Origin of the sequence: Nocardioides sambongensis, assembly GCF_006494815.1 — a bacterium.
GTDB classification, from domain to species: Bacteria; Actinomycetota; Actinomycetes; order Propionibacteriales; family Nocardioidaceae; genus Nocardioides; species Nocardioides sambongensis.
This window is the reverse complement of record NZ_CP041091.1, coordinates 456,619-512,400: the sequence shown is the minus strand read 5'-3', so window position 1 is coordinate 512,400 and position 55,782 is coordinate 456,619. Positions and strand designations below refer to the sequence as shown.

The window sequence follows — 55,782 nt, the reverse complement described above, 5'->3', positions numbered from 1 at the left end:
CCTGGAGGACCTGGTGCCGTCGACCGCCGCACCCCAGCCCGGAGGACCGCGCGGACGCTTCGCACCGGCCCCGGTCACGCTGACCCGCGAGGGACTGGGCCACGGCAAGGTCGTCGCCGGCATCGTCGGCGGCAACCTCCGCTGGATCGACGACGCGGACGGCGCCTGGGACCCCGGCAGCGGGCGGGTCCGCGCCCGTGTCGCCGACCTGCTCGCCGACGCCGGACTGCGCAGCATCCGGTACGCCGGCGGCACGGTCGCGAACCTCTTCGACTACCGCCGCTCGATGAGCAAGGTCGGCTGCCAGACCAGCGGTGGCTTCGCCGCCCCCCACTTCACCGCGATCCCGGCCGCCCGATCGGGCTACACGGTCGGTGCCCAGGCCGCGTTCGCCGACCACGCGCGCTCCACCACCAACCTGATGATCCCGATGATCAACACCACCCCGGACCGGGCGCGGGCGTTCGTCCGAGCGGTCGCGAAGGCGACCGGCCAGCGGCGGATCACCGTCGAGATCGGCAACGAGCCCTACCTGAACGACCAGCGCTACTGGCGTTCCGGTCCGCTCGACAAGCGGCTGCGGGACTACGTCCGCGGCGGCATCCGGTTCCAGCAGGGCACCGCCGGGGACGACCGGCTCTACCCGGCATCCGGGTGCGACCTGGCCCATCCGGTGCGCGCCGACGGCCGCGCCGGTCAGGTCTACCGGCCCCGCTACGCGCCGATCTCGCTGAAGCGGGTCCCGGTGATCCGGGTGGCCGGCCGGACCTGGCGCTACGTGGAGTCGCTCGCCGGCGCCGGACCCCGGGCCCGCGTCTTCACCCTGAACGCCGCGCACGACCGGATCCGGTTCGGCGACGGCAAGCAGGGCGCCCGACCGAAGGGGTCGCTGCGGATCGAGTACGCCGCCGGCCGGATGCCCGGCTTCACCGACTTCTACCGGGCCCTGCAGGGCGTCCCCGGCGTGGACGTCTCGGTGTGCAGCTCGTGGCCGACCCTGTCGTTCGTCGACCTGATGGAGTCCTCGGGCCGGGGCTACGACTGCCTCGCGGTCCACCAGTACGCCACGATCAGCGGCTCGACCGCGGTTCAGGCGATGCACCGCGCCTACATGAAGGACGGCCGCGCCACCAACGGCAGCCTGGTCACGCTCTCCGCCGCGATGCGCGACTCCCGGCGCAAGGACGCGGCGGAACGCTTCCTGACCGTCACCGAGTTCGGCGGCTTCCACAGCAGCGGGCGGCACCGCTCGCTGGAGTTCCTCGGGGACCTGCTCCGCGGCGTGGAGCTGGTCGGTCAGGTCAACGCCGGCGTCCGGATCTCCAACGTGTCGAACTTCGACACCCTGCTGGAGCGGTTCGGCCGGCGCTACGTCCTCTCCGGCACCGCCCACCTGGAGTTCCTGGTGCGGCAGCTGGTCGGCCAGACCCCGGTGCAGGTCACCGGCGTGCCGAAGTCGCTGGTCGTCGCCGGCACCCGGCACGGACCGCAGGGGTCGATGCTGGTGGTGAACACCCGCTGGCAGGGCGAGACCCGGATCAGGCTGGCGATGCCGGACCGCGCCAAGGCCAGCTGCGTGGTCACCCGGACGCTACGGTCCGCGCCGGGCGAGGTCACCCGGCCAGCGAACGCCCGGAAGCGGCCCACCTCGGTCCGGCCGGTGCACCGCAGCACCTGGACCGGCGGGCCGTCGGTGCGCAGCTTCCCGGCCCGCTCGATCACCCTGCTCACGGTGCGGCCGAGGAGCGGAGGGTCCTGTCCGTCCGCCGGCTGGCCGTGAGCCACGGGACGGCCGTGGGCCAGCGGCCGGACGAGCGGGCGCGGCCCGGCCCGGGCGGACCGGGTCAGACGTGGTGGCGGCGCAGCCCGTAAGTGAGGCTGTCGGCGAGCGCCTCCCAGGACGCCTCGATCACGTTCGCGCCGACCCCGACCGTCACCCAGGAGGCCTCGCCGTCGCTGGTCTCGATCAGCACCCGGGTGATCGCGTCGGTGCCGTGACCCTGATCGAGGATCCGGACCTTGAAGTCGATCAGCTCGAACTTCGCGATCTCCGGATAGGCCTGCCCGATCGCCGAGCGCAACGCCTGGTCCAGGGCGTTGACCGGTCCGTTCCCCTCACCGGTCACCACGTAGCGGACGTCGGCCGCGGCGAGCTTGACGGTCGCCTCGGAGACCGCCTCCTCCCCCGGCGCGGCATGGGTCAGCGTCTCGGTGATCACCCGCCAGCTCTCCACGTCGAAGTACGTCGGACGGGCGCCCTCGACCTCCTCGACCAGCAGCAGCTCGAACGAGGCGTCCGCGGCCTCGAAGGTGTAGCCGCGGGCCTCCATCTCCTTCACCCGTGCGGTGACCCGGGCGACCAGCTCCGGGTCGCCGGAGAGGTCGAAGCCGAGCTCCTTGCCCTTGAGCTCGATGGAGGCGCGGCCGGCCATCTCGGAGACCAGCAGTCGCATGTCGTTGCCGACGCCGGCCGGGTCCATGTGCTGGTAGAGGTCGGGGTCGACCTTGATCGCGCTGGCGTGCAGTCCGGCCTTGTGCGCGAAGGCCGAGGAGCCGACGTACGGCTGGCGTGAGGCGGGCGGGAAGTTGGTGACCTCGGCGACCGCGTGGGCGATCCGGGTGGCTTCGGGGAGCAGGCCGGGCGGCAGCACCTGACGGTCGAGCTTGAGCTGGAGGTTGGCCACCACGTTGACCAGGTCGGCGTTGCCGGTGCGCTCGCCGTAGCCGTTGATGCAGCCCTGGACGTGGCTGGCGCCGGCGTCGACCGCGGCCAGCGTGTTCGCCACGGCGCACCCGGTGTCGTTGTGGCAGTGGATGCCGACCCGGACCCCGGTGGTGGAGATGACGTCGTCGACCACGTCCGAGACCCAGGGGGGCAGCATCCCGCCGTTGGTGTCGCAGAGCGCGACCACGTCGGCGCCCGCCTCGGCGGCGGTCCGCAGCACCTCGAGCGCATAGCTGCGGTCCAGGCGGTAGCCGTCGAAGAAGTGCTCGGCGTCGAGGAAGACCTGCTGACCCTCGGCGCGCAGGTGGCCGACCGTGTCCCGGACCATCGCGAGGTTCTCCTCCAGCGTGGTCCGCAGCGCCTTCTCCACGTGCCCCGCGTGCGACTTCGCGACCAGGGTGACCACCGGGGCGCCGCTCTCCCGCAGCGCCGCGACCATCGGGTCGTCGGCGGCGGTGCTGCCGGCGCGCCGGGTCGAGCCGAAGGCGGCCAGGCGCGCGTGGCGGAGGTCGAGCTCGGTGGCCGCACGCCGGAAGAACTCGGTGTCCTTCGGGTTCGACCCCGGCCACCCGCCTTCGATGTACCCCACGCCGAGCCCGTCGAGCTGGCGGGCGATCGCCAGCTTGTCGGCCACCGAGAGGTTCAACCCCTCCTGCTGCGCTCCGTCGCGCAGGGTGGTGTCGTAGACGTGGAAGGCGCCGTGGAGGTCCAGGGGCTGCTGCGTCATCGGGTTCGTCTCTCGCTGGTGCTGGTGGTGGGTGTGCCGGGGTCCGCTCCGTGCCCCGGAAATGAGAAAGACCCCCCGGGGCACGAGAGGTCTGCGCGTCGCTCCCGGGGTGGTCCCGGCGGCGACGCGCTAGGTAATGATGGTGCGGTGCTGCGACACGCCGCCAGTGTGCCACGTCCGCCGGGGACGGGGTGCAGCCCGTCACATCGTGGTCAGGTCCCGCGTGCTCAGGTGCGGCCTACGCAGGCGCTCCGGCGTCAGCCCAGGCCGAAGGGGCCGCTGTCGGCCGGAGCCCACCACGTGCCCTGCCCGACGGCGACCATCGCCAGCAGCGAGCCGGTCACGACCAGGGCGGCGCACAGCACCAGCCACGCCACCGGCCTCCCGGTCGCCGGATAGAGCGCCCGACCGACCGGACGACGGAAGCGGTCCGAGCCCGGACCGGACCACAGCGCGACACCGAGCGTGGTGCCGCTGACCAACAGGGACGTCGGCAGGTCGAGGGCGAAGGCGTAGCAGAGCAGTCCTGCGGCGAGGGCCAGGCCGGCGCTCCACACGGTCAGCACCAGCGTGCCGGTGGTCGCCCGCAGCAGGTGCCACGGACTGGAGAAGACCCAGGCGAGCCCGTCGTGCCACTTGCGGCCGCGGACCTGCCGTCGGCCGGCGACCGCGGAGCTGGCCAGGGAGCCGGCGCGCAGCAGCCAGATCATCGCGACCACGCCGATCAGCGTCAGCCACGGGGCCGCCGCGAGCCCGGCGCCGACGACGAACGCGCCCGCGGTGACCGCGAGACCGCGACGGACCCGCTCCAGTGCCGGCACATCGGTCCGCGCGGCACCGTCGGGCTCCTCCCACTGCCGGTCCCACTGCTCCTCCATCCGGGACAGCGCGTCGTCGCCGTCCCGGGGCGGGGGCGGTGGCCACTCCCGCGACCCATCGGCCAGCACCTGGGTGCGGGCGCCCTCGCGCCCGTCCGCCGCGGATGACCAGCGCTCGGACTCCGGGCGCTCGGACTCCGGGCGCTCGGATTCCAGGCGCTCGGTGCCGGTCCCGTCCCCGACCGGGGCCGGCGGCGCCGTCACGGGCGTCGTCGGGGGCGCGGGCGGTGCGGCGGCGACCGCGCCCGGGCGCACGTGGTCGACCACCGTGATCGGGGTGGCCGTGGCGACCTCACCGGCAGGAACCGGGGGCACCGGCGGCACCACCACGCCCGCCTGCGCGGCCAACGCCAGCGGCAGGGTGAAGTCGTCGTCGTCCACCTGCTCGCCGACGCCACCCAGGACGCCGCCGCCCGGTGGCGGCACCCGCGGGTCGGACGGTCGGGTGCTCAACGGTCGGAGCCAAGCGAGGAGCTCCTCGAGGAGGGGTCGCTCGAGCGGGTCGGGCGACAGCGCCGCGTCCAGCACGTCGGCCAACGGTCGGTCGATGCCGGAGAGGTCGTGCTCCCCGCGGCGCGCACGGTCCATGATCGCCATCGCCGGACCACGCCCGTACGGCGCCTGCCCGGTCGCCGCGTAGGCGACGGTCGCCGCCCAGGCGTGCACGTCGGCGGCGGGAGTCGCCTCGTCGCCGTACAGGATCTCGGGGGCGAGGTAGCCGGGGGTGCCCAGCAACCAGCCGGTCTGGGTGAGACGCGGATCCTCGGCGACGCGGGCGAGTCCGAAGTCGATCAGGATCGGGGTGCGCCCCTCCATCAGCACGTTCGACGGCTTCACGTCGCGGTGCAGGACGCCAGCGGCGTGCACGGCCTCGACGCCCTCGGCCAGGCAGCCGGCGAGCCAGAGCAGGTCCCGGTCGGCGACCGGACCCTCCTCCTGGACGTGGTCGTGCAGGGAGAGGCCGGGCACGTAGCGGGTGACCACGTAGGGCATCTCGCCCCAGGGGTCGGCGGCCAGGATCTCGGCGACCCACGGGCTGCGGACGCGGCTCAGCGAGCCGACCTCCCGCGCCAGCCGGGCCCGGGCCTCGGCGTCGCCGACGACGTGCGGGCGCAGCACTTTCAGCGCCACCCGCCGCCCGTCGGCGCCGCGCGCCAGGTGCACGATGCCCATGCCGCCCTCGCCGAGACGGGTGAGCAGGGTGTAGTCCCCGACCCGGGTCGGTCCGTCGTGCGGCTGGCTGGTCACGCCCTGAGAGTACCCAGCGGCCACCCTGTCCGGACTCATCCGCGCCTGCGTCGTGGCGGACGCCTCACCCTGCCGGGCCCGCGGCCACGCGGGTCAGTCGACGCGGTGCATCCAGCCGAACGCGTCCGCGTTGCGGCCGAACTGGACGCCGACGAGCTGCTCACGGATCCGCATCGTCAGGTCCTGGGAGGCCGGGGCCGGGGTGTCGCCCGCCGCCGACTTCAGCGCACCGACCGGGGTGACCACGGCCGCGGTGCCGCAGGCGAAGATCTCGGTGATCCGGCCCGACGCGACCCCGTCGCGCCACTCGTCGATCCCGAACTGCCGCTGGGTGACCTGGTGCCCCATCTTCTCGGCCAGCTCGATGATCGAGGAGCGGGTGATGCCCTCGAGGATGGTGCCGGTCTCGGGGGTGACGATGGAGCCGTCGTCGTAGACGAAGTACATGTTCATCCCGCCCAGCTCCTCGACGTAGCGCCCCTCCTGGGCGTCGAGGAAGACCACCTGGTCGCAGCCGTGCGAGCTGGCCTCCTGCTGAGCGACCAGGGAGCTGGCGTAGTTGCCACCGGTCTTCGCCGCGCCCATGCCGCCGCGTCCGGCCCGGGTGTACTCCTCGGTCAGCCAGAGCGTGACCGGCTTGACGCCGCCCTTGAAGTAGGCCCCGGCGGGGCTGCTGATCACCATGAAGGTCACGTGCTGGGCCGGCCGCACCCCGAGGAACTTCTCCGAGGCGAACATGAACGGACGCAGGTAGAGACTCTTCTCGCCGCCGTCGGCGTTGGCGGGCACCCAGCGCGCGTCGACCCGGACCAGCTCCTCGACCGCCTGGAGGAAGTCCGGGACCTCCAGCACCGGCAGCGCCAGCCGGTGGCTGGAGCGCACCATCCGCTCGGCGTTGGCCTCCGGGCGGAACAGCCACAGCGAGTCGTCGGCGTGGCGGTAGGCCTTCATCCCTTCGAAGGTCTCCTGCGCGTAGTGCAGGACGGCGGCCGCCGGGTCGAGGGTGATCGGTCCGTACGGCGTGATGCGGGCGTCGTACCACCCACGCTCGGGGGTCCACTCCACCGTGAACATGTGGTCGGAGAAGTGGGTGCCGAAGCCCGGGTTGGCCAGGATCTCGGCCAGACGAGCGTCGTCGGTCGGGTTCTCGGCGAGCGTGGTGGTGATCTGCATGGTCACGAATCTAGTCCTCGGGTGTCGCTGGATCGAGCCGTGCGGGTTTCACCGGTCAGCCGGTGAAACCCGCAGCGCCTCAGCCGGCTACTCGCGCAGCGATCGCGTCGCCGACCTCGGGGGTGCTCCGCTGGACGCCGGGGGTCCGGGCGGTGAGGTCGGCCAGCACGGCCTCCTCGATACGACGGGCGGCGGCGGGGTGACCGAGGTGATCGAGGAGCAGCGCACCGGAGAGGATCGCGGCGGTCGGGTCGGCGATCTGCTGGCCGGCGATGTCGGGCGCCGAGCCGTGCACCGGCTCGAACATCGACGGAGCGGTGCGGTCCGGGTTGACGTTGCCGGAGGCGGCCAGCCCGATGCCCCCGCTGATGGCGGCGGCCAGGTCGGTGATGATGTCGCCGAAGAGGTTGTCGGTGACGATCACGTCGAAGCGCTGCGGGTCGGTGGTCAGGTAGATCATCACCGCGTCGATGTGGCAGTAGTCGGTGGTGACGTCGGGGTACTCGGCGGCCACCTCCTGGAACAGCCGCCACCAGACCGAGCCGGCGTTGACCAGCACGTTGGTCTTGTGGACGAGGGTGAGCTTCCTGCGGGGACGCCGCTGGGCGCGCGCGAAGGCGTCGCGGATCACGCGCTCGACGCCGAAGGCGGTGTTGACCGACACCTCGGTGGCGACCTCGGCCGGGGTGCCGACGCGCAGCGCGCCGCCGTTGCCGGTGTAGGGGCCCTCGGTGCCCTCGCGGACCACCACGAAGTCGACCTCACCCTTGCCGAGCACCTCGGCGGAGAGCGGGGAGACCGAGCCCGGGAACAGCCGGGACGGGCGCAGGTTGACGTAGTGGTCGAGCTCGAAGCGGAGCTTGAGCAGCAGGCCGCGCTCGAGGATGCCCGGCGGCAGGTTCGGGTCGTTCGGCTTGCCGCCCACCGCACCGAGCAGCAGCGCGTCCTGGCCGCGGACCTCCTCCAGCACGCTGTCGGGGAGCACCTCGCCGGTCCGCAGGTAGCGCTCGGCGCCGAGGTCGTAGCGCGTCTGGGCGAACTTCACGTCGTCCGGGGCGGCGACCTCGAGGACCTTCAGCGCCTCGGCGGTCACCTCCTGGCCGATGCCGTCACCGGGGATGACACCGAGGGACACCTGGCCGCTGGTGACGGGGGTGCCGGACGGGGCTGCGGAGGAGTCGTTCATGGTCGGAAACGTTAGTTGTCGTCGGGGCGGTTCTCGTCCGCGTCTCGCAGGTCAAGCGCGGCGCCGTTGCCGCCGCCGAACGCGGCCTGCAGGGCGTTACGCCCGGTGGCTGCCTCGCGACGGAAGGGGTGCTCGGGGTCGTGCTTGGCCGGGCCCCACTCGGTGCCGGACCAGTCGGGGTACATCGCGTACATGGTGAAGTCCTTCGGGTCGAATGCGTGCTGATCGGTGGTGGTTCGATGACGAACCGGGGTGGTGCCGGCCCCGGGGGTGACCCACCGCAACGGGTGGGGCGTCATCTCGTGGATCGCACGAGGTCGACTGCGTCGGAGATGCGGGTCGCGCGGGGTCCGGCCGATGGGACCCGCTGCGGAGGTGAGCTCCGGGGCTTCATTCAGATGAGGAGAAGCCACGCGCGGAGTGGGAACGCCACGAACACCGCGGCGAGGTGGCCTCTCTCAGGCCCCGCCGCGGCGCACGATTACGAGAAGAGCGCTCCGCATGGTGCGACGACAGTACGACGTCCGCCGGCCGCTGTCCGCCGAATTCCACGACGTGTTCGCATGTCGAGACATTCGTACCAGGATGGAAGACTCTCCGCATGAGCGCGAACCCCGACCTCCCTGCCGTCGTGCAGCGCGCCTTCGACGTGTCGCGCCGCTCGGGCTACGTGTCGTTCTGCCGCAACGAGACCGGGCGCCTGCTCGCCGCGCTGGCGGCCACCCGCGAGGGCACCATGGCGGAGTTCGGCACCGGCTGCGGTGTCGGGACCGCGTGGCTGCGCTCAGGCGTGCGCAACGACAAGGCACGCATCATCACCGCCGAGCTCGACCCCAAGCTGGCCCGGGCGGCCGCGAAGATCTTCACCGACGACCCGTTGGTCGACGTGCTCGCCGCGGACTGGTCCACCCTGATGGACAAGGGTCCCTACTCGCTGCTGTTCCTGGACTCCGGCAACCCCGACGCCGGGGACGTGGACCGGCTGGCCGAGCTGGTGGAGCCCGGCGGCCTGGTCGTCCTCGACGACTTCGTGCCGTGCCAGATGTGGCCGCCGATCACCGACGGCCGGGTCGACATCCAGCGGGAGCGGTGGCTGACCGACGAGCGGTTCACCGCCGTGGAGCTGATGACCGCGCCGGACGCCGCGCTGATCCTGGCCACCCGCCGCTGAGTCCTCCGCGCGCCGCCGCGTGCGCCCCGGGTGGGTCCGACCGGGTGATCCGGCCCGGGTGCGCGCGACTGGGCCGGGCTCGCCTCAGATCTCGCCGGGTTGGGCGCGGCGGACCACGATCCGGGTCCAGGCACCGAGGTAGAGCCGCTCGTCCGGGGCGATCTCGCGCTTCTCGCCGGGCGTGATCGGCATCGCCGGCAGCGCGCCGATCGAGCCGCCCACGTAGGTGCCGTTGGAGGAGCCCAGGTCCTCGACCCACCAACGCGTCCCGTCGGTGGTGAGCTGGCAGTGGCGGCGGCTGATCCCGGTGTCACTGCCGAGCTCGATGTCCGGGTCGATGCCGCGGCTGCGGGAGGCCCGTCCGACGAGCACCGACCTGGTGCGGATCGGGACCACCTCCGGCACGCCGGCCGAGGGCAACGGGTCGTCGCTGTCCTGCTCGTCGTACCAGTCGGGATCGATCCAGACCTCGGCCACCCAGGCTGCCTCGAGTCGCGGCGCGACCGGCTCGGGGGCGTCCTGGGTCCCGGCCTGGCCGGCCTGCCCGGCCTGCCCGGTCTCCCCCACCGGTGTGGCCGGTGCCGACGGGTCGGGGATGCCGAAGACGGAGAGGTCGAGCGGCGCGGGCTCGACCGGACGCGGCATGGTGCCGGTGGTGAAGTCGTAGCCGCAGGCCTCGCAGAAGAGCGCGTCGGGCGGGTTGGCCGCCTGGCAGTTGGGGCAGTCCGCGCTCTCCTCCTCCGGCGCGGTCGCGGCGGTGTCCGCGGCACTGACCTGCTCGGCCCCGCCTCCGGCGGGCGCACCGGGGTCGGCCGGGGTCGCGGCCGAGGAGTCGATCGGCAGTCCGCAGACATCGCAGTAGTCGTCGGCGGACGAGTCGTGCCCGGACGGGCAGACAGAGCTCATGCTGGGTCCTTGCGGATCCGCGTGGTCTTGGTCGACGCGGTGTCCAGCGCCATCTCGTCGGCCTTGTCCACCGCGCGCCTCAGCCGCACGGTGCCGTCCGCCTCGTTCTCGACCTCGACGACCTTGCGCAGCTTGGTGGTGGCCTCGGCGTTCCCGGTGGCGGCGGCCAGCGCGACGGCGCGTCCGAGCTTGGTGGTGGCGGTGGCCTCGTCGCCGGCCGCCTTCGCGGCCAGGCCCTCCTGGATCGCGGCGGCCAGCTCGGTCTGCCCGGTGTAGTGGGCGACCTGCTGGTCGATCCGGGTGGTCAGCTCGGAGTTGGAGGACCAGGTGGCCTTGATCAGTCCCTGGGTGACGATGTCGTCGCCGAGGGCGAGCTGGATCCGGGCGGCGAGCTGCTCCTGGCCGACCGCCTTGGCGGCGACCCGGACCGCGACGTGGTAGTCGCGGGACTCGTCCGACCACGCACCGGTCGGGTAGTCGCCGGTGAGCGGGTTCACCGGCGTGCGTCGCGCGGTGAGGTCCTCGACCGTCGGCGACACCTGCCGCACGAACAGGATCTGGGCGCCCTGCGGGGTCCAGACCCGGAGGTTGGCGTCCGCCACCCCGCGCGACATCGACTTGCGCATGATCGCCTGGAACTCCGCGCGCATCTGGTCCGGGCGCGGGATGATGTCGACCGATCCGAGCAGGGCCTGGGCGATGCGGCGGATCTCGGCGACCTGCCAGTCGGTCCCGGCACCGCGGCAGTCGGCCTGGAAGTAGCCGGTGGCCCGGTTGATCGCGTCGTCCAGGCGCCCCGGCCGCTCCCGGTTCTCACCGTCGGTCAGCAGCAGCACGTGGCGCTGCGAGACGCTCGGGACGGAGCTGAAGAGCTGCCCGGCGAGGTCGAGCCAGGTGCTGATCGCCGTGCCGCCGCTGCCGACGAAGCGGTCGATCGCCGACATCGCCTGGTTGCGGACCCGGCTGTCCATCTGGACCATGCCCGGCCCGGAGGTCACCGGAGGGTAGGCGAGCATCGCCCGGTCCGCGCCGGCGATCACCGCGAACCACGTGCCGTCGACGATCTCGGCCAGCGCTGCCTTGGCCGCATCCTTGGCGGCCTCCATCGTGGCCGGCCCCATCGACCCGGAGGTGTCGACGATGATGATCTCGCCGGCATCCCCCGAGCCCGCCTGCCCGGCGGTGCCCGCGCCGGTGCAGCTGACCGTCACGATCGCGTTCACGTCCGTCCCACCGTCGGGCAGGAACTCGTTCTGGTAGACGGCGGCGGTGAACTCAGCCATCGCTGGGACCTCCCTGGGAGTGGTCGGGCAACTCGGGCAACTCGGGGGCGTCGGTCCGGTCGGGTACGTCGACCACCGGGTCGGCCGGTCCGGCACCGGACTGCTCCGTCTGCCCGGCATTCTGCCCGACGGCGGCGACGCCCACCGCGGGTGGTGCGGCGGACCCGTCGTCGGCCGGCTCGATCCGGGCCAGCGCCACCGTGATGTTGTCCTGTCCGCCGCAGTCGTGGGCGAAGCCGACCAGGGCTATCGCCAGCTCGGCGGGGTCGGTGGTGCCGGCCGCAGCCACCTGGGCGGCCAGGTCGGCCGGCTCCGAGGCGTAGTTCCACAGTCCGTCGGAGCAGACCATCACCCAGCCGGCGGCGTCCAGGTCGCGGGTGACCAGGTGTGGCGTGAGGTCCGGGCTGTCCCGCCCCAGCCACTTGGTGATGGCGTGCGCCTGCGGCGAGGCCTCGGCGACCGCCCGCGGCGCTCCGGCCGCGATCTGGGTCTGGGCGAGCGAGTCGTCGGTGCTGAGCTGGACGCCGTCGCCGACGTCGGGCAGCCAGTAGGCACGGGAGTCGCCGATGTTGGCGACATGCACCCGCTGCCCCTCGACCACGGCGACCGCCAACGTCGCCGACGCCGGATTCGGCGAGTCCGGGTCGGTGGTGGCCACGATCGCGGTGTTGGCCGCCCGGACGGTGGTGTCGAACACCTTGCGTGCCGCCGCGGCACGGCTCTCCTCGGTGCCCAGCCCGACGGGCAGCGGCATCCGGAGGACGTCGCGCGCCGCATGCGCCCCGGCCAGCGAGGCCACGTCGGAGTCGATCGAGTTCGACACGCCGTCGAGCACCACGAGCACCGCCCGGGAGCCGGGACGCGCACCGGCCAGCAGCGCCATCGCGTCCTCGTTGCGGGCGTGGGTGATGCCGCGGTCGCAGACGCCCGCGACCCACGCGGCGGGGCGCTCACGGAAGTGGTCCCGCTCGCTCGGCGCCTTCGTCCCGCACTCCATGCAGTAGAGGTCGGGGCCGACCTCTCCCCCGCACTCCGCACACGGCCGTCGGGTCATCGCCGGCACCGGGTCGGAGAGCGCCGCGGACGGCATCCGGGTGGGGGCGCTGATCGGCGCGTCCCCCATCGGGTCGTCGCTCCCCGGTCGGACCGGTGGCGGCGCGGGCGCCGCCGGGGCACCGGCGAGCGGGGCGCCGCAGCTCTCGCAGAAGCGGGCGGTGCCGGGCGCCGTCGCGCCGCAGGCCGCGCAGACCGTGCTCATGTCAGGCTCCAGTTCCGGATCGCATTGGCCCGGTTCACCAGGTCCACGCGCTCGTGCAGGTCGGGGGTGTCGCGCGCCAAGGATCGCAAGGCCGCCTCCAACCCGTCGCGGACCCCCTGCTCGGTGGCCTCGACCGAGCCGATCGAGCCCGCGCCCCGTGGACCGTCCTTCCTGCCGGGCCCGCCGACACCGGCACTGCCGCTCCCGGGAGTACCGGTGGTCCCGGGGCCCGGGGTCCCGCTCACTACGGGCAGCGCCTCGGTCAGGATCCGGACGACGTAGCGCTGCTGGGTGGTGCTGTCCATGCTCGCCCGCTCGACGGTGCGCATCGCCTGGTCGAGGACCGCGATGTCCTGCGCGCTCCCGGCCAGCAGCACCTCGGCACGCTGCTGTCGGCTCTCGGTGTAGCCGCGGCTCGTGGTCGGCACCTGGTCCAGCGCCGCGACGGCACCGGCGGTGTCCCCGGAGGCCGCCCGCACCCGCGCCGTACCGAAGGCGGCGGAGGGCACGTAGGCCGCGTCGGTGGTGGCGCAGACCTGGTAGAGGCTCTCCGCGACGGCCGGCCGGCCGCCGTGCTCGCAGGCGAACGCCAGCGCCAGCTTGGGCGCGAGCTCGCCGGGGACCTGCTGGTAGACCGCGTTGAACGAGGCCTTCGCGGTCTCGAAGTCGTCGGCCTGCACGGCCGCCAGTCCCTCCACCCACAGTGCCCGCCACTCCCACGGATCCTGGGAGAGCAGGCTGGCCGCGAAGGCCCGCGCCTGCACGCTGTTGCCGAGCTCGAGGGCGGCCCGGGCGCGGGCCAGCCACACCTCGGCGGAGTCCACCGGGGCCGCCTGGAGGTCCCGCAGCCGTTGGCCGGGGTCGTCGGTGCCGACCGTGGAGAGCCAGGCGTGCTGGGGGTCGGTGGTGTCCTCGCGCAGCTCCGGGAGCTGGCTCCACTCGACGATCGGACGGGCGGTGGCCGGGGACTCGAAGTGCACCGACGCGGCGCTGGTCAGCGACGTGCCCGGATGGTCGCGTGCGACCACCTCGCGCAGCACGCCGAGCACCTGGGTGCGCAGCTCGTCGACCGAGGCGAACCGGTCCGCCGGGTCCGGGGCACAGCACTTGGCGATCAGCCAGTACAGCGAGTCGTACTCGACGAAGAGCGGGGTCGACGCCACCGGCGGCAGCGAGTGCAGGTAGGTGCTCTGGTAACCGCGGAACTCCATGCACAGCACCACCAGGGTGCGGCCGATCGTGTAGATGTCGGAGGCGACCGACGGGCCGACCTCGGCCACCTCCGGGGCCTGGTAGCCGACGGTGCCGTAGATCGCGGACTCCTGGTCGTCGATCCGCCGCACGCCGCCGAGGTCGATCAGCTTCATCGCGTCGCCGACCTGGATCATGTTGTCCGGCTTGAAGTCGCAGTAGACCAGGCCCAGGTCGTGCAGGTAGGAGAAGGCCGGCAGCAGCTCGAGGATGTAGGCGAGCGCCTGGTCCACCGGCAACGGGTCGTAGGACCCGTGGTTGGCGGCGATCCGCTGCTTGAGGATCTGCTTCAGCGACTTGCCGCCGACGTACTCCATCACGATGTAGCCGGCACCCTCGTGGGTGACGAAGTTGTAGATCTCGACGATCGACGGGTGCTCGACCTGCGCCAGGAACTGCTGCTCGGCGATCGCCGCGGCGAGGGCGTCCTGGTCGCCGGCGTTGAGCAGGCCCTTGAGCACCACCCACCGGTTGGAGACGTTGCGGTCGCGGGCCAGGTAGATCCAGCCCAGGCCACCGTGGGCGAGCGCCCCGGCGACCTCGTACTGGTTCGCGACCAGGTCGCCGGCGCCGAGCTTGGGCGTGAACGAGAACTGGGTGCCGCACTGCGGGCAGAAGCCCTCCGCACGGCCGGGCTGGTCCTCGATGCTGCGGCCGACCGCGTTGCCGCACTTCGCGCAGTTGCGGCGGTTCTCCGGCACCTGCGGGTCGGCCATGATCGCCTTGGCCGCGTCCACCGGTGGGGCCGGCGGCACCGAGGTGAGGCCGGCGCCCAGACGGGCCGCCCGCATCCGCTGCGAGCCCACCCGGGTACGACGCGTGGCGCTCGACCCGTCCCGGCCGGCCCGCCGCGAGCCGATCGCGGCGGACTGCACGCGGCTGGCCGAGGTCGCCACCGAGGCATCGGCGTCGGCCAGCGGACGGGACTGGGCCCCACGTGCGCGGCGGTGGCCAGCGCGCTGGCCTCGGCGACCGCCGCGTTGGAGGTGGCCGGCGTGCCGCAGACGTCGCAGTAGCCGTCCAGGATCGAGCCGCTGCAGCCGGGTTGACCGCACGGCGTGCCGTTGACCGCCCGCGAGGGCGCGACCGGGACGGTGCCGATCTCGGCGTGGTCGGCCCGGGAGACGCCGCTCCCCGCGGCCGCGGTGGGCGCCACCGTGGCGGTGTCGATGCCGCTGGAGGCGCCGCCCGTGCCCGGCATCCCGCACACGTCGCAGTAGCCGTCCAGGATCTGTCCGCCGCAGCCCGGCTGGGTGCAGCTGCCTGGGGTGCTCATGCAGTCTCCTTCGCGAGCCAGGTCTGGTAGGTGGTGACGAGCTGGCGGGCCACCGCCATCGGCGCCGGGCGGCGGGCGAGCAGGTCGCGTGCCTGCTGCTCGCTGGCCACCAGGTCGGGGTTGGCCGCGACACCGGCGGCACGGGCCTTCGCCACGAACGCGTCGAGCAGCCCGACCAGCCGGGCGTATTCCTCGAGCGCGTCGGAGTAGGCGTGCTGGGCCAGCTCGAGCGCCTGCGAGACCCGGTCGAGTCGGTGCAGGTAGCCGCCGATCTCGTCGGGCGTGACCGGGACCTGCCCGAGCGCTTCCACGTCGGGGACCGCATACCGCGGAGCTGGGTCGACGGTGGCCACGCAAGCGGCGGCGAGCTTGGCCAGGGCCGCGGCGCGCTGCTCCAGGTCGGCGCGCAGCTCACGGGCGGAGAGCACCTGGTCCCGGGCGTCGCGGCGGCGGGCGTTGCCCACGATCAGGTCCCGCTCGAAGGTGGTGGCCTCCACCTCGAACGGTCCGAGCATCCCGCCGACGTCCCCGCCGCGCTCCGCCTTGGCGGTGATCGCCTGCAACCGCGACATCAGCTCGGCGAGCCGTGCCACGGCGGCGTCGCGCTGGTTCGCCGGCTCCAGCGCGACCTGGTCGCGGATCCGCTCCAGCTGGGCGCGCAGGTCGCGGATCCGGGCGGCCTGCTCGTCCGCGCCGGGCACGAGGGAGAGCCGGGTGCGCAGCTGGCCGGTGAGCGCGTCGCAGAGCCGACCGGCCTCGGGCAGCGAGACGGCGAGCCCGCCGGGGAGCTCGGTGGCCCCGTCCAGTCGTCCCCAGATCAGCGCGGAGATCCGCTCCCGCTCCTGGCGCAGCACCCGTCCGCCGTCCCAGGTGGCGAAGACCAGCTGGTAGCGGTCGCTGGTCGCCTTCCACAGCGCCAGCGCCAGCGACATGTCGCCGGCCAGCTCCCCGCCCCTTCCGGCCCCGAGGGCGGCCGCGTCGAGCTCGTCGAGCTCGTCGCGTCGTACCCGCAGCCAGGCGTCGAGCTCGCCCAGGTAGGTCTGGATCGCGGCGGGCTCCAGCGCGTCGCCGAGCTTGCCGGGCGCCGAAGGCGCGACGGTTCCCGCCATCGTCACCGGCTCCGGTAGGGCTGGACGGGTTGCGGCTGGGTCGCGTCCTCGGCCAGGTACGGCGCCAGCCACTTGCGGTAGGACCGCTGCCAGCGTCCGTCGGAGCGCATGTCCTCCAGCACCGCGTTGACGAAGGCGGCGAGGTCCGCGGCATCCGGGCCGACACCGACCCCGTAGGGCTCGGTGGTCAGCGGCTGCTGCTCGGGCACCACGGCGAGCGGGTCCTGGGCGACCAGGCCGGCCAGCACGGTGTCGTCGCCGGTGATCGCGTCGACCTCGCCCTGCTGGAAGTCGACCAGGCAGCCGGTGTGGTTGGCCGCCGCGGCCACCTCGGCGTCCGGCTCGGCCTCGGTGATGTTGTTGATGCTGGTCGACCCCTCGGGCGCGCAGACGGTCTGCCCGGCCAGGTCGGCGATAGCGAACTCCTCGCCGGACGCCTCGAGCTCGTCGGCGGTCTCCTTGCCGATCAGCACCTTCTGGGTGGCCTCGTAGTAGATCTGGGAGAACCGGATCTCCTCCCACCGCTCGCAGTTGACGGTCATGTTGCGCACCACCATGTCGACGTCGCCGTCGACGAGCAGCGGGATCCGGTCGGCGGCGGTGATCACCCGGAACTGGATCGAGGCGCCTCCGTCGAAGTCCGCCCCGAAGATCGCCTGCGCGACGGCGCGGACGATGTCGATGTCGAAGCCCTCGATCTTGTTGGTCTCCGGATTGCGGGAGCCCATCTTGAAGGTGTCGGCGGAGACCCCGACGATGATCCGGCCGCGATCGCGGATCCGTTGCACCGTGGCGCCGCCGGAGTCGTCCGGCGCGTAGGAGGCGAGGGTCGACTCGTCCGTGGTGCAGGTGGCCTCCGAGGCGGCCGGCGCGTCGGTGGTCTCCGCCGCGGGCTCGGGGACGGCGGTCGGCTCGTAGGAGCAGCCGACCAGGGCGCTCGCGGCGAGGGCGGCCACGACGGTGGCGGTGGCCGTGCGGAGCCGGCGCGGACGGGTGCTCATGCATACTCCTTGCGTCGTTCACCGACACCGCGGGCCACGGCGATCGCCGCCGCGACGCCGAGCAGCAGCGTGATCAGGCTGCCGGCCAGGGCGAAGGAGCGGCCGGCACGGAGGTCGTCCACGACGGTGCCGGTGAGCTCGTCGACCAGCTCCTGGGAGGACGTGTCGAACGCCTCCAGCGGCGCTGTCGAGCCGGTCGCGCCGGGGTCGACGGCGATCCGGACGGCCGCACGCCACAGGTCGTCCTCGTCGCGCTCGACGATCTGGCCGTGGCGTTCGGTGTAGGTCTCCCAGTCGCCGAGGAGGTCGTCGTCGCTGCGCTGCTCGACGACGGCGGCGGCCTCCTTCCACGGGTCCTCGTAGGTGTCGCCGGAGCCGCGCTTGATCAGGCGGAGGTTCTCGTACACCTTGGCGTCGTTGGCCGCGGTCCGGGCCGTCGCCTGGTCGGTGGCCCGGGTCAGCTCGCCGTCGCGCAGGTCACCGTTGCCGCCCGCGGCGACGAAGGCGGCGAGCGCCGCGACCAGCGTGGTCACCAGGACCACCGCACCGGCGATCGCCAGCCCCTTGTTGATGCGCCGGCGGAAGGTCCGGGCGATCTGCTGGTTGACCCAGAACAGCCCGGCCAGCGCGAGCAGTCCGACCGCGAGCAGCCACCAGGGGTGCTGGCCCCCGAGCGCGTTCTCCGCGCGCTCGGTGTTGGCGTCGACGAGGTTGGTGAGAATCGGCCGCGCCTCGTCCCGCAGCTGTTCGCTGGCCCCACTCAGGTACTCCGCGCCGACCGGGTAGCCCTGCCGGTTGTAGGCGCGGCCGACCGCGACCGCCGCGTCGTAGTCGTTGACCTGCTGGTTGAGGGCAGCCAGTGCCTCGCGGTCGGCGGGCTGGGCCTCGGCGGCGTCGACGATCTGGTCGAGGACGTCGTCGATCGCCTCCTCGTAGGCCTGCTGCTGGTCGCCGGTGTCCACGATGCCGGCGGCCAGGAAGGAGGTGGTGGCCAGCGCGTCGGCGTGCAGCAGCGAGGACTGGATCTCCTGGACCCGGGTCAGCTGCTCGGCGTCGTCGGCGGCACGGCCGTCGGACTGCCAGGAGGTGAACTGGATCAGCGCGGAGAGCAGGCCGAAGACGATGGCGACGCTCATCCCGATCAGCTGCCACCGGTTGAGCAGTGCGGGTGTGTCGACGTACGCCGGCTCCGGCGCCGGAGCGGCCGACGCACCGGCGCCCGCCGGTGGCGCGGAGGCCGCGGCTGGCGGGGCGGCGACGGGGGCTGGTTGGCTCACGATCCCTCTCCTGACTCGGCCGGGGCCTCGAACGGCTCCACCGGCGTCGGGTCGACGACGTCGACCGGCGGCACCAGCTCCGTGGCGTGGCCGACCGGCGCGGCGTCCGCCTCGGCACCGGGGTCGGTGTTCGGGTCGACGACGAGGTCGTCGGGCTCCAGCGTGCGCAACTGCTCCAGTGTCGGCTCCGCGACCTCGCGCAGCCGCCAGGCGTGGTGGCCGATCGCCGCCTCGAGCAGGTTGCGCACGAACCGGGCGTTGCCGAAGGACGGACCGCGCACCACGTCGCCGAGGATCTCGCGGAGGCGCTCGAGGACCTCCTCACCGGCGTCGTAGTCGGCGCCGGTGACCATCGAGGCGAAGATGTCGACCAGCTCGTCGTCGGTGTAGTCGACGAAGTCGATGGTGGTGCGGAACCGGCTCTCCAGCCCCGGGTTCTCGGAGATGAAGACGGCCATCGGCAGCGGATAGCCGGCGACGATGACGACCAGGTCGTTGCGCTTGTCCTCCATCTCCTTGACCAGGGTGTCGATGGCCTCCTTGCCGTACTGGTCGCCGGAGAGCGCGTAGGCCTCGTCGATGAAGAGCACGCCGCCCTCGGCGGAGCCGACCACCTCGGCGGTCTTGGCGGCGGTCTGGCCGAGGTAGCCGGCGACCAGCTCGGAGCGGTCCACCTCGACCAGCTGGCCCTTGGAGAGCAGGCCCAACGCCCGGTAGATCCCGGCGACCAGCCGGGCCACGGTGGTCTTGCCGGTGCCGGGGTTGCCGTTGAAGACCAGGTGCCGGGTGATCGTCGGGGTCTCCAGGCCGGCCTGCTGGCGCAGTCCTTCGACGCGCAGCACCGCGGCCTGGCGGTGGATCTCGCCCTTCACGGTCTTCAGGCCGATCAGCGCGTCCAGCTCGGCCAGCAGCTCCTCGACCGACTTCGGCTCCTCCTCCGGCTCGGGCGTCTGATCCGGAGCGTCCTCCGGCTCGTCGCCGGCGGTCTCGGTCGCGCCCGCCGGGTCCGCCCGGTCCGGGGGCGTGCCACGTGACGCTGGGCCATCGGTGGGCGCCGGGCCATCGGTGGGCACGGGCCCCCCGGACAGCCCGGAGGTGCCGGACGTCCCCCGGGTGACCGCCAGGTCCCGGATCCGCTGCTGCACCTCGTTGCCCGCGGTGCGGAGCTGGTCGAGGACGTGGTCACCCACGCCCGGCACCTGCTGTCGCTGCGGGTCCGGGCCGAGGTCGAACGCACCCTGCCCGGGGCCGGCCGGGGACGCTGACGCCGTCGGCTCCCCCAACTGCGCGGACGTCGCCATCGCTGCGTTGCCGACGGCTCGCGGGTCGACCGTGCCGAGGGCGCTGGCGGCGAGCGCGACCTCGCCGAGCGCGCGGGCGTAGTCGGGCGCGTGCGGGGAGCGTTCCAGGCTCAGCAACGACATCGACGGCGTCGGGCCGGCGCGGAACCGGCGTCCGGCGACGGCCGCGTCGAAGAACGCCTCCGCGCCGCCGTCCGCGACCGCGCGGCCGGTCTGCTCGGCCCACTCCACGAAGGCCCCCTTGTTGGGCTCGGCCACGGTCGCGGCGAGGGACTCGCCCTCGCGGAGCGCTGCGCCGGGGTCGACGCCGCTGCGGCGGGCGACCGCGACCAGCGCGTCCAACGCGGAGGTCAGCGTCGTACCGGAGGTGGAGGGATCGGTCACGGGGTCTCCAGACTGAGGTCGCCGCCGTCGGAGGCGTGACCGAACTTGGCCTGCAGGAACCGGCCGTGCGCGATCAGCGCCTGCGCATCGGCCCGGTTCGCGGCGTCGAGGATCTTGTCCATGGTCGCGGCGAGCAGCTCGAGCTGCTCGATCAGGATCATCAGGGCGGTCTTGCGACCGTCGATCGGGCGGGTGTCGGCCCACTCGCGGGGCAGGCGCAGGTAGCCCTGGATCGCCTCGGGGAGGTAGTCGGTGGCGGTCGCGACCACGGCGTACCCCTCCTCGCTGCCCAGCCCCGACTCACGCAGCCGCGGCAGGGTCTGGTTGATCGAGCGCGCGATGCGCACCACCCGCGAGATCACGACGGGGGGCGCGTTCTGGGCGCGCAGGGTCGCGTTGACCTGGTTCAGCGCCGCCAGCACGTCCTGCTCGGTCGGGGGCGCGGGCACCTCGAAGGTCTCCTGCTCCGCCTCGTCGCTGCGGACCCGGCGCCACCACGCCTTCAGTCCCACCGCTCCTCGTTCCTGCTCGTCGTGCGCGTGCTGTCGCTCCTCCGGTCGTTCACCCGGTGATGTCGAGGGCGCCGGAGGCGTTGCGGGCGTCGTGCTGCCGGACCCGGTCCAGGTACGACTTGGACTTGGTCACCTCGGTCTCGAGCACGCCGATGGTGGTCGCCATGTTGTCCAGCGCCTTGAGCTTGAACTCGTCGATGGAGTCCATCGTCGCGTAGATGTTGCTGAAGGCGGCCTGGAGCTGCTCCATGCCGATGGTCGAGGAGGCGGCCTGCTCCTGGATCGCAGCGGAGTTCTCCCGCAGCATCTCCGAGGTCCGCTGGATCATCGAGGAGGTGGTGGTGTTCAGCGCCGTGATCTGGTCGAGGACCAGCTTCTGGTTGTTCAGCGCCTGCGCCACGATGACCGCGGTGCGCAGCGCCGAGATGGTGGTCGTGCTGGCCCGGTCCACACCCTTGATGAGCTCGATGTTGTTCTTGATGATGATGTCGATCGCCAGGTACGCCTGGATCGAGACCGCCAGCTGGGTGAGCAGGTCCTGGTGCTTCTGCCGGACGTAGAAGAGCACGTCCTGGGAGAGCGTCTTCGCCTCCTCGGGGTTGCTCAGCTCGAGCTGGGCGATCTTCGCCGAGACCTTCGCGTCGAGCCGCTCCGCGACGTAGATGTACTGGTTGAGGCGGCCCATCACGGCCCAGAGGTTGGTCTTCTCCAGGTTGAGGGCGACGTTGTCCTTGGTCAGCTCGTCCTGGCCGCTGCGCAGGCTGTGCAGGATGCCGTTGAGCTGCTGCTGGGAGGACTGGTACTTGCGGAAGTAGTCCTCGACCTTGTCGTTGAAGGGCAGCTTGTCCCACCACCGCTTCACGCCCTTGGCCTGCCCGGGGTCGAGGTCCTCGACGGTACGACGCAGCGCGAGCAGCGACTTGCCGACGTCGGAGGACTCCGAGATCCCGCCCTCCTTGAGCGCGGTCACCGGCTTGTCCAGCATCCGGTTGGAGGTCTCGGCGGCCTTGCGGATGTCGGCGTCGCCCATGGTGCGCACGTTCTCCGCCTGGGCCGCGAACTCCGGGCTGCCGATCTTCGCGCCCTCGAGGCTGGCGAGGAAGTTGTCGACCTTGGCGTCCAGCTCGGGAACCATCTCGGTCGCCACCTGCGGGGCCATCTTCGGCGCCTGGGTCTCCACCACCGGGGCCGGGGCCTCGGGAGCGGTCAGCGTCACGACCGGGTCGGGCGGCGCGAGTGGCGCGGCCTGGGCGGCGGCGGGATCGGGGGCGGCAGCGGATCCGTCGGTCGTCATGCCCCGAGACTATCCAGTCAACCCCCGACTCATGCCAGGGTCGGGCGATCAGTTCGGGGTGGATCTCAGGGGCGGGGCCGGGAGATCCACCAGGAACCACGGGAGCATCCACTGGGCCAGCGGCCCGATCGCGAGCGCGTAGACCACGGTGCCCAGACCGACCACCCCGCCGAGCAGCACGCCGAGCACCACGACGACGACCTCCAGCCCGGTCCGGACCACCCGCAGCGAGAGGCCGGTGCGACGGTGCAGACCGGTCATCAGGCCGTCCCTCGGTCCGCGGCCGAACTGCGCGCCGATGTAGAGCGCCGTCGCCACGGCGTTGAGCACCACGCCGCCGAACATCAGCGCGAACCGTGCTCCCCAGCCCTCGGGCGGGTCGAGCAGGGCGAGGGTGGCGTCGGCGGCCATGCCGACCAGGAACGCGTTGGCGACGGTGCCCAGGCCCGGCTTCTCGCGCAACGGGATCCAGAGCAACAGCACCAGGAAGCTGAACAGCACCACCGCCTGGCCGAGGCTGATCGGCACGTGCCGGATGAACCCCGAGTGCAGCACGTCCCAGGGCGAGAGGCCGACCGCGCCGATCACCATCAGGGCGAGGCTGACGCCGTAGAGGACCAGGCCCACCAGGAGCTGCGGCACGCGGCGCGCCAGCCGGCCGGCGCGCAGCTGGGCCAGCGGCCCGAGATCGGCCAGGGACGCGGTGCGGGAGGTGCGCGGAGCGGGCGCGGCGGAGACGGCGGGGGTCGAGCAGCTCATGCCACCACTCTCCGCGACATTGGACTGCTGACAAATAGCCAATCGTGGTTCACTGGACCGCATGAGCAGCGCCACGATCTCGGCCCGACGCCTCGCCGACCTGGTCGGCGACTTCGAACGCAGCCCGGCCTACCTGGGCCTGGCGGACGCGATCCGCGAGCTCGTCGGCGACGGCCGCATCGCGTACGGCGCCCGGCTGCCCAGCGAGCGCGACCTGACCGGGGCGCTGGGAGTCTCACGGACCACCGTCACCCGCGCCTACGCCTCCCTGCGGGAGACCGCCTACGCCGAGGCACGCCAGGGATCGGGCACCTACACCCGCCTGCCCGGCGGTCCCGTGCGGGCGCACGACCGGGCGCTCAACCCCGGGGTGCCGCGACCCGGCCTCCTGGACCTGGTCTGCGCGGCCGCCACCGCTCCCCCCGGCGTCGCCGCGCACTACGCCGCCGCCGTCGCGGAGCTCCCCGCCCACCTCGGCGGCAACGGGTACTACCCGGCCGGGCTCCCCGACCTGCAGGCCGCGATCGCGGACCGGTACGCCGCCCGCGGGCTGGCCACCCGCCCCGAGCAGATCATCGTCACGCCGGGTGCCCTGGCCGCGACCGCGGTGGTCTCCGCCGCTCTCACCGGCCCCGGGACAAGGTGCTCATCGACTCCCCCACCTACCCCAATGCGGCGCAGGCGGTGCGCACCGGCGGCGCCCGGCTCGCCGTGTCCCCGCTCGAACCGACCGGGTGGGACCTGGACGCCACCGCCACGCTGCTGACCCGGCACCGCCCGCGGGCGGCGTATCTGATGCCGGACCTGCACAACCCGACAGGGCTGAGCATGGGCGCGGCCGACCGGGAGCGGCTCGCCGCGGCGCTGGCGCGGCACGACTGCACCCCGGTGGTCGACGAGGCGCACCACGAGCTCCTCCTCGACGGCGACGACGAAGGTGACGGCGGCGGCGAGCAGCCGCCCTTCGCGGTGCACCACCCCGGCACCGTCACCCTCGGGTCGGCCAGCAAGAGCATCTGGGGCGGCCTGCGGCTCGGCTGGATCCGGGCCCCGCACCAGCTGGTCGACCGACTGACCCAGGCGCGGATCGGGCTCGACCTGGGCGCGGCCGTGCTCGAGCAGGCGGTGCTGGCGCGGGTGCTGGCCACCGACGCCGAAACGATCGTGGCGGCCAACCGACAACGGCTGCGCACCCAGCGCGACGCCCTGGTCAGCGCGCTCGCCGAGCACCTCCCGGACTGGGAGTTCCGGTTGCCGGCCGGCGGGATGGCGCTGTGGTGCCACCTCCCCGCCGGGCCCGCGGGCGACTCCACCGCCCTGGTCAAGGAGGCGGCGCGCCACGACGTCCTGCTCGCCGCCGGACCCGTCTTCGCGCCGGCCGGCGGGCTGAACCGCTACCTGCGTCTGGTCTACACGCTCCCGGCGCCCGAGCTCACCGAGGCGGTGGTGCGCCTGGCCCGGGCCCGGCGAGTGCTCGAGGAGGGGGCCGGACGTGCCACACCGGCCCCTCGTCGTACGACGGCGGGGCCGGTGCTGGTGGCGTAGTCGGTGGGCCGTCGCGGGCCGCCGGTGGGACCGACGCCGTCGGCCGTCCGGATCGGCGGGCAGCGCGCTACCTGCTCTCGCCCGCCGTGCCGAGCTCCTCGGCCAGCATCACGATGATGCCGCTGGGACCGCGGAGGTAGGTCAGCCGATAGACGTCCTGGTATCTCGCCACGCCCCGCAACGGGTGGCAGCCGTGGCGTGCGGCGATGGCGAGCGCCTCGTCGAGGTCGTCCACCGAGAAGGCCACGCGGTGCATGCCGATCTCGTTGGGGAGCGTCGGCTCGGTCTCGATCGCGTCGGGATGCAGGTACTCGAAGAGCTCGATCCGGCCGGTGCCGTCCGGCGTCTGGAGCATCGCGATCCTCGCGTGGTTGCCATCCAGGCCGACGGCGGTGTCGGTCCACTCCCCGCTCACCGTGTCGCGGCCGAGGACGGAGAGCCCGAGATCGGTGAAGAAGGCGATCGTCGCCTCCAGGTCGCGGACGGCGATGCCGACGTTCTCGAGCTTGATGGGCATGCCTCGACGATAACGAGTGCGCCGGGTCCGCGCCCCCAACGGAGCGCGACGGCGATCCCAGGGCACGCACACGCCGGGGACCCGGCGGACAGGAAGTGAGCAGTCGGTGGCCTGTCATCCGGACAGCCGCCCTCGGCACGGTGACTCCACAGGAACCGGTCACCAGGACCGGTCGTCGAGCACCGGGAGCACCCGGTGCGCACCGAGAGGCATCACCATGAACAGAAGTCTCGTCATCACCTCCGCGCTCGCCACCGCCGTCGGCGGGCTCGGCCTCACCGCACTCACCACCACGGCCGCCGCCGGCGCGTCCGCCGCACCACCTCGGGCGGCCGCCGTGGCGACCTGCACCCTGCGGCTGGTCTCCACCAAGGCGGTCAACCTCCAGCACGACGCCACCGGCACCGACCAGCTCCGGGCCCGGCTGGGCAACACGACCACCCGGACCCGCTCCTACACCGTCGGCCAGCGACGCAACACGCTGAGCGACGGGACCGAGACCTTCAGCGACGAGACGCGGATCTCGCTGCAGGTGGAGGTTCTCGGCGGAGCGTGGCTGACGATCGACAGCCGCGGGGTCGACTGCGAGGACCGGACCCGCGACCTGGTCGTGGCGAACGGAGACTCCCGCTACAAGATGCGGGCGATCCTCGCAGTGGTGCCGTGAGGGTTGCCCGGTCCGCGGGCCCCGGACCACCGGCAGCGCACGGACTAGGCTCGGACGATGGCCGTCGTCGAGCCACCGCCTCCCCCGGACCGGGGGCGGCTGGGCGCGCTGCTCGACGGGGCCCGGGACCGCGGGTTCGTCGGTCGCGAGGAGCAGCTCGCGGCCTTCGCGGACTCGGTGCGAGGCGCGAGCGACGTACGGCTGCACCTCGTGCACGGACCGGGTGGGATCGGCAAGACCACCCTGCTCGACGCGATGGCGCGCCGGGCGACCGAGGGTGGTCGCACGATCGCCTACCTGGACGCCCGGGAGCTGTCCTGCACGGCTGAGGCCGTCACCGCCGCGATCGGCGAGGACACCCCCGACGTCCTCCTGGTCGACGGCTACGAGGTGCTCCGGCCCTCGACGGCTGGTTCCGGGAGCGGCTGCTGCCGTCCCTGACCGCCGACGCCGTGACCGTCCTGGCCGGCCGCACCGAACCCCCGCGCGGGTGGCTGCTCGACCCGGGCTGGCACCAGCTGGTCCGCGTGCACGAGCTGAGCGGCCTCGGCCCGGCCCAGAGCGTCGACCTGCTCGCCCGGCTCGGTGTACCGGAGCTCGATCGCGACCAGCTGGCCCGCATCGGACGAGGCCATCCCCTGGCCCTGGCGATGCTGGCGGAGGCGGCCGCCGCCGGGGCCGTCCCCGAGCAGCTGGCCGACGCCCCCGACCTGGTCGGACGGCTGTGCCGGCTGGTCGTCGACGACGTGCCCGACGCCGCCCATCGCGCCGGCCTGGCCACCTGCGCCCACGCGACCCGGATGACCTACGACCTGCTCGAGCACACCGTCGGGGGCCGCTCCGAGGAGGTGTGGGGCTGGCTGGAGTCCCGTGCCTACGTACGCCGGGGCTCGGTCGGGCTGTATCTGCACGAGGTGGTGCGGGAGGTGTTCGAGGCGGAGTTCGCGCAACGCGCGCCGGCTGCCTTCGCGGACCTGCACCGCCGGGTGCGGGACCACTTCCTGCAGCGGATCGTCGACCCGCACGAGGTGCACCCCGACCGCGCGGCGGCCGAGATCCTGCTGCTCCACCGCCGCGGCCCGCTCTCCGACCAGACGGCGGGGCTGCGGGAGGGCGGCCTGCTGCCGATCACGCGGGCCGGACGCGAGGACCACGCGGAGGTCCTGCACCTGATCGAGCAGGCGGAGGGCCCCGCGTCCGCGGCGCTTGCGGGCCGCTGGCTCCAGGAGCAGCCGCGCAGCCTCTATCGGGCGCGGTCGGAGGCCGGGGTGGTCGGCTTCGCGGTCCAGGTCTACCTCGCCCCGGGCGACCCGATGGCCACGGACGACCCGGTGGCCGCCGCCGCCCTGCGCGCGGTCGCCGGCACCGCGCCGCTGCGGCCCGGCGAGCGGATCAACATGAACCGGTTCTCCGGGGCCTCCGGCGCCTACCAGGGCGACCCGCTGGTCCTGCTCGTCAACGGCGTCTCCTGCATCCTGGAGTGGTCGCTCGAACCCGCGGCGTGGACGTTCATCGCCACCCTCGCGCCGGAGCTCTACGGGCCCTACTTCGAGTACCTCGGGATGTGCCCGATGTTCTCGGTCGACCACCACGGCGTCGACGTGGACGGCTACGGCTGGGACCGGCGACGCTTCCCGCCGCCCGCACTGTTCGAGCTCATGGCGCGCCGCGAGCTCAGCGGGGCGACGGGGCCGCCGCCGGAGTCGATGCTGCGCCCGGCGCCGTTGGGCCAGGCCGCCTTCGCCGCCGCGGTGCGCGCGGCGCTGCCGCACCTCGCACGGCCCGACCGGCTGGCCGACTCCCCGCTGATCGGCACCGCGCTCGCCGACGTCGACGCCCCGGACCGGGTGCAGCGGCTCCGGCAGGTCCTGGTCGACACCGTCGCCGAGCTCCGGGTCGAGCCGCGCGGCGCCGACCACCGCGCCGTCCTCGAGCGGACCTACCTCAAGGGCGCGCCGACCCAGGAGGCCGCCGCCGAGGTGCTGGACCTGCCGTTCAGCACCTACCGCCGCCACCTGGCCCGCGCCCAGGAGCGGCTCGTCGAGCTGCTGTGGGCGGTCGAGATCGGCGTACGACGGCTGCCGCACGACGATGGTCAGGAACTGAGCAGCCTCTGACCTGGTCGGTGGACAGTGGGCGGCGCGAGGTTGGTCGCCCACCCACCGCACGAGGAGACAGAGCGATGCGAACCTTCGAACCCCCGCCCCGGAGCGTCCGGCGCCCCCGGACCGTCGCCGTCGTCGGCGCCGGACTGACCGGCCTCACGGCCGCCCTCCTGCTGGCCCGCGACGGCCACCGGGTGACCGTGCTCGACCGCGACCCCGCGCCGCCTCCCGCGCAGGCTCCGACCCCGCGGGCCGACGCCGAGGCCGCCTGGGAGGAATGGCAGCGACCCGGCGTCAGCCAGTTCCGCCAGCCCCACCTGATGCTGCCGCGCTGGCGCCACGAGATCGAGCGGGAGCTGCCCGAGCTGTGCGCGGACCTCCTCGCCCACGGAGCCGTCCGGGTCAACCTGCTCCACCTGCAGCCGGACGCCGCCACGCACGGCTGGCAGCCCGGCGACGAGCAGTTCGACACCGTGACCGCCCGCCGTCCCGTCCTGGAGGCGGCGCTCGCCCGGCTCGCACAGTCGCAGCCGGGGCTGACCGTGCGCCGCGGCGCCCGGGTGACCGGGCTGGTCGTCGACCACGGACCGGGACGGCCGCGGGTCCGCGGGGTGCGCACCGCCGACGGACGGGTGCCGGCCGACCTGGTCGTCGACGCCGCCGGTCGTCGTACGCCGCTGCCGGCCTGGGTCAGCGGCCTCGGCGGGCTCGGCGGCACGACGCCGGTCGAGGAGCGGGATCCGTGCGGGTTCGTCTACTACAGCCGCTACTTCCGGGCCCACGGAGCGTCGCCGCGGGGACACGGACCGGTGCTGACCCACCACCCGTCGCTGTCGGTGCTGACGCTGCCCTGCGACCACGACGTCTTCTGCGTCGTGCTGGTGGCGGCCGCGAACGACCGCGCGCTACGGCCGCTGCGCGACCCAGCCGCCTGGACCGCGGTGGCCCGGTGCGCGCCGACCTCGGCCGCCTGGATCGCCGCCGGGGAGCCGATCACGGACGTGCTGCCCCTCGCCGGCCTCGCGGACGTACGGCGCAGCTATGTGCGCGACGGGGTCCCGGTGGCGACCGGGATCGTGGCGGTCGGCGACAGCGCCGCGGCCACCAACCCCTCGCTGGGCCGGGGCGCCGCGATCGGGGCGATCCACGCCTGCACGCTGCGCGACACCCTCGCGGCGGCCTCGGACGACCCGGAGGAGCTGGTCACCGCCTTCGCCGAGGCCACCGACCTGCGGGTGTCCCCGTGGGTGGCGGCCACGACCCGGTTCGACCGCCATCGGCTCGGCGAGCTCACCGCGGACGTGGCCGGGGCGCCGTACCTGACCGAGGACCCGACCTGGGCGGTGACGACGGCGCTGCTGGCCGGTGCCGCGGAGGACGCGTTGCTGGCGCGCGCGGCCGCTCGGATCGCCGGACTGCTCGCCGCCCCGCCCGAGGCGCTCGCCGACCCGGTCGTCGCCGCCCGCCTCGGCCCGTACATCGGCGGCCGACGTTACCCCGTCGCAGGCCCCACCCGCGCCGACCTGCTGGCGGCGGTGACGGGACTCCCCCGGGGTTCCGGACTCGTCGGCTGACGGTCCGGAACCGCCCGGGGAGACCGCTCGAGGAACCGGTCGGCCTACCCGCAGCCGGGCTCAGTCGGTCAGGTCGACAGCGCGGATCGTGGTCGCGTCGATCGCGGCCGAGATCTCACCGAGGGTCTCGGCGGGGATCGCGGAGTCGACCGAGAGGGCGACCAGCGCCTGGCCGCCCTTGGCGTCGCGGGCGACCTGCATGCCGGCGATGTTCACCTCCGCCTGGCCGAGGATCTGGCCGACGGTGCCGACCATGCCGGGGCGGTCGGTGTAGGTGAAGAAGGCCAGGTGCTCAGTGGGCTCGATGTCCAGGTCGTAGCCGTTGACCTCGACCAGCCGCTCCCGCTGCTGGAGGCCGACCAGCGTGCCGCTGACCGAGACCTGCGCGCCGTCCGCGAGGGTGCCGCGCAGGGTGATCAGGTTGCGGTGGTCGGGGCTCTCCGGGTCAGTCACCAGGCGCACCGCGGTGCCGCGCTCGGCGGCCAGCAGCGGGGCGTTGACGTAGGAGACCGACTCCTCCACGACGCTGGAGAAGACGCCCTTGAGGGCGGCCAGCTCCAGCACCTTCACGTCCTGGGAGGTGATCTCGCCGCGGACCTCGACGTCGAGCTGCTGGGCGACCTCGCCGGCGACGCCGGTGAAGATCTGGCCGAGCTTCTCGGTCAGCGGGATGCCGGGGCGGACGTCCTCGGCGATCACGCCGCCCTGGACGTTGACCGCGTCAGGGACGAGCTCGCCGGAGAGCGCGAGGCGGACCGACTTGGCCACGGCGATGCCCGCCTTCTCCTGGGCCTCGTCGGTGGAGGCACCCAGGTGCGGGGTGGCGACCACGGTCTCCAGCTCGAAGAGGGGGCTGTCGGTGCAGGGCTCCTTGGCGAACACGTCGAGACCCGCGCCGGCGATGCGGCCGGTCTTCAGCGCGTCGTAGAGGGCGGCCTCGTCGACGATGCCGCCACGGGCGGCGTTGACCAGCACCAGCGAGGACTTGGCCTTCGCGAGCTGGTCGGCACCGATCAGGCCGACGGTCTCCGGCGTCTTGGGCAGGTGCACCGACATGAAGTCCGACTCGGCCATCAGCGCGTCGAGGTCGACCAGGCGGACACCCATCTGCGCGGCGCGGCCGGCCTGCACGTAGGGGTCGTAGGCGATCACCTTCATGCCGAAGGCGGAGAGGCGCTGCGCGACCAGCACGCCGATCCGTCCGAGGCCGACGATGCCGACGGTCTTCTCGTACAGCTCGATGCCGGTGTACTTCGACCGCTTCCACTCGCCGTTGCGCAGCGCGGCGTGGGCCGGCGACACGTTCCGGGCGGCGGCCAGCATCAGCGCGACGGCCAGCTCGGCGGCCGAGACGATGTTGGAGGTCGGGGCGTTCACGACCATGACGCCGTTCTGCGTCGCCGCCTTGACGTCGACGTTGTCGAGGCCGACGCCGGCACGGGCGACCACCTTCAGCCGGGACGCCGCGGCCAGTGCCTCGGCGTCGACCTTGGTGGCGGAACGGACCAGGATGGCGTCGACATCGGCGATCGCCGGCAGCAGCTCGGCACGGTCGGCACCGTTGCAGGTGCGGATCTCGAAGTCCGGGCCGAGCGCCTCGACGGTGGCGGGGCTCAGCTCTTCGGCGATGAGGACGACGGGACGATCAGTCACAGCGGGATTCCTTCGCGTCGGCCCGGGCGGGGCCTGGTTGGTGCGTGCAGTTGGGGAGTCGGCACGACGCTGTGCTGACGTTCACATTAGCGGAGAACCGACGTGTTACGAACATGTGACCGGGAGACAGACACCCGCGGTCACCCGTCGACCGCGCCCAGCCGTTCGGACCCTCGTTCGGACCCTCGTTCGGGCCGTCGGTCCGGCGGTCGCTCAGGAGAAGAGCGCCTGCCCGACGTACTCCCCGTCGGCCACCCCCGCCGGTACGGCGAAGACGGCCTGGCCGGTGAAGCGCAGGTACTCCATCAGGGCGTCGGAGGCGGCCATCGCGCGCTGCGCCGGGATGAAGTGGGTGCGGGGGTCGCGCACGTAGGCGAGGAAGAAGAGGCCGGCGTCGAGGCCGCCGAGGTCGTTGCTGCCGTCCACGAAGTTGTAGCCGCGGCGCAGCATCCGGGCGCCGTCGAGCTGATCGGGGTGGACCACCCGGACGTGGGCGTCGACCGGGATCAGCGGCCCCGCGCTCCCGGCCATCTCGAAGTCCGGCTCGGTGAACTCCGCACCGCCCGAGAGGGGGGCGCCGGTGCCCTTGGTGCGGCCCACGATGTTCTCCTGGGACTCCAGCGACTGCCGGTCCCACACCTCGATCGTCATGTTGATCCGCCGGGCCACCAGGTAGGACCCTCCGGCGAGCCAGTCCCCCGCCGGGTCGTCGCCCTCGCCGACCCAGACGTGCTCGTCCAGGGCGTCGGACTCCTCGGCCTTGACGTTGGCGGTGCCGTCCTTGAAGCCGAACAGGTTGCGCGGGGTGGACTGGCTGGTCGACGTGGTGGAGGTGCGTCCGAAGCCGAGCTGGGACCAGCGCACCGTGGTCGTGCCGAAACCCATCCGGACCAGGTTCCGGATGGCGTGCACCGCCACCTGCGGGTCGTGGGCGCACGCCTGGATGCACAGGTCACCGCCGGTCCGACCGGGATCCAGCACGTCGGCGGAGAACCGGGGCAGCTCCTCCAGCGCGGCGGGGCGCCGCTCGGCCAGGCCGAACCGGTCGCGCCCGCGAGCGTCGCGGAACAGGGACGGACCGAAGCCGAAGGTGATGGTCAGCCCGCTGGCCGGCAGGCCGATCGCCTCGCCGGTGTCGTCCGGCGGAGCCGCGGCCGGTCCCTCGACCGGCCCCAGCGGACCCGCCGGCTCCCCCTGCGTCATCCGCGCGGCCGCGTCGGTCCAGCGGCGCAGCAGGTCGACGAGCTCCTCGCGCTCCTCGGTGGTCACGTCGAGCGCCACGAAGTGCAGCCGGTCCTGGGCCGGGGTGATGATCCCGGCCTGGTGCTCCCCGTGTAAGGGGTACGTCGACGCCACGGCGGCGGTCGTCGTACCGTCCTCGGCGCTGGCGCGGCCCACCGCGAAGGCACCGACGACGCCGGCGGCCGCGGCTCCCCCGCCGATCAGGCCGCGCCTGCTCAGCCGGGGACGCCGCTGCGTCGTCTCGTCGTCGGTCACTCGGTCGTGGCTCCTGCCTGCCGGTCGTCGCGCTCAGGCGGTGAGCGTCGCGGTGAGCTGGGAGAGCGGCTCGGCCAGCGCGTCGACCGCCGCCGAGAGCTCCCGGACCTCGTCCTGGGTCAGGTCGGTGTAGAGGACGAAGCCGTCACCCTCGCGCTGCTCGTCGAGCAGGGCCTGCAGCGCGTCGAACTTCTCGGTCAGCTCGGTGGCCAGCTCGGGGTCCTTGGTCTCGAGCAGCTCCTGGACGCCCTCGTAGGCGACGCGCGCGCCGTCCACGTTGGCCTGGAAGTCCCACAGGTCGGTGTGCGACCAGGCCTCCTCCTCGCCGGTGATCTTGCCGTTCGCGACCTCCTCGAGCAGTCCGATCGAGCCGTTGGCGATGGCGTCGATCGGATACTCCAGCGCGTCGGCGCCGGTCGCCTGGATCCGGTCGTTCAGGTCGGTGGTGTTGGCCATCAGGTCGTCGGCGTAGGTGACGCGCTGCCGGGCGGTCAGCGGCTGGTAGCCCTTCTCGGCGTCCTCGGGCCAGAGGTCCTTCTCGATCAGGTGCCAGCCGGTCCACTTCTCGCCGGCTGCGAAGTCGACGTCCGCCTCGCGGGCGTCCATCTTCGGGTCGAGGTCGCCGAAGGACTCCGCGACGGTCTCGATCCGCTCCCAGTTCGTCCGGGCCACCGGGTAGAGGGCGCGGGCCTCGTCGTCGTCACCGGCCTCGTAGAGGTCGACGAACTCCTGGGTCTTCTCCAGCAGCTGGGCCGACTGGTCCTGGACGTAGGCGCGGTAGTTGGCCTCCGCGGTGTCGATCAGCTCCTGGTCCGACGCACTCACCTCGACGTCGTCGTCGGAGGCGGTGACCGCGAACCCGGTCCGGATGCCCTCGCCGACCATCCCCGGCTTGCAGGCGGTGAAGTAGTCGCCCTCGGGGGCGTTGACGGTCAGCGTCTTGGTCAGGTTGGGCCCGATGTTCTCGACCTCGCCGACGATCCGCAGGCCGTCCTCGCCGAGCAGGTAGAACTCGGTGACGTCCGATCCGGTGTTGGTCACGTCGAAGGTCAGCGTGCCGGCCGGGGCGGAGCCCGCGGAGACCTCGCAGGCGTCGTCGCCGGAGGCGACCGTCAGCGCCCGGACGTCGCCGTCGGCGGAGTCCCCGCTGTCGGCGTTGTCGGTGCAGGCGGCCAGCGCCGGCAGCAGGGCGAGCACGGCGGCCGGGGCGAGCAGGGTCTTGCGCATCGGGTCTCCAGTCGGGATGGGGCGGGTGAGAGCGGGATGGGGCTGAGATGTGCGGGGTGTGCGGGGTGGGCGTCAGGGCACCGGAGCGGCGACGGGGCGCGGCTTGCGGTTGGCGCGGACGCGGATCAGGAAGAGGGTCCCGACCGGGATCACGTAGCAGAGCCAGGCGGCCAGCTCCAGCTTGGTGGTGGCCGGGGAGAAGTTGAAGATCCCCTTGAGCAGGGTGCCGTACCAGGACGACGGCGGGATCTGCTCGGAGACGTCGAAGGCGAGGTTGTGCAGGCCCGGGAGGATGCCGGCCTCCTGGAGGTCGTGGACGCCGTAGGCCAGCACGCCACCGGCGACCAGGATCAGGAACGCCCCGGTCCAGGTGAAGAAGTGGGTCAGGTTGATCGAGACCGCACCGCGGTAGATCAGGTAGCCGAGCACCACCGCGACGGCGATCCCGAGCGCGGCACCCACCAGCGGCTCCCAGGTCGGGGTGAGCGATCCGGCCGCGTCGCGGGTGGCGGCCTGGGTCGCCGCCCACAGGAAGAGTGCGGTCTCCAGCCCCTCGCGACCCACCGCGAGCAGGGCGACGATCGCCAGCGACCAGCGGCCGCCGTCGGCGGCTGCGTCGATCTGGCCGCGCAGCTCGGCGCCCAGGCCGCGGGCCGCCGTCGCCATCCAGAAGATCATCCAGGTCACGAAGGCGACCGCGACGATCGACAGCGTGCCGCCGATCGCCTCCTGGGCCTCGAACGTCAGCCCGCGCGGCCCGAAGGTCAGCGCGGCACCGAAGGCGAGCGAGATCGCGACGGCGAGCGCCACACCGCCCCAGATCCGGGGCAGCAGCTCGCGACGATCCGTCTTGACCAGGTAGGCGACCAGGATGCTGACCACCAGGGCCGCCTCGAGGCCCTCACGCAGGCCGATCAGGAAGTTCGCGAACACGAACCGCGATGCTACGCCTGCAAGTGCAGGCTTGCCTAAGTGGTCTCGCTCACCCGTGGCCGGGTGCGGTCAGATCGCGCAGCCGTCCGGGCCGCAGGCGGCGTCCTCGCCCGCGTCGGCCGCCACCATCTGCAGCGGCGTCCGCTCCGCCCAGGCGCGCTCCAGCGCTTGGGCGAAGAGCTCGACCGGCTGGGCTCCCGAGATCCCGAACTTCTCGTCCACCACGAAGAAGGGGACGCCGGTCGCGCCGAGCGAGGCGGCCCGACGGATGTCGTCCTCGACGGCGTCGGCGAACTCGTTCGAGCCCAGCACCGCGGCGACGCGGTCCGCGTCCAGACCGACTCCGAGCGCCAGCTCGGTGAGGACCGCCGGGTCGGCGACGTTGCGGGCCTCGCCGAAGTGCGCCTGCCACAGCGCCTCCTTCAGCCGCGCCTGCGTCTGCGGCCCGGACTCGGCCAGGGCCAGGTGCAGCAGCCGGTGCGCGTCGGCGGTGCTGACGTGCCAGGTCTCGTCGTGCCGCCAGAACATGCCCTCCTCCGCGGCCAGCGCGGTGACCCGGTCCTGTGCCTGCGCGGCCTGTGCCGCCGACATCCGGTACTTGCGCGCGAGCATGTCGCGGGCGCGCTCGGTCGGTTCGGCCGGCGCCGAGGGGTCGAGCTGGTAGGAGTGGTAGACCACCTCCACCTCGTCGGCGTGCTCGAAGTCGGCCAGCGCGCGATCCAGGCGCTTCTTGCCGATCGAGCACCACGGGCAGGCCACGTCGGACCAGATGTCGATGCGCATGCCGGGACAACACCGACCGGGCGCCGTACCTTCCCGCGTCGGGTGATCTCGGGGTCGACCCTGATCCCGGAGTCAGGGTGCGACCGGGGAGCGACCCAGGGCTCCACCCGACGCGCGAGAGGGCCGCGCGCAGCGAGGCTTCGGGACATGATCACGATCGATGCCCTGACCAAGCGGTACGGCGGCTACACCGCCGTCGACCACATCAGCTTCACCGCCGAGGCGGGTCGGGTGACCGGCTTCCTCGGACCGAACGGTGCCGGCAAGTCCACCTCCATGCGTGTCATGGTCGGCCTGACCGAGCCGACCTCCGGATCGGCGACCGTGCTCGGCCGCCGCTTCGCCGACCTGCCCAACCCCGGTCGCGAGGTCGGCGTGCTGCTGGACGCGTCCGCGCAGCACGCCGGCCGGACCGGACGGGAGATCCTCGCCCTGGCCGCCCGCACCATCGGGATGCCGAGGAGCCGGGTCGGCGAGATGCTCGACCTGGTCAGCCTGACCGAGGAGGAGGCGGGCCGCCGGGTCCGCAACTACTCCCTCGGCATGCGGCAGCGTCTCGGCATCGCCGCGGCCCTGATCGGCGACCCCGAGGTGCTGATCCTCGACGAGCCGGCCAACGGGCTCGACCCGGCGGGCATCCGCTGGATGCGCGACCTGCTGCGGCGCTTCGCCGACGACGGCGGCACGGTGCTGCTCTCCTCCCACCTGCTGCACGAGATCGAGGTGATCGCCGACGACATCGTCGTCATCGGCAACGGCGAGATCGTCGCCGGCGGCACCAAGGAGGAGCTGCTCGCCACCGCCGGCACCCTGGTGCGCGCCGACGACTCCGTCGCCCTGGCCGCGGCGCTGACCGGCGCCGGCATCACCGTCCACCCCTCCGGCAGCGACGGCCTGCGCGCCGAGAGCGACCTCACCACCGTCGGCCGCGCCGCGTTCGCGGCCGGCATCCCCGTCACCGAGCTCCGCGCCGCCGACGGCGCCGGACTGGAGGAGATCTTCCTCGAGCTCACCGCCCAGACCCAGCGCGAAGGAGTCGCAGCATGACCGCCCCAGCACCGCCACCCGCACCGCGGTGACCGCACCGGCCACCGCCCCCGCGCCCGCCGTACGTCGTCAGCGGGGCGAGGTCGCCCCGATCCCGTTCACCCGGGTGCTCGACGTCGAGCTCCGCAAGATGTTCGACACCCGGTCCGGCTTCTGGCTGATGGCCAGCATCGTCATCCTCTCCGTGGTGGCGACCGCCGCGACGATCGTCTTCGCCCCCGCGTCCGACCTCGACTTCGAGACGTTCGCCTCCGCGATCGGCATCCCGATGTCGGTCATCCTGCCGATGATCGCGATCCTCTCGGTGACCGGGGAGTGGAGTCAGCGCACCGGCCTGGCCACCTTCACCATGGTGCCCAGCAGGAGCCGGGTGATCGCCGCCAAGTGGCTGCTCACCGTCCTGGTCGGCGTCGCCGGCATGGCCGTCGCGCTCGGTGTCGGCGCCCTGGGCAACCTGGTCGGCTCCTCGATCGCCGGGGCCGACGTGGTCTGGAACATCTCCGCCCGCGAGTTCGGCCAGATCGTGCTGGCGAACTCGATCGGCATGCTGATCGGCTTCACGCTCGGCGTGCTGCTGCGCAGCTCCGCGGCCGGCATCGTGGGCTACTTCGTCTACGCCCTGGTCCTGCCCGGCGTCTCCTCCGCGCTGGCCAGCAGCCAGCAGTGGTGGGCCGACCACGGTGCCTGGTTCGACCTGAACATGGCGACGTACCCGCTCTACGACACCGCGCTGACCAGCGAGCAGTGGGCCCAGCTCGGGGCGACCGCCGCGATCTGGCTGGTGCTGCCCATGGTGGTGGGCGTCTGGGCGGTGCTGCGCTCCGAGGTCAAGTGATGACGCGCCCCCTCCCCGGAGCCGAGCGGGTCGTCCGCTCCCGGCGCAGGCACCGGGCCGAGGTGGCTCTCGCCCGGATGCGGCTGCTGCGGACGGCACCCCCACCGCCGTACCAGCGCTGAACGGGCACAGCGACGCCCCGCGGGACACCCGCGGGGCGTCGTCGCGTGTCCTGCCGGACGACTCGACGGGTCCGAACTGCGGACTCGACGGGTCCGAACGGATGATTCAACGGGTGGTCGGATCGGCCGGGGTGCGCTGCTGGATCCACGCGTCGACCAGACCCCACTGGTCGAACAGCCAGCCGGCGCGCTGCTCGGGGTCGGGGGGCAGGTCGGCGATCGGGGTGACCCAACCGCCGAGCACGATCGTCTTGTCCATCGGCAGCTCACGCCAGATGTCGCGCACGGTGACCAGGCGCTCCAAGCCGGTGTGGGCCACGACCAGCACGGCACCGGCCCGGCCCCGGGACTCCAGCGCCTCCAGCGCGGTGGCGAACCCACCGGCGTGCGGCGCCATCACGTGCGGCATCGCCGCGGCCCGGTCGGCGAGGTCGTCCAGGCCCGACTCCCGCAGCGAGTCGATCCGGCGGGCGCGGCGCGAGGCCGTCACGTTGCCGCCCTCGGGGAACAGCACCAGCGCCTCGTCCCGCTCCAGCTCGCCGGCGATCCGGGCGATGGTGCCGCGGGTGGAGGGCTGGCCCGGACGCCGACGACCCGCGGGGTGACGAAGGCCGACGGCAGCCGGTTGAGCATCACGTCGACCGCCGGGTCCCACTGCAGGGTGTCCTTGAGCACGATCGCCGGTCCGCGCCGTGCCCGGCTGAGCAGCTTGTGCACCAGGATGAACGAGTCCCCCGGACCGGCGTGCCGGCTGACCACCAGCAACGGCACGTCGGGCAGCGCCAGGTCCTCGACCTCGACCTTGATGGTCAGCCGCAACGTCCACGCCGCCTGCCAGAACAGCAGGTCGAGCATCCGACGGGCCAGCTGCACGTGCGCCCGCCGGCACCACGGCCGGTGCAGGCCGATGCCGAAGCCCGAGGCCACCCACAGACCGAACAGCAGCACCACCGCGAGCGCGTCCCAGATGACGTAGAACGCCGCCATCCACAGCACCCGCACCACCCGCAGCCGCCCCGGGAGCACCCAGGTCAGCGCCGCGCCGACGACCAGCGCGAGCATCGCCGTGGTGGGGACCAGCAGCAGCGCCAGCAGCACGACGGCCGGGGCCAGCACCAGGCGTCGTACCAGCCGCGGAGGCGGGGCGATCACGTGCCGGCACCGCGGTCGGGGCCCCCGACCCGGGCCAGGTAGTCGCGGGTGTGGGTGTAGGCCTGCTCGATCCGGTGCTGCGTGGTGTCCAGGCGCTTGAACGCGTTCAGCCTGTCGTCGCCGGGCAGCGAGCCGCCGGTGGGCAGCACGTGCACGGTGACGTCGTCCGGCGCGTTCTCCAGCTCCCGGAAGAAACGGTGGCGCCGCGCGATCTCGAAGGCCACCCGGGCCACGTCGGCGGCGTTGTGCGGCGCCGTCAGCGGCTCCTCGATCCGGCCGACCTGGAGCACGTAGACCGTGGTGGCGCCACGCCGGATCGCCTCCCCGAGCGGGATCGAGTTCACCAGCCCGCCGTCCAGGTAGTGGCGGTCCCCTACCGGCGTCGGCGGCAGGGCTCCGGGAACCGACGACGACGCGAGCACCGCCTGGACCAGCGGGCCGCTGTCGAACCACTCCTCCGAGGACGTCTCGATGCAGGCCGCGGAGACGACCAGCGGCACCGCGAGCTCCTCGAACGTCTCCCGTCCGTCCGCGGCCTCGGTGATCAGGTCGCGCAGCGGGGCGGGGTCGTAGAGGTTGATCCGGCTCCGGGCGAACCGGCGCAGCTGGTGGTACCACGGCTCGCCGTAGACCCTCCCGGCCGCCGGGGAGGACCAGGCCGCGGTGAGCCGCTCCACCACCCTCGGGTCCGGGTCGGCGGCGACGGCCGCGCCGGTGATCGCACCGATCGAGGTGCCCACCACCAGGTCGGGGCGGACCCCGGACTCGAACAGCGCCTTCAGCATGCCCACGTGCACGGCGCCGCGGACGCCCCCTCCGCCGAGCACGAACCCGATCGTCATCCGATGATGTTCCCACGCCACGGGTGCCCGATCCCGGCAATCGGCACTAGCGTCCTGTCCAGGAGGGCGACCGTCCCCGCCGGTACGACGAAAGGGCCAGCCATGGAGCTCGGCGAGGCGTGGTGGTTCTGGGCGTTGCTCTCGGCGGTGTTCGCGGCGCTGACCGCGATCTTCGCGAAGGTCGGCGTGGCCGGGATCGACTCGGACGTGGCCACCTTCATCCGCACGGTCGTGATCCTGGTGACGCTGGGGCTGATCCTGCTGGCCCTGGGCAAGTTCCAGGCACCGGGCGACGTCTCCGCGCGCACCTGGGTCTTCCTGGTGCTCTCCGGCCTGGCCACCGGTGCGTCGTGGATCTGCTACTTCCGGGCGCTGAAGGTCGGCGACGCCTCGCTGGTGGCGCCGGTGGACAAGCTCAGCGTGGTGCTGGTGGCGCTGTTCGGGGTCACCCTGCTCGGCGAGCGCCTCACCGGCCTGCAGTGGGTCGGCATCTCGATGGTCGGCGTCGGGGCGGTGGTGCTCGCGATCAGCGGCTGAGCCGGCGGTGCACGAACTCCAGGACGTCGTCGAGCACCTCGTCCTGGTTGGTCTCGTTGAAGATCTCGTGCCGGGCCCCGGAGTAGGAGCGCTGCTCCGCCTCGGGTCCGCGGATCGCCTGCCAGCCGACCCGGCTGCCCTCGATCGGCACCAGCTGGTCCTCCTCGCCGTGCAGCCACAGCACCGGCCGGGTGATCGCGCCGGCGGCCTCGATCGTCGCGATGGTGGCGCTGAGCCCCTCCAGCGTGGGTCGCTTGAACGGGCCGTGCCAGACCAGGTCGTCGGCGACGTAGGCCTGCCCGACGGACGGATCCCGGGAGAGCGTGGACGGGTCGATCGGCACGTCGGGGATCTCCTCGGCGGCGAGCAGCGCGTCCACCGCGTCCCACCGGCCCAGCACCGGGCCGGAGAGGACGACGCAGGCCAGGCCCTCGCCGTACCGCTGGGCGTAGCGGGCGGCGATCATGCCGCCCATCGAGTGCCCGATCATCACCACCGGGAGGCCGGGGTGGGTGCCACGGGCGTGCTCGACCAGGGCGTGCAGGTCGCCGACCACCGGCTCGAAGTCGGGGATCAGCACCCGCTCGCCGGAGCTGCGGCCGTGACCCAGGTGGTCCAGCCCGTAGACGGCCGCTCCGTCGGCCACCAGGCGCAGCGCGACGTGCTCGTAGCGGCCGATGTGCTCGCCGTAGCCGTGGACCAGGACCGCCAGGTAGCGGGGCGGGTCACCGGGCTCCCAGGACTGCACGTGCAGGTCGCCGGCGTGGCCGGTCAGGGTCGATTCGGGCATGGCTCCAGCGAACCACGGGTCGACCGCGGGCGACAGACCCGCGCGCGGATCCGGCGGACAGCACGACGCCCCGCACACCTCTCGGTGGGCGGGGCGTCGGGTACGAGCCGGTCCGGGATCAGCGCGCGGCCGAGCCCTCGGTGTAGTCGGCGTCGCTGCTCTGCCAGGCGAAGTGCGCCCGCAGGGTCTTGCCGGTCGCCTCGATCGGGTGGCCGGCCTCCTTCTCGCGCAGAGCGGTGAACTCCGGAGCACCGGCGTCCTGGTCGTCGATGAAGCGCTTGGCGAAGGTGCCGTCCTGGATGTCGGCCAGCACGCCCTTCATCCGCTCCTTCACGCCGGCGTCGATGATGCGCGGGCCGGAGACGTAGTCGCCGTACTCGGCGGTGTCCGAGCAGCTCCAGCGCTGCTTGGCGATGCCGCCCTCCCACATCAGGTCGACGATCAGCTTGAGCTCGTGGAGCACCTCGAAGTAGGCGATCTCGGGCTGGTAGCCCGCCTCGGTGAGGGTCTCGAAGCCGGCCTGCACCAGGTGGGAGACGCCACCGCACAGGACGGCCTGCTCGCCGAACAGGTCGGTCTCGGTCTCCTCGGTGAAGGTGGTCTTGATGACGCCGGCGCGGGTGCCGCCGATGCCCTTGGCGTAGGACTTGGCGAGCTCCCAGGCCTGCCCCGAGGCGTCCTGCTCGACGGCGATGATGTCCGGGATGCCGCGGCCGGCGACGTACTCGCGGCGCACGGTGTGGCCCGGGGCCTTCGGGGCCACCAGGATGACGTCGACGCCCTCGGGCGCCTGGATGTAGCCGAACCGCACGTTGAAGCCGTGGCTGAAGACCAGGGTGTCGCCGGCCGCGAGGTGGGGGCGATCGACTCGGCGTAGACGGTGCGCTGCACCTGGTCGGGGGTGAGGATGACGACGACGTCGGCCTCCTCGACCGCCTCGGCGACGGTGAGGACCCGCAGGCCCTCCTCCTCCGCCTTGGCCCGGCTCCGGGAGCCCTCGGCGAGCCCGATCCGGACGTCGACGCCGGAGTCCCGCAGGTTCAGGGCGTGGGCGTGACCCTGGCTGCCGTAGCCGATGACGGCGACGTTCTTGCCCTGGATCAGGGACAGGTCGGCGTCGTCCTCGTAGAACATCTCAGCCACTTCTGGCTTCTCCTTCGGTGTTGGGTGCCGCGACGCCCGGGGGCCGGTGCCGCGCTGGGGGTTGGTGCGCGCGAGCGCGGGTCAGGCGTTCGCCGCCGGCGGGACCGGTACGGCGACGGGCTTGCCGCGCTCGGAGATCGAGCGTGCGCCACGGCCGATGGCGACCATGCCGCTCTGGACCAGCTCGCGGACGCCGAAGGGCTCGACGATCCGGAGGAAGTCGGCGATCTTGTCGGCGTTGCCGACGATCTGGATGGTGACCGCGTCGGTGGCGATGTCGACCACCTTGGCCCGGAAGAGCTGCACCAGGTCGAGCACCTGGCCGCGGTTCTCCGCGGTCGCGGCGACCTTGACCAGGACCAGCTCGCGGTGGACCGAGCCGGACTGCTCGAGCTCGACGATCTTGATCACCTCGACCAGCTTGTTGAGCTGCTTGGTGACCTGCTCGAGCGGCGAGGAGGCCACGTCGACCACGATCGTCATCCGGGACACCTCGTCGTGCTCGGTCGGACCGACCGCGAGCGAGGTGATGTTGAAGCCGCGCCGGCTGAACAGCGCGGCGATCCGGGTCAGGACGCCGGGCTTGTCCTCGACCAGGACCGAGAGGGTGTGCTGTGCCATGTCGTCGCCCCTCAGAGGTCGTCTTCGTCGAACTGCGGCGCGAGGTCGCGCGCGTACTTGATCTCGTCGTTGCTGGTGCCGGCGGCGACCATCGGCCACACCATGGCGTCGCGGTGCACCCGGAAGTCGACCACCACCGGGACGTCGTTGATCTCCATCGCCTTGGCGATGGTGGCGTCGACGTCGTCGGGCGACTCGCAGGCCAGGCCGACGCAACCGTAGGCCTCGGCCAGCTTCACGAAGTCCGGGATCCGCTTGGAGTGCAGGTCGGTGTTGGAGTAGCGCTCGTTGTAGAAGAGGGTCTGCCACTGGCGGACCATCCCGAGCGACTCGTTGTTGATCACCGCGACCTTGATCGGGATGTTGTTGATCGCGCAGGTGGCCAGCTCCTGGTTGGTCATCTGGAAGCAGCCGTCGCCGTCGACCGCCCAGACGGTCGAGTCCGGCATGCCGACCTGGGCACCCATCGCCGCGGGGACGGAGTAGCCCATGGTGCCGAGCCCTCCGGAGTTGAGCCAGGTGTTGGGCTTCTCGTAGCCGATGAACTGCGCGGCCCACATCTGGTGCTGCCCGACGCCGGCGGTGAAGATGGTGTCCGGACCGCTGATCGCCCCGAGCCGCTCCAGGACGTACTGCGGGGCGAGCCCGCCGTCGGCCGGCTTCTCGTACCCCAGGGCGTACCTGGCCTTCACCCCGGCACAGAACGCCACCCAGCCCTCGTAGTCGCCGGTGTTGCCGGCGTCGGCCTCGGTGCGCAGCGTGGTGATCAGGTCGACCAGCACCTCGCGGACGTCCCCGACGATCGGGACGTCGGCGTGGCGGTTCTTGCCGATCTCGGCGGGGTCGATGTCGGCGTGGATCACCTTCGCACCGGGAGCGAAGGAGTCCAGGTTGCCGGTGACCCGGTCGTCGAACCGGGCGCCGAGGCTGATGATCAGGTCGCTCTTCTGCAGACCCGCGACGGCGGCCACGGTGCCGTGCATCCCGGGCATGCCGAGGTGCTGCGGGTGGCTGTCGGGGAACGCGCCCCGGGCCATCAGCGTGGTGACCACCGGGATGCCGGTCAGCTCGGCGAGGGCGAGCAGCTCGCGGTGCGCGCCGGCGCGGATGGTGCCGCCGCCGACGTAGAGCACCGGCTTGCGCGCGTCGAGGATCAGCCGGGCGGCCTCCTTGATCTGCTTGGCGTGCGGTCGGGTCACCGGGCGGTAGCCGGGCAGCACGATCTCGTTCGGCCAGCGGAAGTCGGTCATCGCCTGCAGCGCCGACTTGGTGACGTCGACCAGGACCGGTCCGGGACGGCCGGTGGAGGCGATGTGGAAGGCCTCGGCGATCCGCGCCGGGATGTCCGCGGGGTCGGTCACCAGGAAGTTGTGCTTGGTGATCGGCATGGTGATGCCGCGGATGTCGGCCTCCTGGAAGCCGTCGGTGCCGATCAGCGAGGCCGCGACCTGTCCGGTCACCGCGACCATCGGCACCGAGTCCATGTGCGCGTCGGCCAGCGGGGTGACCAGGTTGGTCGCGCCCGGGCCGGAGGTCGCCATGCAGACGCCGACCTTGCCGGTGGCCGCGGCGTAGCCCTGCGCGGCGTGGCCGGCGCCCTGCTCGTGGCGGACCAGGATGTGGCGGATGGAGGAGTCCATCAGCGGGTCGTAGGCCGGGAGGATCGCGCCGCCCGGGATGCCGAAGATGTCGGTGACTCCGGCCGCCTCCAGCGACCGCACCAGGCTCTGCGCCCCGGTGATCGTCCCGCCGTGCTGCTCACTCATCCGCATTGTCCTTCTGATCTTGCGTGGGTGTGGTCGTCGTACTCAACAAAAAACCCCTCGGTTGCGAGGCAACGAGGGGTGGACGCGCGACTGGGGTCAGTCGGCGCGTCCGGTGCGTACGAGAAGGTGGCGCATAGCGTCACCGTACGCGGTCGTACGTTGCCCGTCAGCACAGTGTGCCAGCCGTCCCAAATGCTGGTACGCCAGTCCCACGATGTGGCCGCTCCCGCGGGGCGGGTCAGCGACCCGCCGAGGTGCAGATGCAGCTCCGGTTGCCGTCCGCGTCCGCCACCACCCAGTACGACGGCGCGGCGGCGTCGCTGATCAGCGTGCCGCCCGCGTCGAGGACCGCCTGCAGCCGCCGCTCCGCCTCGTCGTGCGGCACCCAGACGTCGAAGTGCCAGCGCTGCTCGACTTCGGGGGCGGGCAGGGCGGGCCCGTCGTCTCCGGCCTCGCCGGGCTGCTGCCACCACACCGTGGGCACCTGGCCGCTGGGATCCACCGGCTCGCCCTGCTGCACCTCGCTGCCGAGCAGGGCGGTGTAGAACGGCGCGAGCCGCTCCCCCGCGGTGGTGTCCAGGCCGAGCTCGAGCTGGGTCAGCCCGGAGACGTCGGCGCTCACCCCGAGGTCGGCGGCGTGCGCGCTGATCTCCCGGGCGAGATCGACGTCGCGACTGGTGATGCCGTGCACGTCGTGGCTGGAGAGCGTCACGATCACCTCGGGGTAGGTGAGCGTCACGTCCGGGTGGTGGTCGGCGGCCTCGGCCGACGCCCCGATCCGGTCCACCAGGGCGAGGCCGGTGGCGAAGTCGCCGGTGCGGAACCGCGCCCGGATCCGGCCGAGGATCTGGCGCCAGTCCGCCAGGTCCGCCGCGCGGACCTCCGACTCGGTGAGGGGCTGCTTCGGGTCACTCATCGTCAGGACCTCCTGGTGGGTCGTCGGGATCGTCTCCACTGTGACACTGGCACGCCGATCAGCCCTCCGGAAGGACGGAGAGGCCGATCGGGCCGGGGTTGTGCGCGACCTCCCAGCGGAAGCCGTCCGGGTCGGCGAAGTAGCCGGTGTAACCGCCCCACTCGCGTGCTCGCCCGTCGGCGACCTCCCGGGCGCCGGCGGTCCGGGCCTCGGCGAGGACGGCGTCGACCTGATCCGGGGTGGCCACGTTGTGGGCCAGGGTCAGCGGCGGCACGCCGTCGGTGGCGGCACGCGCGCCGACCTCGGCCTCGAAGTGCCCGCGGTCCCAGAGCGAGAGCACCAGCCTCTCCCCGGCACGGATCATCAGCACCTCCCCCGGCACGTCCACCTCGGGGCTCCACCCCAGCCCGTCGACGTAGAAGCGCCGGGTCCGCTCGAGGTCGGCGACGGCGAGGGTGACGAAGCTGATCCGCGGGTCCATGGAGCCACCGTGGCACACCGCTCCGACAGGGGCCGGACCTCCGGCCTCCATCCGGGTGCCGGGCCGGGGCGCTCAGGCGTCCGCGAGGAAGGAGCCGAGCGAGCGTCGCTGCCGCCCGTCGGCGTCGCGGTTCTCCGCAGCCAGCCAGGCCCGGTGCGCGGCACCCACCCGCGGCCACTCCGCGTCGGTCACCGAGAACCAGTCGGTGTCGCGGTTGCGGCCCTTGACCACGAGGTGCTGGCGGAACCGCCCCTCGTAGGTGAAGCCGAGCCGGACCGCGGCCCGCCGGGACGGTTCGTTGAGGCTGTCGCACTTCCACTCGAACCGGCGATACCCCAGGTCGTCGAGGGCGTACGCCATCAGCAGGTGGATCGCCTCGGTGGCGGCGGTGGTGCGGGCCAGCCCGGTGCCGAGCAGCACACCGGCGACCTCGACCTGGCCGTGCGCGGGCTCCACCCGGGCGAGCGAGGCGATGCCGGCGGCACGGCCCGCGCTCGGCCCCTCGGCCGGCACCAGGGCGAAGGTCGGATCGGCCTCGGCCACGGCGGCGAGAAGCATCCACAGCTCCGGCAGGGTGCGGGGCCGCTCGACCGGGCGGTAGGTCCACAGGTCCGGGCCGTCGGGGTCGCAGGTCGTGGCGAAGAGGTCGGCGTACCGGGCCGAGGTGAGCGGGACCACCGCGACGTGCTCGCCGCGCAGGGTGACCGGCTCGGGCGCCGGCCGCGGCTCCCAACCGGGCACCACCGGTCCCGTCGGTGCGCCCTGCGCCGAAGCCTCTCCCACCACGTCGCTCAACCTAGCCTCGACATCGGCCGTCGACGGGTGCAGGGTGGGGAGCGAGTCGTCTCGGGAGGTTCACATGCACACTCGACTCCGTCTGACCGGCCTCGCGGCCACGGGTCTTCTCCTCGCCGGGCTGGTCGCGCCGGCGGCGCCGCCGGCCCACGCCGGCGAGCGAGGACACCCCGGCGGCCACCACGGACATCCGGGCGGCGGCCACGGACATCCGGGCGGCGGTCACGGACATCCGGGCGGCGGTCACGGGGGCACGCCGGCGAAACAGCCCGTCGCGGTCGGGTACGGCGGCGCGGTCAGCACGGTGGACGCCGACGCCACGGCCGCCGGCCTGGAGGTGCTGCGCCGGGGCGGCAACGCCACGGACGCCGCGGTCGCGGCCGCCGCCGCGCTCGGCGTCACCGAGCCCTACTCCGCCGGGGTCGGCGGGGGTGGCTACTTCGTGCACTACTCCTCCCGGACCGGCCGGGTCGCGACGATCGACGGCCGCGAGACGGCGCCGGCCGGCTTCCAGCGGGACTCGTTCATCGATCAGGAGACCGGCGCGCCGTACCCGTTCTCCCCCGAGCGGGTGACCAGTGGGGTCGCTGTCGGGGTGCCCGGCACCGCCGCCACCTGGGACCGCGCGCTGCGGCGCTGGGGCAGCATCGGGCTGCGCTCCGCGCTGCGCCCCGGCACCCGGCTGGCGCAGCGCGGCTTCGTGGTCGACGAGACCTTCCGCAGCCAGACGCTGGACAACGCCGAGCGGTTCGCCGCGTTCACCTCGACCAGCGAGCAGTTCCTGCCCGACGGAGACGCACCGCAGGTCGGCACCCGGTTCCGCCAGCCCGACCTCGCCGCCACCTACCGCCTGCTCGCGCGCCGAGGCGTCGGCGCGCTCTACACGGGCCCGGTGGCCGAGGACATCGTCGACGCGGTCACCGACCCGCCCACCACCGCCGAGAACGAGCTCCCGGTGCCGCCGGGCACGATGACCACCGCGGACCTCGCCGGCTACCGGACGATCGACCGCGCGCCGACCCGGGTCGGCTACCGGGGCTACGAGGTCTACGGGATGGCACCCTCCTCCTCCGGCGGCACCACGGTCGGCGAGGCGCTGAACATCCTCGAGCAGTCCGACACCTCGACGATGGACGAGGTCGACGTGCTGCACCACTACCTGGAGGCCTCCGCGCTCGCCTTCGCCGACCGCGGGGCCTACGTGGGCGACCCGGCGTACGTCGACGTACCCACCGACGACCTGCTCAGCGACACCTTCGCCGCGGAGCGGGCCTGCCGGATCGACCCGGGTGCCGCGCTCACCAAGCCGGTGCCGGCCGGCGACGTGACCGACTACGACGGCGTCTGCGACGACGGTGCCGGCGACGCCCGCGCCTGGGAGGACAACGGGGTCTCCACCACCCACCTCACCACCGCCGACCGATGGGGCAACGTGGTCTCCTACACGCTGACCATCGAGCAGACCGGCGGCTCCGGCATCGTGGTCCCCGGCCGCGGCTTCCTGCTCAACAACGAGCTCACCGACTTCTCCGCCACCTGGTCGGCCGCCGACCCCAACGCGCCCGAGGCGGGCAAGCGGCCGCGGTCGTCGATGTCACCGACGATCGTGCTCGAGGACGGCGAGCCGTTCCTCGCCCTCGGCTCGCCGGGCGGTTCCACGATCATCACCACGGTGCTGCAGACACTGGTCAACCGGATCGACCTGGGCATGCCGATCAGCGAGGCGCTCGCCGCGCCGCGCGCCAGCCAGCGCAACACCGCCGCGGTGACCAGTGAGCCGGCGTTCATCGACGCCTGGGAGGACGCGCTGTCGGGCTACGGCCACACCCTGGTGCCGGCCGGCGACGCCTTCACCTCCGCCGCCGAGATCGGCGCCGCGACCGGGATCGAGTTCGGCCGGCACGGGCGGATGACGGCGGTCGCCGAGCCGACCCGGCGTGGCGGCGGCGCGGCCGGGGTGGTCTCCCGCCGCGGACATCACTGGTAGGAGACGAACCGGACCCTCGGGTCGATCGCGTGCACCGCGCGGGGGCCCATCAGCCGCACGTCCTCGTCGTAGAACAGCTTGAACCCCATCCGGAACGTGCGCGGGTGGGCGACCGCGTCGAAGGTGGCCCGCTTCTGACCCGGCGTGCCGAACCCGTCGACGTGCTGCACCAGGGCGAGCCCGTCGCGGTCCCGGATCTTCTCGATGTCCGGCAGCATGGTGGTCCGGAACTGGTGCACCACGAGGAGCTTCTCGGGCAGGTCGTGGCGGACCACGAGCGCGGAGAGCCAGTCCGAGACCCGGTTGACCTCGGCGGCACGCACCGCACCGACCACCTGGCCGGGCACCTCCCGGGGCCCCATCCGCCACTCCGGGTCGAGTGCCAGGTCCACGTGCGGCCGGCGCAGCGCCCACTCCCAGCGCCGGGCGACGTCGCCGAAGTCGGCCCGGCCGGTCTGCAGGTCCAGCACCACCCGGGCGCCCTGTCGCCGCGCGGCGGCGAGGTAGCGGGCGACGTCGGCTCGGGCGATGTCGTGGTTGTAGTCGCCGTCCCGGCCGGGGTGCGCGTCGGCCACCGTGACGATCAGCTCGTAGACCGGCTGGACCTCCTGCCCGCCCCGTTCGAAGGCCGCGGCAGCACGCGCCAGCCGCCGGTGCGCCCGCTCCGGGGTCCCCTCGCCCAGCACGCCGAGCGCGCCGCTCCCGGCGGTCCCGTAGTAGGCGACCAGCATCCGGCGTGGGGTGAACACCGGCTCCCGCTGCCAGCGTGGGGCCCGCTCGGCCTGCTCGGCCCGGCGGCCCTCGGTCCGCTCCCGCTGCGCACCGGTCGTCTCGGCGGGGTCGGTCGCGACCGCGCCGACCACGCTGGGGACCACGCTCACCGCCACCTGCGGTACGACGTCCGCGGCGGTCGTCGTACCGGGCTCGCGGGCGTCGGAGAGCCGCGCGCCGAACGCCACCAGCACCACCGCGAGGATGGTGAGGTAGGCCAGGAACGCGCCGGTGGGGCCGTCCACCCCTCGGGCGCGCGGGGTCACTCGGGCACGCGACGGTAGGCGCCGTCGGAGGCCGCGGTGGCCATCGAGGCGTACGCGCGCAGCGCCGCGGAGACCGGGCGCTGCCGGTCGACCGGGGTGAACGGCCGCTCGCGCTTCTCCTGGGCGACCCGGCGCTCGTCGAGCACCATGTCATCGACCTCGAGCTCGATCCGCCGGTTGGGGATGTCGATCCAGATCGGGTCGCCGTCCTCGATCAGCGCGATCAGGCCACCGCCGGCGGCTTCGGGCGAGATGTGCCCGATGGAGAGTCCGCTGGTGCCGCCGGAGAACCGGCCGTCGGTGATCAGCGCGCACTTCTGCCCCAGCCCACGGCCCTTGAGGAACGAGGTCGGGTAGAGCATCTCCTGCATGCCGGGGCCTCCCTTGGGGCCCTCGTAGCGGATCACCACGACGTGTCTCTCGCCGACACTCTTGTCCAGGATGCCCTGGACCGCGTCGTCCTGGGACTCGAAGACGATCGCCTCGCCCCGGAAGGTCAGGCACTCGTCCGGGACGCCCGCGGTCTTCACCACGCAGCCGTCGGGAGCGATGTTGCCGCTCAGGATGGCCAGTCCGCCGTCGGCGGAGTAGGCGTGCTCGAGGTCGCGGATGCAGCCCTCGGCGGCGTCGGTGTCCAGGCTGGCCCAGAGGTTGTCGGTGGAGAACGCCTCCGTCGTACGCACGCCCCCGGGGGCGGCGTGGAAGAGCTGCTGCGCCGCCGCGCTCGGGGCCGCGGCGCGGATGTCCCACTCCCCAGCCAGGTGTCGAGGTCGGGGGCATGGACGGCACGGACGTCGGTCTTGAGCACGCCGCCGCGGTGCAGCTCGCCCAGCAGGGCGGGGATGCCGCCGGCGCGGTGCACGTCCTCCATGTGGTACTTCGGGCTGTTCGGCGCGACCTTGGACAGGCAGGGCACGCGACGCGAGATGGCATCGATGTCGTGCACGCTGAACTCGAGCTCGGCCTCGCGGGCGGCGGCCAGCAGGTGCAGCACGGTGTTGGTCGAGCCACCCATGGCGACGTCGAGGGCGACCGCGTTCTCGAAGGCGGAGCGATTGGCGATCTCCCGAGGCAGGACCGAGCTGTCGTCGTTCTCGTAGTACTCCTTCGCGATCTGGACGATCAGCCGACCGGCCTCGAGGAAGAGGTCCTTGCGGGCGGCGTGGGTGGCCAGCGTGGAGCCGTTGCCGGGCAGGGAGAGCCCGATCGCCTCGGTGAGGCAGTTCATCGAGTTGGCGGTGAACATGCCCGAGCAGGAGCCGCAGGTGGGGCAGGCAGAGCGCTCGATGGTGTCGAGCTGCTCGTCGGTGACGGCCTCGTTGGCGGAGGCGACCATCGCGTCGACCAGGTCGAGCTTCTCGTGCACGATGCCCTCGATGGCGACGGTCTTGCCGGCCTCCATCGGGCCGCCGGAGACGAAGACGGTGGGGATGTTGAGCCGCAGCGCGGCGATCAGCATCCCGGGGGTGATCTTGTCGCAGTTGGAGATGCAGACCAGGGCGTCGGCGCAGTGCGCGTTGACCATGTACTCCACCGCGTCGGCGATCAGCTCGCGGCTGGGCAGCGAGTAGAGCATCCCGCCGTGGCCCATCGCGATGCCGTCGTCGACGGCGATCGTGTTGAACTCCTTGGCGACGCCGCCGGCGTCCTTGACGGAGTCGGCGACGAGCTTGCCCATGTTGCGCAGGTGCACATGGCCGGGCACGAACTCGGTGAAGGAGTTGGCGACCGCCACGATCGGCTTGCCGAAGTCGGAGTCGGTCATGCCGGTCGCGCGCCACAGGGCCCGAGCGCCCGCCATGTTGCGCCCCTGGGTGGACGTCGCAGAACGAAGGATGGGCATGACGCAAGGCTACGCCCGCGCGGGGCCTCCGCCCGCCGTCGGCCCCGCGCTGGACACCTCGACCGGAACGGTCCCGCAGCGGCCCCGGATCAGCCGGTGACGGCGCCGTGCGCGGCCGACCCGACGGTGGCCGCGTACTTGCCGAGGACGCCCCGGGTGTACTTCGGCGGCCGCGGCGACCAGCCGGTCCGGCGCTCCTCCAGGTCGTCCATCTCCACGTCGAGCGTCCGGTTCTGCACGTCCAGCACGATCGGGTCGCCGTCCCGGACGAAAGCGATCGGCCCGCCGTCGACCGCCTCCGGGGCGATGTGCCCCACGCACAGGCCGGTGGTGCCGCCGGAGAACCGCCCGTCGGTGACGAGCAGCACGTCCTTGCCCAGGCCGGCGCCCTTGATCGCCCCGGTGATGGCCAGCATCTCCCGCATCCCGGGCCCACCCTTGGGGCCCTCGTACCGGATGACCACCACGTCGCCGGCACCGATCCCGCCGGCCTCGAGCGCGTCCATCGCGGCCCGCTCGCCGTCGAAGACCCGGGCGGTGCCACGGAAGACCGACTCGTCGAAGCCGGCCGACTTCACCACCGCGCCCTCCGGCGCGAGAGAGCCCTTGAGGATGGTGAGGCCGCCGGTGGCGTGGATCGGCCGGTCGAGCTTGTGGATCACGTCGTCGTCGAGGTCGGGTGGAGCGATCTCGGCGAGGTTCTCGGCCATGGTCCGTCCGGTGACGGTGAGGCAGTCGCCGTGCAACAGGCCCGCGTCGAGGAGGGCCTTCATCACCACCGGGATGCCGCCGATCTTGTCGACGTCGTTCATCACGTACTTGCCGAACGGCTTGAGGTCGGCCAGGTGCGGCACCCGGTCACCGATCCGGTTGAAGTCGTCCAGGGTGAGGTCGACCTCGGCCTCGCGGGCGATCGCCAGCAGGTGCAGCACGGCGTTGGTGGAGCCGCCGAGCGCCATCACCACGGTGATCGCGTTCTCGAACGCCTCCTTGGTCATGATCTGGCGCGCGGTGATGCCCCGGCGGAGCATCTCGACCACGGCCTCGCCGGACTTGTGCGCGAACCCGTCACGGCGCCGGTCGACGGCGGGCGGGGCCGCCGAGCCGGGCAGCGACATGCCCAGCGCCTCCCCCACGGCGGCCATCGTGTTCGCGGTGTACATGCCGCCGCAGGCGCCCTCGCCGGGGCAGATGGCCCGCTCGATGCGGTCGACCTCGTCGCGGCTGATCCGACCCGCGAGGCAGGCACCGACCGCCTCGAAGGCGTCGATGATCGTGACGTCGCGGCCGTCCACGTTGCCCGGCATGATCGAGCCGGCGTAGAGGAAGACGCTGGCCAGGTCGAGGCGGGCGGCCGCCATCATCATCCCGGGCAGCGACTTGTCGCAGCCGGCCAGCAGCACCGAGCCGTCCAGCCGCTCGGCGTTCATCACGACCTCCACCGAGTCCGCGATCACCTCGCGGGAGACCAGCGAGAAGTGCATCCCCTCGTGACCCATCGAGATCCCGTCGGAGACCGAGATCGTGCCGAACTCCAACGGATAGCCGCCGGCGGCGTGCACCCCGTTCTTGACGGCCTTGGCCAGCCGGTCGAGGGAGAGGTTGCACGGGGTGATCTCGTTCCAGCTGGAGGCGACCCCGATCTGCGGCTTGGCGAAGTCGTCGTCCCCCATCCCGACCGCGCGCAGCATCCCGCGGGCGGCGGCCCGTTCCAGTCCGTCGGTGACGTCGCGCGAGCGGGGCTTGATGTCGATCTCGGGGCTGTCGCTCATGCCGGCCAGCGTAGCCGCGGCGCCTCTCCTCGGCAGGGGTGCCGGACCGGTCCCGGCGCGGTCAGTAGCTGCCCACCTTCAGCGCCATCACGTCCGGGAGGTTCGCCACGACCTGGCGCCAGCTGCGTCCGTCGTCGGCCGAGGCCCAGACCGTGCCGTTGCGGGCGCCGAGGTACACCCCTGCCGGATCGTCCGCGTCGATGCACATCCCGTCGCGCATCACGCCGACGAAGAACGACTCGGGCAGCCCGGCGTCGTACGACGTCCAGGAGGCGCCGGCGTCGTCGGAGGACCACACCCGGGCCCGGCCCTCGGGTGGGTACCGGCCCTCCCCACCACCGGCCAGCGGGAAGACGTAGAGGGTGTCGGGCCGGTGCGGGTGGACAACCACGGGGAACCCGAAGTCGCTGGGCAGGGTGTCGCCGATCGAGGTCCACGCACCACCCTCGTCGTCGGAGCGGTAGACGCCGCCGTGGTTCTGGGCGAAGAGGCGCGCCGGTCGCGCCGGGTGCCGGGCGACCTTGTGCACGCACTGCCCGAACTCGGGGTACTGCTGGTCCTCGGGCAGGAAGTCGGCGCGGATGCCAGCGTTGCGCGGCGACCAGGACGCCCCGCCGTCGGTGGTCCGGTAGACGCCGCCGGTGGAGATCGCGACCGTCATCGACTCCGGGGCGTCGGGGTGCGGGAGGATGGTGTGGAACGCCTGGCCACCGAAGCCCGCGCCCCACTCGGCGCGGTGCGGGTGGTTCCACAGGCCCTCGACCAGGGCGAAGCTGGCACCGCCGTCGGCGGAGCGCCAGACCGCGCCCGGCTCGGTGCCGGCCCAGACCACGCCGTCCTCGACACCGGGCACCAGCTGCCAGACCCGCTCGACGGTGGCGCCGGCACCGTCCGGGAAGCGGATGCCGCCGCCCGGGGTCTCCTGCCAGGTCGCGCCCAGGTCGTCGGACCAGCGCACCTGCGGGCCGAGCCAGCTCGACGAGGCCCCGGCGAGCAGCCGGGGCGGTCCTCCTGAGGCGGTCGGTCGGGTGTCGACCAGGCAGGAGTAGACCTCCTCCATGTCGTGGTGGGGCCCGGTGAAGTCCCAGGTCTCCCGGTCCTCGGACCGTCCGATCCACAACCCCTTGCGGGTGCCGACCATGAGGATGGTGGTCATCGCTCTGCCTCTTTTCCTCCGGGCGCTGCGGTGGGCCCAGACTCGCACAGGTAGTCCCTGACCGGTATCGACCGACGCGGCGACCCGAACTCATCGCCCGCCTTCTAGATTGATCCGGTGCACGTCCCCACCGAGCAGCGCCACGGCGTCCCCTCGCTCGGCGTGGCTGTGGCGCTGGTGATGGTCGGGATCGCGTCGGTGCAGCTCGGCGCGGGATTCGCGAAGACGCTCTTCGACGAGGTCTCACCGACCGGCATCGTGTGGCTGCGGCTGGCGACCAGCACCGTCGTGCTACTGCTGATCGCTCGGCCACGCTGGCGGGGCCGCAGCCGCGCCGACTGGCTCACCGCGATCGGCTTCGGCGCCACCCTCGGCCTGATGAACTGGGCCATCTACCAGTCCTTCTCCCGGATCCCGATCGGCGTCGCGGTGACCATCGAGTTCATCGGACCGCTGCTGCTCGCCGCCGTCGGCTTCCGCCGGGCCCGGGACCTCGCCTGGGTGGGCCTGGCCGCGCTCGGCGTGGTCCTGCTGGGCGCGGAGCGCAGCACCCTCGACCCCGTCGGCGTCGCCTTCGCGCTGCTCGCCGGCGCCGCCTGGGCCGGCTACATCCTGCTCAGCGCGCACACCGGACGCCGGTGGGAGGGGCTCGACGGCCTCGCGGTCGCCAGCCTGGTGGCGGTCTGCCTGCTCTCGCCCGGGTTGGCGCTGACCGACACCGGGGAGCTCATCGACCCCCGGATCCTGCTGGTCGGCGCCGCCGTCGGCCTGCTCAGCTCGGTGGTGCCCTACAGCGCCGAGCTGGTCGCTCTGCGCCGGCTGCCGCCGGCCACCTTCGGCGTGCTGATGAGCCTGGAGCCGGCCGCGGCGGCCCTCGCCGGGCTGATCGTCGTCGGCGAGGAGCTGCACGGTCTGCAGTGGGCCGCGATCGGCTGCGTGGTGGTGGCGAGCATCGGCGCGACCCGTGCCACCCGGCAGCCGGTGCAGGCGGAGATCCCGCCGACCTGAGACTGGACCAACCGACGGGCGGGTCAGCGCACCCGGCTGACCACGCCCTCGTCGAGCGCCAGGTGCTCGTCGCACTCGTCGGCGGCGTCGAGGTCGTTGGTCGCGCACAGCACGTGCGCGCCGCGGCGGGCCTCGGCGCGCAGCGCGGCCAGCACCTTCTCCCGGTTCGCGCCGTCGAGGTCGCTGGTGCAGTCGTCGGCCAACAGTACGTCGGCAGAGCGGGCGAGCGCTCGCGCCACGGCCACCCGTTGCTGCTGGCCGCCGGAGAGCTCCTCGACCAGGTGGTTGCCGCTCTCACCGAGCCCCACGGTGTGCAGGGCCGCGTCGGCGAGCCCGACCGGGTCGGCGCCTCCGGTCGCCGCCAGCGGCAGCGCGATGTTCTCCAGCGCGGTGAGCACCCGGGCAAGGTGGTTGCCCTGCGGCACCAGCGCGACGTCGCTCGGTCGCAGCGGCCGGCCGTCCAGGGTGACCTCGCCGCGGGCCGGGATCCGCCCCGCGATGGCGAGCAGCAACGAGGTCTTGCCCGACCCCGAGGGCCCGGTGACGGCGACCAGCCGCCCCGACGGCACCTCCAGCGACAGCGGCGCGAGCGCGGCCCGGCCGCCGTGGCTGACGGCGAGATCAGTCAGTCGCAGCATCGTCGTCCTCCGCTCTGACGAGTCGCACCCCGTCGGGTTCGGGCAGCACCCGCAGCAGGGTGCCCGGCGGCAGG

Annotated in this window: 51 protein-coding genes and 2 pseudogenes (2 of these 53 cut by a window edge); 15 read left to right on the top strand and 38 right to left on the bottom strand. The window is 73.0% G+C overall.

Annotation, left to right across the window (positions count from 1 at the left end; all coding sequences use genetic code 11):
- Positions 1–1,780, top strand: the 3' portion of a protein-coding gene (locus FIV43_RS02345) for a baseplate J/gp47 family protein (protein WP_141012826.1). 227 nt of this gene lie to the left of the window's left edge; 1,780 of the gene's 2,007 nt are visible here — the last part of the coding sequence; its start codon lies beyond the left edge, outside the window; its stop codon occupies positions 1,778–1,780.
- A gap of 64 nt (positions 1,781–1,844) precedes the next feature.
- Here FIV43_RS02345 and cimA read toward each other — a convergent pair whose 3' ends face one another.
- From cimA to FIV43_RS02320, 5 genes are all read right to left on the bottom strand, one after another.
- Entirely contained in the window at positions 1,845–3,452 is a 1,608-nt protein-coding gene (gene cimA / locus FIV43_RS02340; RefSeq protein ID WP_141012825.1) for a citramalate synthase, read from the bottom strand.
- Positions 3,453–3,709: 257 nt separating this feature from the next.
- Entirely contained in the window at positions 3,710–5,578 is a 1,869-nt protein-coding gene (locus FIV43_RS02335) for a serine/threonine-protein kinase (protein WP_181407650.1), read from the bottom strand.
- Positions 5,579–5,671: 93 nt separating this feature from the next.
- Complete coding sequence (locus tag FIV43_RS02330) at positions 5,672–6,751, bottom strand: branched-chain amino acid aminotransferase (protein WP_141012823.1); 1,080 nt, start codon at positions 6,749–6,751, stop codon at positions 5,672–5,674.
- 79 nt (positions 6,752–6,830) lie between these two features.
- Positions 6,831–7,937, bottom strand: a complete 1,107-nt coding sequence (locus tag FIV43_RS02325) for a 3-isopropylmalate dehydrogenase (protein ID WP_141012822.1) — start codon at positions 7,935–7,937, stop codon at positions 6,831–6,833.
- 11 nt (positions 7,938–7,948) lie between these two features.
- Positions 7,949–8,236, bottom strand: coding sequence for a hypothetical protein (locus FIV43_RS02320; protein WP_141012821.1), 288 nt, complete (start codon positions 8,234–8,236; stop codon positions 7,949–7,951).
- 302 nt (positions 8,237–8,538) lie between these two features.
- On the opposite strand from FIV43_RS02320, the gene FIV43_RS02315 reads away from it, so the two are divergent.
- The gene (locus tag FIV43_RS02315) at positions 8,539–9,108 is read left to right on the top strand and encodes an O-methyltransferase (RefSeq protein ID WP_141012820.1); all 570 of its coding nucleotides are present in this window, start codon (positions 8,539–8,541) and stop codon (positions 9,106–9,108) included.
- Positions 9,109–9,192: 84 nt separating this feature from the next.
- Here FIV43_RS02315 and FIV43_RS02310 read toward each other — a convergent pair whose 3' ends face one another.
- The 4 genes from FIV43_RS02310 to FIV43_RS02295 form a co-directional block, all read right to left on the bottom strand.
- On the bottom strand, positions 9,193–10,014 hold the full coding sequence (locus tag FIV43_RS02310; RefSeq protein WP_141012819.1) for an FHA domain-containing protein: 822 nt from the start codon (positions 10,012–10,014) through the stop codon (positions 9,193–9,195).
- The gene (locus FIV43_RS02305) at positions 10,011–11,297 is read right to left on the bottom strand and encodes a vWA domain-containing protein (RefSeq protein ID WP_141012818.1); all 1,287 of its coding nucleotides are present in this window, start codon (positions 11,295–11,297) and stop codon (positions 10,011–10,013) included. The genes FIV43_RS02310 and FIV43_RS02305 overlap by 4 nt, the downstream gene beginning before the upstream one ends.
- Positions 11,290–12,180, bottom strand: coding sequence for a PP2C family protein-serine/threonine phosphatase (locus tag FIV43_RS02300; RefSeq protein WP_407938880.1), 891 nt, complete (start codon positions 12,178–12,180; stop codon positions 11,290–11,292). Before FIV43_RS02300 ends, FIV43_RS02305 begins: the two co-directional genes overlap by 8 nt.
- Before the next feature lie 371 nt (positions 12,181–12,551).
- Positions 12,552–14,702, bottom strand: coding sequence for a serine/threonine-protein kinase (locus FIV43_RS02295; protein WP_231123633.1), 2,151 nt, complete (start codon positions 14,700–14,702; stop codon positions 12,552–12,554).
- Between the two features lie 162 nt (positions 14,703–14,864).
- Here FIV43_RS02295 and FIV43_RS21845 point away from each other — a divergent pair, with 162 nt between their 5' ends.
- Positions 14,865–15,026, top strand: a complete 162-nt coding sequence (locus FIV43_RS21845; protein ID WP_231123632.1) for a hypothetical protein — start codon at positions 14,865–14,867, stop codon at positions 15,024–15,026.
- A 52-nt stretch (positions 15,027–15,078) separates the two neighbouring features.
- Here the strand turns inward: FIV43_RS21845 and FIV43_RS02290 are convergent, their stop codons facing one another.
- Genes FIV43_RS02290 through yczE form a run of 7 tightly spaced genes read right to left on the bottom strand, consistent with a single transcriptional unit; the run spans position 15,079 to position 22,719 of the window.
- Positions 15,079–16,191, bottom strand: a complete 1,113-nt coding sequence (locus tag FIV43_RS02290) for a hypothetical protein (RefSeq protein ID WP_141012816.1) — start codon at positions 16,189–16,191, stop codon at positions 15,079–15,081.
- Between the two features lie 2 nt (positions 16,192–16,193).
- A complete protein-coding gene (locus FIV43_RS02285) occupies positions 16,194–17,192 on the bottom strand; it encodes a glutamate ABC transporter substrate-binding protein (protein WP_141012815.1) in 999 nt (332 codons plus the stop codon).
- Positions 17,189–18,469 carry a hypothetical protein gene (locus FIV43_RS02280; RefSeq protein ID WP_141012814.1) on the bottom strand — a complete coding sequence of 427 codons (1,281 nt, stop codon included), beginning with the start codon at positions 18,467–18,469 and terminating at the stop codon, positions 17,189–17,191. Before FIV43_RS02280 ends, FIV43_RS02285 begins: the two co-directional genes overlap by 4 nt.
- Complete coding sequence (locus tag FIV43_RS02275; protein ID WP_231123631.1) at positions 18,466–20,154, bottom strand: AAA family ATPase; 1,689 nt, start codon at positions 20,152–20,154, stop codon at positions 18,466–18,468. Before FIV43_RS02275 ends, FIV43_RS02280 begins: the two co-directional genes overlap by 4 nt.
- Complete coding sequence (locus FIV43_RS02270; protein ID WP_141012813.1) at positions 20,151–20,666, bottom strand: hypothetical protein; 516 nt, start codon at positions 20,664–20,666, stop codon at positions 20,151–20,153. Before FIV43_RS02270 ends, FIV43_RS02275 begins: the two co-directional genes overlap by 4 nt.
- Positions 20,667–20,715: 49 nt before the next feature.
- Positions 20,716–21,960, bottom strand: a complete 1,245-nt coding sequence (locus FIV43_RS02265) for a toxic anion resistance protein (RefSeq protein ID WP_141012812.1) — start codon at positions 21,958–21,960, stop codon at positions 20,716–20,718.
- Positions 21,961–22,008: 48 nt separating this feature from the next.
- A complete protein-coding gene (yczE, locus tag FIV43_RS02260) occupies positions 22,009–22,719 on the bottom strand; it encodes a membrane protein YczE (protein WP_181407649.1) in 711 nt (236 codons plus the stop codon).
- A 61-nt stretch (positions 22,720–22,780) separates the two neighbouring features.
- On the opposite strand from yczE, the gene FIV43_RS21840 reads away from it, so the two are divergent.
- Both FIV43_RS21840 and FIV43_RS21340 read left to right on the top strand, forming a co-directional pair.
- On the top strand, positions 22,781–23,485 hold the full coding sequence (locus tag FIV43_RS21840; protein ID WP_231123630.1) for a GntR family transcriptional regulator: 705 nt from the start codon (positions 22,781–22,783) through the stop codon (positions 23,483–23,485).
- A complete protein-coding gene (locus tag FIV43_RS21340) occupies positions 23,404–24,264 on the top strand; it encodes an aminotransferase class I/II-fold pyridoxal phosphate-dependent enzyme (RefSeq protein WP_231123629.1) in 861 nt (286 codons plus the stop codon). The genes FIV43_RS21840 and FIV43_RS21340 overlap by 82 nt, the downstream gene beginning before the upstream one ends.
- Positions 24,265–24,331: 67 nt before the next feature.
- Here FIV43_RS21340 and FIV43_RS02250 read toward each other — a convergent pair whose 3' ends face one another.
- Entirely contained in the window at positions 24,332–24,781 is a 450-nt protein-coding gene (locus FIV43_RS02250; protein ID WP_141012811.1) for a VOC family protein, read from the bottom strand.
- A 217-nt stretch (positions 24,782–24,998) separates the two neighbouring features.
- Between FIV43_RS02250 and FIV43_RS02245 the strand changes: the two genes are divergently transcribed.
- The 4 genes from FIV43_RS02245 (at position 24,999) to FIV43_RS02230 (ending at position 29,127) form a co-directional block, all read left to right on the top strand.
- Positions 24,999–25,448: a hypothetical protein gene (locus tag FIV43_RS02245; RefSeq protein WP_141012810.1), complete on the top strand. Its 450-nt coding sequence runs from the start codon at positions 24,999–25,001 to the stop codon at positions 25,446–25,448.
- Between the two features lie 57 nt (positions 25,449–25,505).
- Complete coding sequence (locus FIV43_RS02240) at positions 25,506–25,889, top strand: ATP-binding protein (RefSeq protein WP_141012809.1); 384 nt, start codon at positions 25,506–25,508, stop codon at positions 25,887–25,889.
- 11 nt (positions 25,890–25,900) lie between these two features.
- Positions 25,901–27,565, top strand: a complete 1,665-nt coding sequence (locus FIV43_RS02235; protein WP_141012808.1) for a sigma-70 family RNA polymerase sigma factor — start codon at positions 25,901–25,903, stop codon at positions 27,563–27,565.
- Positions 27,566–27,630: 65 nt separating this feature from the next.
- Positions 27,631–29,127 (top strand): NAD(P)/FAD-dependent oxidoreductase, encoded by a 1,497-nt coding sequence (locus FIV43_RS02230; protein ID WP_141015692.1) that lies wholly within the window; start codon positions 27,631–27,633, stop codon positions 29,125–29,127.
- Between the two features lie 60 nt (positions 29,128–29,187).
- Here FIV43_RS02230 and serA read toward each other — a convergent pair whose 3' ends face one another.
- The 5 genes from serA to FIV43_RS02205 all read right to left on the bottom strand — a co-directional run bounded on the left by serA (position 29,188) and on the right by FIV43_RS02205 (position 35,220).
- Positions 29,188–30,780, bottom strand: coding sequence for a phosphoglycerate dehydrogenase (serA, locus tag FIV43_RS02225; RefSeq protein WP_141012807.1), 1,593 nt, complete (start codon positions 30,778–30,780; stop codon positions 29,188–29,190).
- A gap of 213 nt (positions 30,781–30,993) precedes the next feature.
- Positions 30,994–32,277, bottom strand: a complete 1,284-nt coding sequence (gene efeB, locus FIV43_RS02220; RefSeq protein WP_141012806.1) for an iron uptake transporter deferrochelatase/peroxidase subunit — start codon at positions 32,275–32,277, stop codon at positions 30,994–30,996.
- Between the two features lie 33 nt (positions 32,278–32,310).
- On the bottom strand, positions 32,311–33,504 hold the full coding sequence (gene efeO, locus FIV43_RS02215; RefSeq protein WP_141012805.1) for an iron uptake system protein EfeO: 1,194 nt from the start codon (positions 33,502–33,504) through the stop codon (positions 32,311–32,313).
- A 72-nt stretch (positions 33,505–33,576) separates the two neighbouring features.
- The gene (efeU, locus tag FIV43_RS02210; protein WP_141012804.1) at positions 33,577–34,437 is read right to left on the bottom strand and encodes an iron uptake transporter permease EfeU; all 861 of its coding nucleotides are present in this window, start codon (positions 34,435–34,437) and stop codon (positions 33,577–33,579) included.
- Positions 34,438–34,506: 69 nt separating this feature from the next.
- Entirely contained in the window at positions 34,507–35,220 is a 714-nt protein-coding gene (locus FIV43_RS02205; RefSeq protein ID WP_141012803.1) for a DsbA family oxidoreductase, read from the bottom strand.
- A gap of 147 nt (positions 35,221–35,367) precedes the next feature.
- Between FIV43_RS02205 and FIV43_RS02200 the strand changes: the two genes are divergently transcribed.
- From FIV43_RS02200 to FIV43_RS23045, 3 genes are read left to right on the top strand one after another with little or no spacing between them, the layout of a single operon-like run.
- Complete coding sequence (locus FIV43_RS02200) at positions 35,368–36,267, top strand: ABC transporter ATP-binding protein (RefSeq protein ID WP_141012802.1); 900 nt, start codon at positions 35,368–35,370, stop codon at positions 36,265–36,267.
- Between the two features lie 28 nt (positions 36,268–36,295).
- Positions 36,296–37,102 carry an ABC-2 transporter permease gene (locus FIV43_RS02195; protein WP_141012801.1) on the top strand — a complete coding sequence of 269 codons (807 nt, stop codon included), beginning with the start codon at positions 36,296–36,298 and terminating at the stop codon, positions 37,100–37,102.
- Complete coding sequence (locus tag FIV43_RS23045) at positions 37,102–37,224, top strand: hypothetical protein (protein ID WP_269204057.1); 123 nt, start codon at positions 37,102–37,104, stop codon at positions 37,222–37,224. The genes FIV43_RS02195 and FIV43_RS23045 overlap by 1 nt, the downstream gene beginning before the upstream one ends.
- A gap of 106 nt (positions 37,225–37,330) precedes the next feature.
- On the opposite strand, the gene FIV43_RS21335 is transcribed toward FIV43_RS23045, so the two are convergent.
- From FIV43_RS21335 to FIV43_RS02185, 3 genes are read right to left on the bottom strand one after another with little or no spacing between them, the layout of a single operon-like run.
- Entirely contained in the window at positions 37,331–37,738 is a 408-nt protein-coding gene (locus FIV43_RS21335; RefSeq protein WP_196780948.1) for a lysophospholipid acyltransferase family protein, read from the bottom strand.
- On the bottom strand, positions 37,711–38,376 hold the full coding sequence (locus FIV43_RS21330; RefSeq protein WP_196780947.1) for a hypothetical protein: 666 nt from the start codon (positions 38,374–38,376) through the stop codon (positions 37,711–37,713). Before FIV43_RS21330 ends, FIV43_RS21335 begins: the two co-directional genes overlap by 28 nt.
- Positions 38,373–39,218 (bottom strand): patatin-like phospholipase family protein, encoded by an 846-nt coding sequence (locus tag FIV43_RS02185; protein WP_141012800.1) that lies wholly within the window; start codon positions 39,216–39,218, stop codon positions 38,373–38,375. The genes FIV43_RS21330 and FIV43_RS02185 overlap by 4 nt, the downstream gene beginning before the upstream one ends.
- A gap of 102 nt (positions 39,219–39,320) precedes the next feature.
- Here FIV43_RS02185 and FIV43_RS02180 point away from each other — a divergent pair, with 102 nt between their 5' ends.
- Positions 39,321–39,755 (top strand): EamA family transporter, encoded by a 435-nt coding sequence (locus tag FIV43_RS02180; RefSeq protein WP_141012799.1) that lies wholly within the window; start codon positions 39,321–39,323, stop codon positions 39,753–39,755.
- Here FIV43_RS02180 and FIV43_RS02175 read toward each other — a convergent pair.
- The 7 genes and pseudogenes from FIV43_RS02175 to FIV43_RS02145 all read right to left on the bottom strand — a co-directional run bounded on the left by FIV43_RS02175 (position 39,745) and on the right by FIV43_RS02145 (position 46,258).
- Positions 39,745–40,545: an alpha/beta hydrolase gene (locus tag FIV43_RS02175; RefSeq protein WP_141012798.1), complete on the bottom strand. Its 801-nt coding sequence runs from the start codon at positions 40,543–40,545 to the stop codon at positions 39,745–39,747. The two genes, FIV43_RS02180 and FIV43_RS02175, sit on opposite strands and share 11 nt — an antisense overlap.
- A gap of 118 nt (positions 40,546–40,663) precedes the next feature.
- A pseudogene (ilvC, locus tag FIV43_RS02170) lies at positions 40,664–41,679 on the bottom strand (ketol-acid reductoisomerase).
- 90 nt (positions 41,680–41,769) lie between these two features.
- Positions 41,770–42,309 (bottom strand): acetolactate synthase small subunit, encoded by a 540-nt coding sequence (ilvN, locus tag FIV43_RS02165; protein WP_141012797.1) that lies wholly within the window; start codon positions 42,307–42,309, stop codon positions 41,770–41,772.
- A gap of 11 nt (positions 42,310–42,320) precedes the next feature.
- The gene (locus FIV43_RS02160) at positions 42,321–44,075 is read right to left on the bottom strand and encodes an acetolactate synthase large subunit (protein ID WP_141012796.1); all 1,755 of its coding nucleotides are present in this window, start codon (positions 44,073–44,075) and stop codon (positions 42,321–42,323) included.
- Positions 44,076–44,313: 238 nt separating this feature from the next.
- Positions 44,314–44,991, bottom strand: a complete 678-nt coding sequence (locus FIV43_RS02155) for a 4a-hydroxytetrahydrobiopterin dehydratase (RefSeq protein WP_141012795.1) — start codon at positions 44,989–44,991, stop codon at positions 44,314–44,316.
- 58 nt (positions 44,992–45,049) lie between these two features.
- Positions 45,050–45,472 (bottom strand): VOC family protein, encoded by a 423-nt coding sequence (locus tag FIV43_RS02150; RefSeq protein WP_141012794.1) that lies wholly within the window; start codon positions 45,470–45,472, stop codon positions 45,050–45,052.
- 72 nt (positions 45,473–45,544) lie between these two features.
- Positions 45,545–46,258, bottom strand: a complete 714-nt coding sequence (locus tag FIV43_RS02145) for a GNAT family N-acetyltransferase (protein WP_196780946.1) — start codon at positions 46,256–46,258, stop codon at positions 45,545–45,547.
- Between the two features lie 73 nt (positions 46,259–46,331).
- Between FIV43_RS02145 and ggt the strand changes: the two genes are divergently transcribed.
- Positions 46,332–48,254, top strand: coding sequence for a gamma-glutamyltransferase (gene ggt, locus FIV43_RS02140; protein ID WP_196780945.1), 1,923 nt, complete (start codon positions 46,332–46,334; stop codon positions 48,252–48,254).
- On the opposite strand, the gene FIV43_RS02135 is transcribed toward ggt, so the two are convergent.
- The 4 genes and pseudogenes from FIV43_RS02135 to FIV43_RS02115 all read right to left on the bottom strand — a co-directional run bounded on the left by FIV43_RS02135 (position 48,245) and on the right by FIV43_RS02115 (position 54,062).
- Positions 48,245–49,291: a hypothetical protein gene (locus tag FIV43_RS02135; RefSeq protein WP_181407648.1), complete on the bottom strand. Its 1,047-nt coding sequence runs from the start codon at positions 49,289–49,291 to the stop codon at positions 48,245–48,247. The two genes, ggt and FIV43_RS02135, sit on opposite strands and share 10 nt — an antisense overlap.
- Positions 49,288–51,134: pseudogene (gene ilvD, locus FIV43_RS02125) on the bottom strand (dihydroxy-acid dehydratase). Before ilvD (FIV43_RS02125) ends, FIV43_RS02135 begins: the two are co-directional and overlap by 4 nt.
- A gap of 89 nt (positions 51,135–51,223) precedes the next feature.
- Positions 51,224–52,906, bottom strand: coding sequence for a dihydroxy-acid dehydratase (gene ilvD, locus FIV43_RS02120; RefSeq protein ID WP_141012791.1), 1,683 nt, complete (start codon positions 52,904–52,906; stop codon positions 51,224–51,226).
- Positions 52,907–52,967: 61 nt separating this feature from the next.
- A complete protein-coding gene (locus tag FIV43_RS02115; protein WP_141012790.1) occupies positions 52,968–54,062 on the bottom strand; it encodes a WD40/YVTN/BNR-like repeat-containing protein in 1,095 nt (364 codons plus the stop codon).
- A 117-nt stretch (positions 54,063–54,179) separates the two neighbouring features.
- Here FIV43_RS02115 and FIV43_RS02110 point away from each other — a divergent pair, with 117 nt between their 5' ends.
- Positions 54,180–55,070 carry an EamA family transporter gene (locus FIV43_RS02110; RefSeq protein WP_231123628.1) on the top strand — a complete coding sequence of 297 codons (891 nt, stop codon included), beginning with the start codon at positions 54,180–54,182 and terminating at the stop codon, positions 55,068–55,070.
- Positions 55,071–55,093: 23 nt separating this feature from the next.
- Here FIV43_RS02110 and FIV43_RS02105 read toward each other — a convergent pair whose 3' ends face one another.
- Entirely contained in the window at positions 55,094–55,708 is a 615-nt protein-coding gene (locus FIV43_RS02105) for an ABC transporter ATP-binding protein (protein ID WP_141012789.1), read from the bottom strand.
- On the bottom strand, positions 55,692–55,782 hold the 3' portion of the coding sequence (locus FIV43_RS02100; protein ID WP_141012788.1) for an ABC transporter ATP-binding protein. The gene runs 776 nt beyond the window's last position; the window shows 91 of its 867 coding nt (coding positions 777–867); its start codon lies beyond the right edge, outside the window; it ends in the stop codon at positions 55,692–55,694. Before FIV43_RS02100 ends, FIV43_RS02105 begins: the two co-directional genes overlap by 17 nt.

Excerpts from the sequence above, each read along its gene's own strand:
- FIV43_RS02150 (WP_141012794.1), bottom strand. The coding sequence starts at position 45,472 with ATGGACCCGCGGATCAGCTTCGTCACCCTCGCCGTCGCCGACCTCGAG.
- FIV43_RS02250 (WP_141012811.1), bottom strand. The coding sequence starts at position 24,781 with ATGCCCATCAAGCTCGAGAACGTCGGCATCGCCGTCCGCGACCTGGAG.
- FIV43_RS02325 (WP_141012822.1), bottom strand. The coding sequence starts at position 7,937 with ATGAACGACTCCTCCGCAGCCCCGTCCGGCACCCCCGTCACCAGCGGC.
- FIV43_RS02160 (WP_141012796.1), bottom strand. The coding sequence starts at position 44,075 with ATGAGTGAGCAGCACGGCGGGACGATCACCGGGGCGCAGAGCCTGGTG.
- FIV43_RS02205 (WP_141012803.1), bottom strand. The coding sequence starts at position 35,220 with ATGCGCATCGACATCTGGTCCGACGTGGCCTGCCCGTGGTGCTCGATC.
- FIV43_RS02285 (WP_141012815.1), bottom strand. The coding sequence starts at position 17,192 with ATGAGCACCCGTCCGCGCCGGCTCCGCACGGCCACCGCCACCGTCGTG.
- FIV43_RS02240 (WP_141012809.1), top strand. The coding sequence starts at position 25,506 with ATGGCCGTCGTCGAGCCACCGCCTCCCCCGGACCGGGGGCGGCTGGGC.
- ilvD (WP_141012791.1), bottom strand. The coding sequence starts at position 52,906 with ATGAGCGACAGCCCCGAGATCGACATCAAGCCCCGCTCGCGCGACGTC.
- FIV43_RS02315 (WP_141012820.1), top strand. The coding sequence starts at position 8,539 with ATGAGCGCGAACCCCGACCTCCCTGCCGTCGTGCAGCGCGCCTTCGAC.
- yczE (WP_181407649.1), bottom strand. The coding sequence starts at position 22,719 with ATGAGCTGCTCGACCCCCGCCGTCTCCGCCGCGCCCGCTCCGCGCACC.
- FIV43_RS02300 (WP_407938880.1), bottom strand. The coding sequence starts at position 12,180 with ATGGCGCTGCTGGCCGGTGCGCGTCCCGGCTCCCGGGCGGTGCTCGTG.
- FIV43_RS02155 (WP_141012795.1), bottom strand. The coding sequence starts at position 44,991 with ATGAGTGACCCGAAGCAGCCCCTCACCGAGTCGGAGGTCCGCGCGGCG.
- FIV43_RS02230 (WP_141015692.1), top strand. The coding sequence starts at position 27,631 with ATGCGAACCTTCGAACCCCCGCCCCGGAGCGTCCGGCGCCCCCGGACC.
- FIV43_RS02310 (WP_141012819.1), bottom strand. The coding sequence starts at position 10,014 with ATGAGCTCTGTCTGCCCGTCCGGGCACGACTCGTCCGCCGACGACTAC.
- FIV43_RS23045 (WP_269204057.1), top strand. The coding sequence starts at position 37,102 with ATGACGCGCCCCCTCCCCGGAGCCGAGCGGGTCGTCCGCTCCCGGCGC.
- FIV43_RS02185 (WP_141012800.1), bottom strand. The coding sequence starts at position 39,218 with ATGACGATCGGGTTCGTGCTCGGCGGAGGGGGCGTCCGCGGCGCCGTG.
- FIV43_RS02245 (WP_141012810.1), top strand. The coding sequence starts at position 24,999 with ATGAACAGAAGTCTCGTCATCACCTCCGCGCTCGCCACCGCCGTCGGC.
- FIV43_RS02330 (WP_141012823.1), bottom strand. The coding sequence starts at position 6,751 with ATGCAGATCACCACCACGCTCGCCGAGAACCCGACCGACGACGCTCGT.
- FIV43_RS02265 (WP_141012812.1), bottom strand. The coding sequence starts at position 21,960 with ATGACGACCGACGGATCCGCTGCCGCCCCCGATCCCGCCGCCGCCCAG.
- FIV43_RS02175 (WP_141012798.1), bottom strand. The coding sequence starts at position 40,545 with ATGCCCGAATCGACCCTGACCGGCCACGCCGGCGACCTGCACGTGCAG.
- efeO (WP_141012805.1), bottom strand. The coding sequence starts at position 33,504 with ATGCGCAAGACCCTGCTCGCCCCGGCCGCCGTGCTCGCCCTGCTGCCG.
- FIV43_RS02320 (WP_141012821.1), bottom strand. The coding sequence starts at position 8,236 with ATGACGCCCCACCCGTTGCGGTGGGTCACCCCCGGGGCCGGCACCACC.
- FIV43_RS02105 (WP_141012789.1), bottom strand. The coding sequence starts at position 55,708 with ATGCTGCGACTGACTGATCTCGCCGTCAGCCACGGCGGCCGGGCCGCG.
- FIV43_RS02180 (WP_141012799.1), top strand. The coding sequence starts at position 39,321 with ATGGAGCTCGGCGAGGCGTGGTGGTTCTGGGCGTTGCTCTCGGCGGTG.
- FIV43_RS02115 (WP_141012790.1), bottom strand. The coding sequence starts at position 54,062 with ATGACCACCATCCTCATGGTCGGCACCCGCAAGGGGTTGTGGATCGGA.
- FIV43_RS02290 (WP_141012816.1), bottom strand. The coding sequence starts at position 16,191 with ATGGCGGGAACCGTCGCGCCTTCGGCGCCCGGCAAGCTCGGCGACGCG.
- FIV43_RS21840 (WP_231123630.1), top strand. The coding sequence starts at position 22,781 with ATGAGCAGCGCCACGATCTCGGCCCGACGCCTCGCCGACCTGGTCGGC.
- cimA (WP_141012825.1), bottom strand. The coding sequence starts at position 3,452 with ATGACGCAGCAGCCCCTGGACCTCCACGGCGCCTTCCACGTCTACGAC.
- ggt (WP_196780945.1), top strand. The coding sequence starts at position 46,332 with ATGCACACTCGACTCCGTCTGACCGGCCTCGCGGCCACGGGTCTTCTC.
- FIV43_RS02305 (WP_141012818.1), bottom strand. The coding sequence starts at position 11,297 with ATGGCTGAGTTCACCGCCGCCGTCTACCAGAACGAGTTCCTGCCCGAC.
- FIV43_RS02200 (WP_141012802.1), top strand. The coding sequence starts at position 35,368 with ATGATCACGATCGATGCCCTGACCAAGCGGTACGGCGGCTACACCGCC.
- ilvN (WP_141012797.1), bottom strand. The coding sequence starts at position 42,309 with ATGGCACAGCACACCCTCTCGGTCCTGGTCGAGGACAAGCCCGGCGTC.